Origin of the sequence: Sphingomonas sp. GC_Shp_3 (genome assembly GCF_026540945.1) — a bacterium.
Classification (GTDB): Bacteria; Pseudomonadota; Alphaproteobacteria; order Sphingomonadales; family Sphingomonadaceae; genus Sphingomonas.
The window spans coordinates 114,492-171,365 of the sequence record NZ_JALNUT010000004.1 but is presented as its reverse complement, the minus strand read 5'-3'; the positions used below and the strand labels follow the sequence as shown (position 1 = coordinate 171,365).

The window sequence follows — 56,874 nt, the reverse complement described above, 5'->3', positions numbered from 1 at the left end:
CTTAAACGCCTCGCGTGCGTAGACGCGCTCGGAATAGGCGGCGAAGGCAGGTCGAGCCTCCAGCATTCCGAACTGCAGCATGAAGCCGATCTGCGAGCCGACATACACGTCGGCAGCGGTGAACGTGTCACCGGCGACGTAGTCCCGACCGGTCACCGCCGCCTCCAGCGTGTCGACGGTCTGCTCGAAACAGCCGTAGCCAGCCATGCGTTGCTGGCGATCGTCGGGCGCTACCCCCATCGACTTGTTGGTGAACGCCTGTTCGACCGGCCCGGCGGCGAAGAACAGCCAGCGGTAATAGTCCGCCCGCCCGTCCAGCGGCGGCGCCAGCCCGGCGTGGGGAAACGCGTCGGCGAGATAGGCGCAGATCGCGGCGCATTCGGTCACGACCTTGCCGCCGTGGACGATCGCCGGCACCTTGCCCATCGGGTTGACGGTCAGATACTCCGCCCCTTTCATCGACGATGCATAATCGAGCACCACCGTTTCGTAGGTCGCACCGACTTCCTCCAGCATCCAGCGCGCGATCCGCCCGCGTGACCTCGGGTTTGTGTAGAAAATCAGATCGTTCGCCATCGCTTAGCCTCCCTGGTTGGTCCGTTTGCCGGCACTCAGCCGTCGATATGGGTGTGCAGAAATTCCAGCGTCCGCTCCCACGCCAGCGTCGCGGCCGCCGCATTGTAGCGATCGGCCGCCGTGTCGTTGTTGAACGCGTGATCGACGCCCTCGTAGGTATAGTCCGTGACGTCCTTGCCCGCCGCTTTCAGCGCCGCCACCCACGGCACGCCGGTGGCCGCGACGCGCGCGTCCTTGCCCGCGTAATGGAGCAGCAAGGGTGCGGAGACCTTCACCGCCTCGGCCGGATCGGGCGCCGGCCCGTAATAGGCCACCCCCGCCGCCAGCGCATCACCCGCCGCCACCGCCACGCGGTTGACGAGCGCGCCGCCCCAGCAGAAGCCCACCACCGCGACCTTGCCGTTCCCGCCCGGCCGCGCCCGCATCGCGCCGATCGTACCGACCGCCTCGCTGGTGATTGCAGTGAGATCCGCCTTGGCGCTCATGTCGCGCGCCTTATCCTCGTCGGATGGCGTGCCGCCCTGATCGCTCAGGAAATCGGGTGCCACCGCGCGGAAGCCGGCCAAAGCGAAGCGCCGTGCGACATCCTGGATATGCGGCGTGAGCCCGCGATTTTCGTGAAACACGATGACGCTTCCGAGCCCGGTCTTGCCCTTGGGCGACGCGAAATAGCCGGTGAGTTTCTTGCCCGGTCCGACACCATAAGGCTCCGTCACGATATCCAGCGTCGGATCGGTTGCATCGGTGATCGCGGCGGCCGCGGGCGACGCAGCGATACCCGCGATCAGCAGTTCCGCCGCCGCCACCGATCCGGTCAACGCCACCATGTCGCGCAGCAACGCACGGCGGTCGCGATGTTCATGAGTGAAGGCATCGTAAAGCTGGATCGCTCGATCGCGAAACTGGGTCATTGCGGCAGGCTCCTCAACGAATCGGCTGGACGAACGATAACCGTCGCGCGCTACAGCCGCAAAGCCGGCGGGAACCTACGCCGGGCAAACGAGGTTGGGACGCGGGCAATGACGACATACCGTGCCAGCAACGACAGAAAGGTCGGCGCCGCGATCGCGGCGGCGGCGCTGCAGGTCGGGCTGGGCTTCCTGCTCATCAGCGGCTTCACGGTGAAGATCCCGCATGTGGTCGAGCAGGATCTCAAGCTGTTCGGCGTATCACCACCCGCGCCGCCCCCGCCGCCGCCGCCTCCTCCACCCCAGCCGCGCCCCAAGCCGACACAACACAAGGCCGCCGCTGCTGCACCACCCAACATCCGTTCCAAGGCGACGGAGGTCGTCGCGCCACCGCCGCGCATCCCCATGCCGGTGCCGCCCCCCGTCGTCGCCGCGCCGATCGCCGCGACGGGCAATCAGGCGACCTCGGGCGCAGCCGACAAGCCCGGCATCGGCACCGGCGCGGGCGGCAGCGGTCAGGGTACCGGTAGTGGCGGCAGCGGTGATGGCGACGGCGGCGGCGTTGCGGAAGAGGCGTATCAGAAGAGCGGACGGATCCGCGGTTCGGACTATCCCAGGAGTGCACTTCGCGCGCGGATTGGCGGCACGGTCTACGTCAGCTACACCGTCGAGGTCGACGGGCGGGCGACGGGTTGCACGATCCGACGGAGCAGCGGCAACCCGGATATCGACGCGACCACCTGCAACCTGATCGAACAACGCTACCGCTACGAACCGGCACGCGACGCGCACGGCCGCAAAATCCGCTCCCGCGTGGAGAATCAGGACCATACCTGGGTGGTTGGGCACGACGACGACGATGGCGGCGACCGGGATCGCGATAACCGCGACGACCGCTGATCGCCGGCTCCACGCCAGCTTGCCCCCCGCCCCGCCCCGGCCTAGAGCGCGCGGGCATGCACCAGCGCCTCGCCCATATCCGCAACTGGATCTTCGATCTCGACAACACGCTGTATCCGGCGAGTGCGAACCTGTTCAGCCAGATCGACGCGAAGATGACCGGCTACATCGCCGCGCGTTTCGGCGTGGACCGCGACGAGGCGTACCGCATGCAGAAGCAGTATTTCCTCGGCCACGGCACCACGCTCGCCGGGTTGATGGCCGAGCATGAGGTCGACCCGCACGACTTCCTCGACTTCGTCCACGATGTCGAGATGGATGTGCTGGAGGAGAACGCCCCGCTTGCCGCCGCGATCGCGCGACTGCCGGGGCGCAAGATCGTCTTCACCAACGGTGAGCGCCTGTATGCCGGACGGGTGCTGGAGCGGCTCGGTCTATCGGAAAGTTTCGAGGCGGTGCACGACATCCACGCGATGGACCTGATCCCCAAACCGCAAGCCTCGGCTTATGCCGGGCTGTGCGCGGCGTTCGGCATTGACCCCAAGCAGTCGCTGTTCGCCGACGACATGGCGCGCAATCTTGCGCCCGCAAAGGCGATCGGCATGGCGACGGTATGGGTCGATAACGGTTCCGAACAGGGGCATGACGCCGACCGCGGCTTCATCGATTTCACCTGCACCGATATCACGGCTTGGCTGCACGACATTCTGGAGGACCAATGAGCGACCTGCAAACGACCATTGAAGCGGCATGGGACGCGCGGGACACGATCGGTTTCACGACCGGTGCGCCGGTGCGCGATGCGGTCGAAACCGCGCTGGACCTGCTCGATAGCGGCAAGGCACGCGTCGCCGAACCGCAGGGAGACGGCTGGGTCGTCAATCAGTGGCTCAAGAAGGCGGTGCTGCTGTCGTTCCGCCTCAACGACAATACCCTTATCGAAGGCGGTGCGGCGGGCGCGCCCGCGTTCGACAAGGTACCTTCGAAATTCGCCGGCTGGGGTGAAGCGGAGTTCCGCGCCGGCGGGTTCCGCGTCGTACCGGGCGCGGTGGCGCGGCGCGGCGCGTTCATTGGCAAGGGCGCAATCCTGATGCCGAGCTTCGTCAACATCGGCGCCTATGTCGGTGAAGGCACGATGGTCGACACCTGGGCGACGGTCGGATCGTGCGCGCAAATCGGCAAGAACGTCCATCTGTCGGGCGGCGCGGGCATCGGCGGCGTGCTGGAGCCGTTGCAGGCCGATCCGGTCATAATCGGCGACGGCGCCTTCATCGGCGCGCGCGCGGAAGTGGCGGAGGGCGTGCGCGTCGGCGAAGGCGCGGTGCTGTCGATGGGCGTGTACCTCGGCGCCTCGACCAAGATCATCGACCGCGCCACCGGCGAAGTTCACATCGGTTCGGTACCGCCCTATGCGGTGGTGGTACCCGGCTCGATCGGCGGCGGCGACGGTAAGCCGGCACTATACTGCGCCGTCATCGTCAAGCGGGTGGACGCGCAGACCCGCTCCAAGACCAGCATCAACGAGCTGCTGCGCGACTGATGCGCACGCTAGCCCTTCTTGCCGCGCTCGTCGCAGCGCCGGCGCTGGCCGATCCGTTGCCGCTCGACGCGGCGAAGGTGATCGCCACCTACCCGCATGATCGCGGCGCCTATACCGAGGGCCTGTTCTACCGCGACGGCAGCTTGTTCGAGAGTACCGGCATGGAGGGCCGCTCGTCGATCCGCCAGGTCGACATCAAGACCGGCACCGTGCGGCGCAAGATCTCGACCCCCGCGTCGGAATTCGGCGAGGGCATCGTCGATGACGGCGACCAGATCATCAGCCTCACGTGGAAGAACGGCCACGGCTATCGCTGGAGCCTCGGCGGTTTCAAGCGGCTCGGCACGTTCAATTACACCGGCGAAGGCTGGGCGCTGACCAAGGATGCGCACCACCTCATCATGTCGGACGGCACGCCGGTGCTGCGTTTTCTCGATCCCAGGTCGCTGCGCGTCGTCAAGCGGCTGAAGGTAACCGCCGACGGCAATCCGGTCGCGAACCTCAACGAACTCGAATATGTCGATGGCGAAATCCTCGCCAACGTATGGATGACCGACATCATCGCCCGGATCGATCCCGTCAGCGGCCATGTGATCGGCTGGATCGACGTGAGCGCGCTCACCAAGCAGGCGGATGCGGGCGGCGGCGATGCCGTCGCCAACGGCATCGCATGGGACGCCAAGGGACGCCGGCTGTTCGTGACAGGGAAGAACTGGCCGGTCTTGTTCGAAATCGCCCCGCCTCATGCCAGATAGCGGCACGACGGATCAACATCTGGCGGCGATCACCTCGACAACGTGACCCGCGTTGCCTATCCGCGTGCGAAACAAACAGAGGAAGCCAGCCTATGTCGACCGTCAGCAACGTCCTGGACCGCGTGCTCGTCCTCGAAATGGTTCGCGTTACCGAGGCGGCGGCGATCGCCTGCGCACCGTTGATCGGTCACGGCGACGAGAAGGCGGCAGATGCGGCGGCGGTGGATGCGATGCGCACCGCGCTCAACGAACTCTACATGGATGGCACCGTCGTCATCGGTGAGGGCGAGCGCGACGAGGCGCCGATGCTGTACATCGGCGAGAAAGTAGGCTCGGCGATCGGCAAGGGACCGAAGATCGACATCGCGCTCGATCCGCTCGAAGGCACCACGATCTGCGCCACCGCCGGGCCAAACAGCCTCGCCGTGCTGGCGATCGCCGAGGAAGGCATGCTGCTCAACGCCCCCGACGTGTACATGGACAAGATCGCGGTCGGCCCGGGCTATCCCGAAGGCGTGATCGATCTCGACAAGTCGCCGAGCGAGAACGTCCGCGCGCTCGCCGCCGCCAAGGGTGTCGAGCCGTCGAAGATCATGTGCTGCGTGCTCGATCGCCCACGCCACCAGAAGCTGATCGCGGAGTTGCGCTCGCTCGGCTGCGGCGTGATGCTGATCGGCGACGGCGACGTGGCCGGCGTAATCGCCACCACCAACCCGGACACCAACATCGACATCTACATGGGCTCGGGCGGCGCGCCGGAGGGTGTGCTCGCGGCAGCGGCGCTGCGCTGCGTTGGCGGCCAGTTCAAGGGTCGCCTCCTGTTCCGCAATGACGACGAGCGCGGCCGCGCCGCCAAGTGGGGCGTGACCGATCTCGACAAGCAGTACGACCTTACCGAACTCGCCAAGGGCGACTGCATCTTCGCGGCGACCGGCGTGACCGACGGGTCGCTGCTCGCCGGCGTGAAGCGCAAAAAGGGCGTGCTAACCACCGAGAGCGTGGTGATGCGCGCCTCCTCCGGCACGGTGCGCTGGGTCAAGGGCGAACACCGGGTCGGCTAATCCCGCCAGCGCGCGGCATTCCGGCGCGAGCCGGGGTGCCGCGCGCCCAGACGGCGGTCGTCAGACGCTGCGCTGCATGAACAGCACGTCGAGCGAGCGTCCGAACTTGATGCCGACGTTGTTCAAGCGTCCTGCTTCCGCAAAGCCGAGCTTTGTGTGCAACGCGACCGATGCGGACTCCGGCCCGCCGATCACCGCCACCATCTCGCGGAAGCCCGCGGTCGGCGCAGCGGCGATCAACGCCGCGAGCAGGTACGCGCCGACACCCGCCCCCCGCGCATCCTCGGCGATGTAGATGCTGTCCTCGCAGGTTGTGCGGTACGCCTCGCGGTCGCGGAACTGCGCCGCATAGGCATAGCCGATCACGCGCCCTGCCCTCTCCGCGACCATAAACGGCCAGCCGTTCGCGGCGATATCGGCGATCCGGCCGCGCCAATCCTCTGCCGAAACCGGCACCAGATCGAACGTGCCGGTACCGTACAGGACATGATGCGCGTAGATCGCCGCGATCTCTGCCGCATCGTCTTCCCGCACCGCCCGACACGCCAAGTCCATTTTCGGCATATTCCCTCGCGCTTCAATCGCCGGGGGCCATAGCACCGGCTTTACCTGCGCACACCGCCCCGGCTAAGCTTTCGCCGAATTGCGAAAGATTAGTGATGCGCCACCGCTTTCTGATGTTGCTTGCCGCCGCCGCCCTGCCCGCACTCGTTGCGGCGCGCCCGCAGGCGGCGCCGGTCGCGGCCGAAGCACCGGATGCGCCGTTCACATATCAGAAGCTGATGGTGCCGATGCGCGACGGCGCAAAGATGGAAACCGTCATCATCCGCCCGCGCAACCAGAGCGGCCCGCTGCCGATCCTGCTCCAGCGCACGCCCTATGGCGTACCGGCGTCCGGGCCCGGCAAGGTGCCGGGAAGCTGGGCCTCGCTGGTCAAGGACGGCTATATCTTCGTGTTCCAGTCGATGCGCGGCCGGTTTGGATCGGACGGCGACTTCACGCTGTCCACCGCCGTCCATCCGGCCGATCCGAAGGCGGTGGACGAGGCCACCGACGCCTATGACACGATCGACTGGCTCGTGAAGAACGTGCCCGCCAATAACGGCAAGGTCGGCATGTGGGGCGTGTCCTACCCCGGTTTCGCTGCCGCCGTCGCCCTCGTCCACCCACACCCGGCGCTGAAGGCGGTCAGCCCACAAGCGGCGTGGATCGACTATTGGCAGAACGACGATCTTCACCGTAACGGCGCGCTGCGGCTCAGCTACACCGCCGACTGGGTATCGAGCCTGCAAGTCGACAAGACGCAGAACAAACCCTTCGATTACGGCAATGTCGATACCTACGAGTGGTTCCTCGCGCTCGGCCCTGTGGAAAATCTCGACAAGCGCTACTTCCACGGCAGTGTGCCGATGCTGACCGCGCTGCTCGATCATCCCAATCACGACAGCTTCTACACGAGCCAGAACTGGACGGCGGCACTCGGCAAAACGACGGTGCCGACGCTCAACGTCGCCGGTTTCTGGGATCAGGAGGATCCGTGGGGATCGTGGCAGATTTACCAGAAGCAGCAGGCCAACGATCCCGATCATCTCGCGCAGATGGTGGCCGGCCCGTGGGCGCACGGCACCTGGCAGGGCAAGATGGACGCGCTCGGCAACATCCCGCTCGGCCGCGATACCGGCGCCGAGTTCCGCGATCAGATCCAGACGCCGTTCTTCCGCTACTGGCTACACGGCACCGGCGAGCGGCCATCGTTCGAGGCGAAGATGCTGCAATCCGGCTCGGACCTGTGGAAGACCTATCGCCACTGGCCGCCTGCGGGGGCGACGCCGACGGACCTGTTCCTCCATGCCGATGGCTCGCTCAGTTTCACCGCGCCGGCGAAGACTGAGGCTTGCCGCGACTACGTTTCCGATCCCGCCAACCCGGTACCGTTCCGCGAACGCCCGATCTCCCCCACGTATCCACGCCCGGAATGGCGCTGGTGGGAGAGCGCCGATCAGCGCTTTGTCGACCATCGCCCGGATGTGCTGAGCTATGTCAGTGCGCCGCTGGATGCGGACCTCACCGTCACCGGCAAGCTGGCCGCGACGCTGATGGCCAGCACCAGCGGCACCGACAGCGACTTTGTGGTGAAACTGATCGACGTGCTGCCGCAAAACTATCAGCAGTTCGACATGGACGCGCCGCTCGGCGCCTATCCGCGTCAGCTCAACGGCTATGAATGGCCGATTGCGATGGAGGTGCGGCGTGGCAAGTTCCTGGCCAGCGACGTTGCGCCGCGTGCGCTTACGCCCAACAAGGTGATCGCGTGGGACGTGCCGTTGCGCGACCACGACCACGTCTTCCAGAAGGGCCACCGCATCATGGTGCAGGTCCAGTCGAGTTGGTTTCCGGTGATCGACCGCAATCCACAGACGTTCGTGCCCAACATCGCCCGCGCCAAGCCGGCCGATTTCGTGAAGGCGACGCAACGGGTTTGCGCGGGATCGCGGGTGACGTTGCCGGTGATGGGGAGCGAGCCGCGCTTGTAACACGGCGGTCGCGCTGGCGACGCGAACCGCCGGCCAGCGCGGGCAAGGCCCGCGTCCGACGACACGGGCTTTGCCAGTGATGTGTGCGTAGTGCTGAACCTTTGCGCAATAGTTGCTTGGAATGCTCTTGCCCCGAGCCTCAGGCCGTCATGGGAGTAATCCCATGACGTCGGACGCGGGCCCTGGCCCGCGCCGGCCGGCCCGTCGCGTCGCTTGCGCGAGTGCGGCGCAGTGTGCGCCGCTCGCTCGGGCTAGGCCTTGAGCCGCCACCCCGTCCGGAAGATCAGCGCAATCGCCACCAGACATGCCACCATGAACGCCGCCGTCACGCCAAGGCTCAGCGCGATGCTCACGTCACCCTTGTCGAAGAAGCTCCAGCGGAACCCGCTGATGAGATACACGACCGGGTTGAAGAGGCTGACCGTCCGCCACGGCTGCGGCAGCATGTCGATCGAGTAGAACGCGCCGCCCAGAAACGTCAGCGGCGTCACCAGCAGCGCCGGCACGACCGAGAGTTGCTCGAACCCGTTCGCCCACACGCCGATGATGAAGCCGAACAGACTGAACGTCACACTGGTCAACACCAGAAACGCGATCATCGCCAGCGGGTGCGCGATGTGCAGCGGTACGAACAACGTCGATGTCGCGAGGATCAGCAGACCCAGCACGATCGACTTGCTCGCCGCCGCGCCGACGAACCCCGCGACCATCTCCATCGATGTCACGGGCGCGGACAGCAATTCGAACACGGTACCGGTAAACTTGGGGAAGTAGATCCCGATCGACGCGTTGGAGATGCTCTGCGTCAGCAAGGACAGCATGATGAGCCCCGGCACGATGAAGCTGCCGTAACCGACGCCCCCGACCGTGCTCATCCGTGAGCCGATCGCGCCGCCGAACACGACGAAGTACAGCGATGTGGTGATGACCGGCGTGGCGATGCTCTGCCATACAGTGCGCAGCGAACGCGCCATCTCGAAACGGTAGATCGCCCAAATGCCGTGATGGTTGATGCCGCTGCTCACGCCGCCTGCTCCTTGCGCTCGACCAGATCGACAAAAATGTCCTCCAGCGACGATTTGCTCGTTTCCAGATCCTTAAAGCCGATCCCCATCTCGGCCAGCTTGCGCAACAGCGAGGGGATACCGGTGCGTTCGGCCTGTGCGTCGAACACGTAGCGCAGCGTCGCGCCGTCATCCTCCAGCGCAAGATGCCATTCGGCCAGCGCCTCCGGGATCGCCGCCATCGGCTCCTGCAAGGCGATCAGCATCTGCCGCTTGCCGAGCTTCTTCATCAGCTCGGTCTTCTGTTCGATCAGGATGATTTTGCCCTTGTCGATCACGCCGACCCGGTCGGCCATCTCCTCGGCCTCCTCGATATAGTGCGTGGTGAGGATGATCGTGGTGCCCTTGGCGCGCAGCTTGTGGACCAGCTTCCACATGTCGCGGCGCAGCGCGACGTCCACGCCGGCGGTCGGTTCGTCGAGGAACAGCACGTCCGGCTCGTGGCTCAGCGCCTTGGCGATCAGCACGCGGCGCTTCATGCCCCCCGACAACTCACGGATGCGGGCGTTCCGCTTGTCCCACAACGACAGGTCGCGCAGCACCTCTTCGACATAGGCGTCGTGCCCGGCCTTGCCGAACAGGCGGCGGCTGTAGCGGACGCTCGCCAGCACCGTCTCGAACATGTCGACTGACAGTTCCTGCGGCACAAGCCCGATCACGCTGCGCGCAGCGCGGAAATCGTGGATGGCGTCATGCCCCATGACGGTGATCGTGCCGGTTGACGGTGTGACGATGCCGCAGATGATGCTGATAAGCGTGGTTTTGCCGGCGCCGTTCGGGCCGAGCAGCGCAAAGATTTCACCTTTGTTGATCTCCAGATCAACGGGTTCGAGCGCGCGGTGGCCCGAGGCGTACGTCTTAGATACGCCTCGAACGGACAGGATCGGTTGCATGTGCTTCCCCTTGTGCGCGCAAAATAGGAACGCTGTTGCGGTGCCGCAACGGGTACCACCAAGCCGGCGGGGATAAAGCGCAACACCTCTCCCGTCGCATCCTCACGCGGTAAGCGTGGTGAAGCGCGCGTTAACTGCGACTTGTCGTGCTGTGCGACGTTTACCCGGGCCTAAGCGCTTTGACGAACACAGGAGGGATCGATGATGACCCTGGAAGACATGACCATCCTTGCGCGCCGCTCACGCGAATGCGCCGAACGCGCGCGCCAGGAAGAGCAATTCTGGGAAAGGTTGATCGCCGAGCGGCGCAGGACCGCCACCAATGCAACGCCGCCCTGCGCCGCCGTTGCGTGATCGATCAGCCGCCGGCGCGCGCCTGCGCCACTAGTTTCTGTAACGTCTCCAGCGGCAGCGCAGACGACACGACATGGTTGCCGATCACCCAGCTGGGCGTTCCTGTCATGCCCAACTGCCGCGCGATCCCCATGTTGGAGGCGATCTCCGCATCCGCCCGCGGCGCGAAGGCCGCCGCCTTGGCAGTGTCGACCCCCGCGATCTTGGCCGCCGCCGCGATCGACTGATCGCTGACCTGTCCGCCGGCGTAAAGCGAATCATGAAACGCCTTAAACTTGCCCTGCGCCGCTGCGGCAAGGCTCATTTGTGCCGCGCTTGCGCTCGATTCCGCTAGTACTGGAAACTCTCGAAACACGATGCGCAGCTTCGGATCACTCTGCAGTAATTGCGCGATAGCAGGCAGGCTGGCCCGGCAGTAGCCGCAATTATAGTCGTAATATTCCGCGATTGTGAGATCGGGATGTGCGCTCCCGGCCCACGCGCTACCGACCGGCTCGAGAATGGCGGCGCGATTGTCGGCGATGGTCTTGGCATGCTCCTTGTCGCGGAGCGCATCCATCGCAGCCGGCAGAACCTCGGGGTGCGCGAGCAGATAGTCGTGTACGACCTGCTCGATGCGCGCCTGATCACCCGTCTTGCCCGCAAGTTTGCTGCTTCCAAGATACACGACAGCGCCACCGATCAGAGCACCAAACAGCACGGTCAACAGGAGAGTCAGTCGGGTCATCGGCGCTTCTTATACTTGTTGGGATTGTCTTCGATATCGTTCATCGACGTCATCGCGATGTCCTGCGCGCGGATCCAGTCGATGCTGTTAGGCGGCAACCCAGCCATCGCGGCGCGCGCGCTATAGGCGGCGCGCGGCACGTCGCCGGTCAGGCTCGCCTGCTCAGCACTGGCGAGCAGCGCGCGCGGTTCGTCGCCCGACAGTTCGTAGGCAGTGCCAAGCTGGTACCACGCGAACGGATTGTCGTCGTCACGCGCGACCGCCGACCGCAACACCTTCACCGCCTCGGGATAATAGGCCTTGTCCTCGGTCGCGATCAACGCGTGGCCGAGCGTGGTGGCGATCAGCGGCGCGGTACGCGTGAGCTCGGTCGCCTCGCGCAGCGGCGCCAGCGCATCACGCGGTTTGCCCGCCTCGAGCAGGATCTGCCCACGCACCTCGAGGAAATACGGATCGTGCGGCTTGAGCGCGAGCAGCGCCCTGGTTTCCGTGTCGGCTTTGTTGGGATAGCCCGCCTTGTGCCACGCGTAGGCACGCGCGTAATGGCCGTACTCTGATTGATCGCTCTGCGGGTAGGCGTTGAGCGTCGTCTTGGGATCGGAGACGAAACCGAACAGCTTCGCCTTCACACGCTTGAACCGCTCCTCCAGATCGGGGTCGGGCGGATTGTTGTAGGCGGGCGACGCGACCACATCGGCGGTCAGCGTCGCGACCCGCTCACCGCTGAGCGGGTGGCTTTGCGCATAAGGGTCGATGTTCTGCAGGCCGACCGCATATTCCTGGCTTTGCAGTTTCTTGAAGAAGGTCAGCATGCCTTTGCCGCTGATCCCCGCCTGCCGCAGGAATTTGGCGCCGGTCGCGTCGGCGGTCGATTCCTGCACGCGGCTGAAGGCAGCCGCCTTGTACCCGGCGGCGGTCTGGCCGGCCGCGAGAATGCCGGCACCGGCATCGCCCGCACCCGCTGCCATTGCCGCGATGCCGAGCACCAGACTGAGGATCGAAATGCCGAGCGCGGGGCGGTAGCCGGCATCCGCCAGCACGACGTGACCGTCGGCGACGTGGCCAAGCTCGTGTGCAATCACGCCCTGCACCTGGTTGGCGTTATCCGCGGCGGCGAGCAGTCCCGAATTGACATAGACGACCTGCCCGCCCGCCGTGAAGGCGTTGATCGAATCATCGTTGATGAGGATCACCTTGACGGTGTTGGGCGAGAGCCCCGCGGCGACGATCAGCGGCCGGGACATGTCGTTGAACAGGGCCTCGGTCTCGGCATCGCGCAGGATCGACTGTGCGGCGGCAGGCTGTGCCCACAATAACAGCGCGGTGACGAACCCGGCGACGAGGCGTTTCATGCGAGACATCGATCGACTGCGCGCTCCTTTGCCTCGTCTGCGTGAACCCACGGTGAAGCGGTTCCGGCGGGGCTCCCGTTACAGGAGCCCCGCCGGCATCGATCAGGCGCCGAACGTCCGCTGCCACCAGCCACGGCGCGGCGTGCCCGCCTCGCCCGGATCGGGATCGATAGCGGTCGGTGCCGCCGGTGCGGCCTCCGGCGTCGGCTCGGCTGCCGCGACCGGAGTGGCTGGCGTGGCCTCGACAGCTGCCTCCTCGGTGGCCTTGCGGCGCGGTGCGCGACGCTTCTTAGGCTCGTCCGCGGCCGGTGCGGCGACGACGGGTGCCTCCGCCGCTGCCATTTCCGCCTTGGTGCGGCGCTTGCGCTTCGGCTTTTCGACCTCGGCATCAGGCGCTGCCGCGACGACGGGCGCCTCGGGCGCAGCAACCGCTTCCGGCGGTGCGGTGTCGGCAGCGGCCTTGCGGCGACGGCTCTTCTTCTTGGGCGCGTCGGCATCCTCGGCCGCAACCGCCACCTCGGCCACCGGCTCCGGCGTCGCTTCGGCAAGCGCTTCCGCTTCAATCGAGCCTTCGGTCACGTCATCGAGCAACGTGCCCGCTGGGGCTTCAATCTCCGCCGCTGCGTTGCCCTCGCCCTCGTTGCGACGACCGCCGCGACGGCCGCGACGGCCCCGGCGACGGCGCCCCTCGCCCTCACCGGCCTCGGCGGTTTCGACAGCCGAGGCTGGCGCCTCATCACCGTCCGTCGCCACATCGGCCTCGGCAGCCTCGATGGTCTCGCCCTGCTCGGCCGGCTCGCCCTGCGGCTCGCCATCCGGACGATTGCGGCCGCGACGACCGCGACGACGACGGCGCTTGCGACGCGCATCACCCTCGGCCTCCGTCTCGCCGGGACGGTCACGCTCTTCGCGCGCCTCGCCCACGTCCGCGTCGTCGGCCTCCTCGGTCTCCTCGACCTCGTCCTCTTCCTCGTCGACGAAGTCGTCCTCGTCGATCTCGACGATCGGTGCGTCGAAGCGCGGCGGATGCGCGGGCGGTGGGCCGGAGGCCTCGACCGCCATGCGCGCGCCCTCCTGCTCGCCATCCGGGATCACCTCGATCGTCACGCCGTAGCGATCCTCGATCTCGGCGAGTTCGGCGCGCTTCCTGTTGAGCAGATAGAAGGCCGCTTCCGCGCTCACGCGGATGGCGAGCTGCGAGCCGCGCCCGCGTGCCGCCTCGTCCTCAATCAATCGCAGCGCCGACACGCCCGACGACGATGCGGTGCGTACGAAGCCGGTGCCCTCGCAATGCGGGCACGGCCGGGTCGATGCCTCCAGCACGCCGGTGCGGATGCGCTGGCGGCTCATCTCCATCAGCCCGAACGACGAGATACGACCGACCTGAATGCGCGCGCGATCGTTCTTGAGCGCCTCCTTCATCGCCTTCTCGACCTTCCGGACGTTGGACGAATGATCCATGTCGATGAAGTCGATCACGACAAGGCCGGCCATGTCGCGCAACCGCAACTGGCGCGCGATTTCGTGCGCGGCTTCGAGGTTGGTCGCGGTCGCGGTCTGCTCGATGTTATGCTCGCGCGTCGAGCGGCCCGAGTTGATGTCGATCGACACCAGCGCCTCGGTCGGGTTGATGACGAGGTAGCCGCCCGACTTCAGCTGCACCACCGGATGGTACATCGCCGACAATTGATCCTCGACGCCGGCGCGCTGGAACAGCGGCACCGGATCGCTGTAATGCTTCACCTTGCGCGCGTGCGTCGGCATCAGCAGCTTCATGAACTCGCGCGCCTGGCGATAGCCCTCGGTGCCCTCGACGATCACCTCGTCGATCTCGCGATTGTAGATGTCGCGGATCGCGCGCTTCATCAGATCGCTGTCACCATAGACGAGCGCGGGCGCGGACGACGACATCGTCGTCTCGCGGATGCCGTCCCACAGGCGGGCGAGGTAATCGAAGTCGCGCTTGATCTCGACCTTGGTGCGCTGGAGGCCCGCAGTGCGGACGATGCAGCCCATCGAGGGCGGCAACGTCAGTTCCGCCATGATCGACTTCAGCCGCTTGCGATCGCCCGCGTTCGAGATCTTCCGCGAGATACCGCCGCCGTGCGACGTGTTCGGCATCAGCACGCAGTAGCGGCCGGCGAGGCTCAGATAGGTGGTCAGCGCCGCACCCTTGTTGCCGCGCTCCTCCTTGACGACCTGCACCAGCAGCACCTGCCGGCGGTGGATCACGTCCTGGATCTTGTAACGGCGACGCAGGTTCATGCGGCGTTCGCGTAGGTCCTCGACCGCATCGTCCGACTGGCTCTTGCCGCGACGGCGGCGACGACCGGTGCTCTCGGCGGCGGCTTCGGCGTCGGCGCCGCCGTCATCCTCGAACCGCTCGACCGAATCCTCGTCGACGTCGTGATCGTCGCCGTCGAAATCCTCGTCCTCGTCGTCCTCGGCGTCCTGTTCGGCGCGCAACGCAGCTTCCTGCGCGGCATGCTCGGCCTCTTCGGCGAGCAGCGCCTCGCGGTCTTCGCGCGGGATCTGGTAATAGTCGGGATGGATTTCGCTGAACGCGAGGAAGCCGTGGCGATTGCCGCCGTAATCGACGAACGCCGCCTGCAGCGACGGTTCGACGCGGGTCACCTTGGCGAGATAGATATTCCCCTTGAGCTGCTTGCGCTCAGCCGACTCAAAGTCAAACTCCTCGATCCGGTTTCCTTTGACGACCGCGACGCGGGTTTCTTCCCGGTGGCGTGCGTCGATCAGCATACGCGTTGTCATTGATTGTTCTCCGGGCGCGCGGTCCGGGTGCCTGTGGCGCTGGCCGCGCGCGAATGTGAAGCGGCGCGGTCCGGGCGGAAAACGCGCCCGGCTCTTCGCCGCAATAGGTTTGCAAAACTGCCTCTGCTCGCATCGCACGCCCGGGCGCATGGCCCTGGGCACCCCGCGCGCTCGCAAAACCGCCGGCAAAAGCCGGTCGGCGCGAGGTGGTGGGGAAATGCATCATGCGAACGTCAACCTGAGAAGGTCGCCGCTCAAAAGCGCGCGGGCGACCGGGTGACCGGATCGTGCGTCATCGAAGCGCTTTCCGGTACTTGACATGCGTAGCACCGCATACCGCGCGCAGCAACCGGCACGTTCCAGCCGCGCTGACCGGCAAAATCTTGCCGAACCGCGGATTAACCTTGCCGTTTCATCACGAAGTGACGGCTCGCTGCCAGACACGGTCCCCAGTAATCGCGTAACCGGGGATCGTCGCACATGTCTTTTTGCTGGACCGGCCGTGCGCCAACGCGGCATCATGGCCGTGTGTCGTTCGTTTTTGCTTTGCTGGCGTCTTGGTTCGTCGGCTCCCCCGCGCTGGCGTTCATGGCGCCGCAGATCGACGTTAGCCGCGATCAGATCGTGCTGCATTTCGGCGGTCGTTCGGGCGACGCCGCCACGGCTGGCGAAAGGCGCGACCTCTCGCTCGCGCTGAATATCAGCGGGGATGCGCACCCCGCCGGCGCCAGCAGTCGGGATGTTGAGCCCGCGCTACCGCCCTTTACGTTCGGCACGGCAACAAAGGCGCTGCGGCGTTACCAAGTAGCGCTGCCGATCCCATCGTCGAGCCGAACGCTCCGGCTGCCGCACGTCTATGGCGACGACGCCAGCCGGCCGCTGGTGGTGATCGACGCGGGCCACGGCGGGCAGGACCCGGGTGCGATCGGCCCCACCGATGGCCGCCGCGAAAAGGACGTGACGCTCCGCATCGCCAAGGCGATCCGCGACGAACTGATCCGCTCCGGCCGGGTCCGTGTCGCGCTGACGCGGGAGGACGACCGCTTCATCGTGTTGCAGGAACGATTCGGCATCGCGCGAAAACTGCACGCCAACCTATTCATCTCGATCCACTGCGACAGCGTGGGGTCGGGTGATGCCAGCGGTGCATCGGTCTACACGCTGTCGGAGGTCGCCTCCGACAAGGAATCGGCGCGGCTGGCGGCGCGTGAGAACAAGGCCGACATCATCGCCGGCGTGAACCTCGCCTCGACCTCCGCCGACATATCCTCGATCCTGATCGACCTCACCCAGCGCGAGACGATGAACGCCTCCGCCAATTTCGCGCGATTGCTCGGCCGCGAGGCGCAACCGCTGGTGCCGATGAAGCCGAACTTCCACCGCATGGCATCGCTGATGGTACTGAAGGCGCCCGATATGCCCTCGATCCTGTTCGAGACCGGCTATATCTCCAATCCCAAGGACGCCGACTTCATCGATTCGCCGGATGGGCGACATGCCATCGCCGAGGCGGTCCGCAAGGCAGTGGACGTGCATTTCGCGCGGCGGCTGGCGCTGGCGGAATGAACGACGGGTAACAACCCAAGGCTCGCCGCCGTCACCGCTATCACGTGGCTGAATAGACACCCGTCTCGCGCCATGAAAGCGGCAAGGGGCGTGTCGGATGGCGGCGTTCTGCTGGCCGCGGCGGGTGGGGAGTGAACCATTTGCCTGTTTTATAGCCGGTGCACAGTCCCGGCGGGATGGGCCACAGAAAAATCGCGGCACGACCAAGGCTGGCAAGCTGCGTGAAACTTGCTAGAGCCTGCGCCGATTATGGCCGACAATGATTCCAGCGTGAGCTTCCGCTTCCGCCGCGCGGCGGACGGGTTAGCCGGCCGCGCCCGTCATCTCTGGGGCCGCTGGTGGGTGAAGCTGCTGCTTGTTCTCGCGGTACTCGCAGCGATCGCCTACGCCGCATTCTTCGTGCTGTTCGCACGTGACCTGCCCTCCGTGGACAAGCTGCGCACCTATGAACCGCCGCTACCCACCAACGTGCGCGGTGTCGATGGCCTGCCAATCCATTCCTACGCGCGCGAACGCCGCGTCGAGCTGAGCTACAACGAATATCCGCCCTTGTTGGTGCGCGCCTTCCTCGCCGCCGAAGATAAGACGTTTTTCGAGCATCACGGCGTCGATTACGCCGGCATCGCCTCGGCGGTGTGGGACAACCTCGCGCGCAACAAGCGCGCGCGCGGCGCCTCGACCATCACGCAGCAGGTCGCCAAGAACCTGCTGATCGGCAACGAGCACAGCTACAGCCGCAAGCTGAAGGAGGCGATCCTCGCCTACCGGATCGAGGATTCGCTCACCAAGCAGCAGATCCTCGAACTCTACCTCAACCAGATCGCACTCGGGCGTAATGCCTTCGGCGTCGAAGCGGCGAGCTACGCCTATTTCGGCAAGGAGCTGAACGACCTTGATCTCGCGCAGATGGCGTACCTCGCCATCCTGCCCAAGGGCCCATCGAACTACGATCCCGACCGGCATGCCGAGCGCGCGTTGGCGCGGCGGCATTACGTGCTGAGCGAAATGCTCAAGAACGGCTTCATCGATCAGAGCCAATATGCGCAGGCCGAGGCCGAGCCGCTCGGCACGGTGCCGCGCCAGACGCCAAAGACCGAAATCGCCGGCACCGGCTATTTCGTCGAGGAAGTGCGTCGTCAACTGATCGACAAGTTCGGTGAAGATGCCAATGCCGGCCCGTACAGCGTTTATGCCGGCGGGCTGTGGGTCCGCACCTCACTCGACCAGTATATCCAGGATTACGCGCAGACCGCGCTTCGCAACGGCCTGCTGCGCTACGATCGCGGGCGCGGCTGGAGCGGACCGATCGGCCATGCGGAGATCACCGGCGATAACTGGCTGCCGGCGCTGCTCAACACCAACATCGGTGTCGACTATCAGGATTGGCGCGCGGGCATCGTCACCGCGCTCGACGGATCGTCGGCCAGCCTTGGCTTCACCAACGGCCAGACCGGCACCATGCCGCGCTGGGCCGCGCAGATGCCGGTGCGCGGCAAGGGCGGCAACGCCTTCTCGGCACTGAAGGTCGGCGACATCGTGGCGGTGGCGCCGGAGGGTGATCAGTTCGCCCTGCGTGCGGTGCCGAAAGTCTCCGGCGCGTTCGTGGTGGAGGAACCCTCAACCGGCCGCGTGCTGGCGATGCAGGGCGGGTTCGACTTCCGCCTCCAGGCGTTCAACCGCGCCACGCAGGCGATGCGCCAGCCGGGTTCGACGATCAAGCCGATCGTCTATTCCGCCGCGCTCGAAAACGGCATGACGCCGGCCTCGATCATCGTCGATGGGCCGTTCTGCGTCTATCAGGGCGCTCGGCTCGGACAAAAATGCTTCAAGAACTTCGGCAGCGAAGGTGGCGCCGGCCCGCACACGATGCGCTGGGGCATCGAGCAATCCCGCAACCTGATGACGGTGCGGACCGCCGCGCAGACCGGCATGCCCAAGGTCGTCGCGTTGATGGACAAGATCGGCGTCGGCAAATACCCGCCTTACCTCTCCTTTGCGCTTGGTGCGGGCGAGACGACCGTATCGCGGATGGTCAACGCCTATACGATCCTCGAAAATCATGGTCAGGCGCATCAGGGCACGTTGATCGACTATGTGCAGGATCGGCACGGCAAGGTGATCTGGCCGGAAAACTGGCATCCGTGCGAGGCGTGCAACGCGCCCGACTGGAACGGCAAGGCGATGCCGCGCCCGGTCAGCCGTGGCAAGCAGGTGGTCGACGCGATGACCGCGTACCAGATGATTCACATTACCGAAGGCGTGATCCAGCGCGGCACCGCCACCGTGCTGCGCGATCTCGACCGGCCGATGTTCGGCAAGACCGGCACCAATTCGGGGCCGACCGACGTGTGGTTCATCGGCGGCACCCCGCAGATGATCGGCGGCCTGTATATCGGCTACGACACGCCGCACGGCCTTGGCGGCTACGCACAAGGCGGTACGATCGCGGCGCCGATCTTCAAGGAATTCGCGCAGAAGGCGTATGACGGCCTGCCCAAGATCCCCTTCCGCGCACCGCCGGGCATCCGCATGGTGCGGATCGATCGCGGTTCCGGAAAGCCGGTCTACGGCGCATGGCCGAGCGCCGACCCGAAGGCGGCGGTGATCTGGGAAGCGTTCAAGCCGGAAAGCGAGCCGCGCCGCGTCTTCCACCGCCAGACGCCGGAGGAAGCCGCCGCAGCCGCTGCGGCCGCCGCCGCCCGTGCGGAAGCCGCCCGTGCCGCGCAGACATCAGAACAGCGCAAGGACGATTTCGTCCAGCAGCAGGGCGGGATTTACTAGCGTCGCATTTGGCGCGATGGCGGCGCGACATTACATACGCGCTCCGGCCTTCTGCCGGGGCAACGACATTCTGGAGTGACGACCATGCGCGCCGAAGCGCAGGCACATATCGATTCGATCAAGGACTCGCTCGCGCTGCTGCGCCGCTTCCTCGACTGGGACCGCGCTTTGCGTAGGCTCGACGAGCTGAACGCGCGTGTCGAGGATCCGACGCTGTGGAACGATGCCAAGGCCGCGCAGGAGGTGATGCGCGAGCGTCGCCGGCTGGACGAGGCGATCACCGCCACCCGCGCGATTGAGACGGAGGTGAGCGACACCGCCGAGCTGATCGAAATGGCCGAGGCCGAGGGCGATACCGAGATGGAGAACGAAGGCGTCGCCGCACTCGCCACCCTCGCCAAGCGTGCCGCCGGGGACAAGGTGAAGGCGCTGCTGGCGGGCGAAGCCGACGGCAACGACACCTATGTCGAAGTCAACGCCGGCGCCGGCGGTACCGAGAGTCAGGACTGGGCGGGCATGCTCAGCCGCATGTACTCGCGCTGGGCGGAACGTCACGGCCTGAAGGTCGAACTGGTCGATCAGCATTCGGGCGAGCAGGCCGGCATCAAATCGGCGACGTTGCTGCTCAAGGGCGAAAATGCCTATGGCTATGCCAAGACCGAAAGCGGCGTGCACCGCCTCGTCCGCATCAGCCCCTATGACAGCGCAGCGCGTCGCCATACCTCGTTCGCGAGCGTGTGGGTCTATCCGGTGATCGACGACAATATCGACGTGCAATATAACGAAAGTGATTTGCGCATCGACACCTATCGTGCGTCCGGCGCGGGTGGTCAGCACATCAACACCACCGATTCGGCGGTGCGCATCACGCACATTCCGACCGGCATCGTCGTACAGTGTCAGAATCAACGGTCGCAGCACAAGAACAAGGCCGAGGCGTACAACCAGCTCCGCGCCAAGCTTTACGAGCGCGAGTTGCAGATCCGCGAAGCCGCCGCCAACGCCGAGAACGCCAGCAAGACAGACATCGGCTGGGGGCACCAGATCCGCTCCTACGTGCTTCAGCCGTATCAGTTGGTGAAGGATCTGCGCACCGGCGTCACCTCCTCCAGCCCGTCGGACGTGCTCGACGGCGATCTCGATTCGTTCATGGCCGCCGCCCTGTCGCAGCGCGTGACCGGCGAGACGGTCGAGGTGGAGGACGTCGACTGAGGATGCGTAGCAGCGGTTCGCCTGCTTTGTGCGTGCGTTTGCCGCGCCGACGTGCGGCTTTGCCGGCGTCTGCGATGCTTCTGCTTGCCGTCGCCGCGTGTTCCAACGGTCCGAAACAGGCGAGCGACGGTCCGTTCCCCGCCGCCGACCGCCCTGTCGCCAACATCGTGTCGCCCCGCTGGTCCAACGAGCAGGACCGCGATAGTCGCGACGAAGCACAGCAGGTCATGGCGAAGGCCGGCATCAAGCCGGACATGACGGTGGCCGACATCGGCGCCGGCGAAGGCTATTACACGGTGCGTCTCGCCTCTCGCGTCGGCAAGGGCGGCCGCGTGCTGGCGGAGGATATAGTTGCGTCCGTGCGCGACTCGCTTGCCGAACGCGTGGCGCGCGAGCGGCTCGACAATGTCAGCGTGCGGCTCGGCACCCCGTCTGATCCCAAGCTGCCGGCGAACAGTTTCGACCGGGTGCTGATGGTCCATATGTATCACGAGATCGGCCAGCCATATGAGTTCCTGTGGCGTTTGCGCCCATCGCTGAAGCCGGCCGGTCTGGTCGTGGTGGTCGATGCCAACCGCCCGACACAGCACCACGGCACCCCGCCCGCTTTGCTGCGATGCGAGTTCGCCGCGGTCGGCTACACGCAGGTCGGCCGGGAGGATATGCCGTCCGCCGGCGGCTATCTGGCATTGTTTCAGGCCATCGGCCCACGCCCCGATCCAGACGCGATCAAGCCGTGCCTCAATCGCTAGGCCATCGAATATCGGTAGCGCTGCTCTAAGCGTCGTCGTCTACAGCAGCCCAAGCCGCCGAAAGCTGACCGTCTGCTCGCCCGTGAGCACGAGATGATCGACCAGTCGCACGCCGACCGCATCGAGCGCCCGTGCCAACCGCCGTGTCAGTACGCGGTCGTCTTCACTCGGCGTCGCATCGCCGCTTGGATGATTGTGCGCCATCACCACCGCCGCAGCGTCGAACGCCAGCGCATCGGCGACGATCGTACGCACCGGAATTTCCACCATGTCGGCACGATCTGACGGCGTGGTCCGCACGGCCAGCAGCCGCCATTCCGAATCGACAAAGGCGAACATCGCGACTTCGGTGCTCAGGTTGCGGATCGGTGCGAACAAAGAAACGGCTATATGCTCGGCATCGAGCGCGCGGTATGGCGCGCCGATCAGCGCCGCGGGAATCGGGGTTAAGTCCACGGTCACGATGATGCCCCGTTTAACGCTATGCGGAAGCACACCCCTCCATTACGGGGCAAGTCATTTCAGCGGAGACCGGCGGCATGCAGCAATATCTCGACCTCATGCGACGCGTGCTCGACACCGGTGTGGAGCAGATGGACCGTACCGGCACCGGCACCCTGTCGGTGTTCGGGCATCAGATGCGGTTCGACCTCGCTGAGGGGTTCCCGGCGCTGACCACCAAGAAGCTGCATTTGCGCTCGATCATCGTCGAGTTGCTGTGGTTCCTGCGCGGCGACACCAACGTGCAATGGCTGCGTGACCGCAAGGTCAGCATCTGGGACGAATGGGCAGATGAGGCAGGCGACCTCGGGCCGGTTTACGGCAAACAATGGCGAGACTGGGCGACAGCGGATGGCCGCCACATCGACCAGATTGCCGAACTGATCGCGCAGATCCGGAGCAACCCGGCGTCGCGCCGCCAGATCGTAAGCGCCTGGAATCCCGGCGACCTGCACGCGATGGCGCTCGCCCCGTGCCACTGCCTGTTCCAGACGCATGTCGCAAACGGCCGGCTGTCGCTGCAACTCTACCAGCGCTCCGCCGATATCTTCCTCGGCGTGCCCTTCAACATCGCCAGCTATGCGCTGCTCACGCATTTGCTCGCGCAGCAATGCGGGCTGGAGCCCGGCGAATTCATCTGGACCGGCGGCGACTGCCACCTGTATTCCAACCATCTCAACCAAGCTCGCGAACAACTGACGCGCAAGCCAGGCCCGCTGCCGCGCCTCGAGATCGTCCGCGCGGCGCCGTCGATCGATGCCTATCAGTATGAGGATTTCGTGCTGCACGATTATGTCGCACAACCTCATATCAAGGCGGCGGTGGCGGTGTGATCACGCTCGTCTTCGCACACGCGCAGAACGGGGTGATCGGTCGTGATGGCGCGTTGCCCTGGCATCTTCCGGCCGACCTCAAGCACTTCAAGGCGCTGACGCTCGGCCGGCCGATGGTGATGGGCCGCAAGACGTTCGAGAGCTTCCCCGCTCCCCTGCCCGGTCGTCGCCACATCGTCCTGACCCGCGATCGGGCGTGGCATGCCGCTGGCGCCGAAGTCGCGCACGATGTGGCTTCAGCGCTCACGCTTGCCGGGGACAACGCCGCGATCATCGGTGGCGCGGAAATTTTCCGGCTGTTCGAGCATCACGCCAACCAAGCCGAAGTGACGACGATCTGGCGCGATTACGACGGCGACACGTGCTTTCGTCTCGGTCAAGACTGGAGCGAAATCCGACGCGAGCATCACCCGGCGGACGGCGACCGTCCCGCGTTCACCTTCTTCACGCTCGACGCTCCACCGCGCGGTTGAATATCATCGTCGCCACTGGCGCGGGTTGCCGCGCCTGCCTATAGCCGCGCGGATGGAGCGACTGGACGGTGGCTCGGTCCTGCCAGCGGCATTGCGCGGCGGTATCGTGGCGCTTGGCAATTTTGACGGATTTCACCTGGGCCATCAGGCCGTGGTCGGGCGAGCGATCGCGCGCGCGCGTGCCGAGGGTCGCCCGGCGCTGGTCGCGACGTTCGATCCGCATCCGGTGCGTTACTTTAAGCCGGACACCGCACCCTTTCGGCTCACCACACTGGACCAGCGTGAGCGCTTGTTCGCCGAAGCCGGGGCAGATGCCATGGTCGTGTTTCGCTTCGATGCCGCGCTCGCCGCGCGCAACGCGCGGGACTTCGTCGAGCAGCGGCTGGTCGACGGGATTGGCCTCGGCGGCGCGACGACGGGCGAGGACTTCACCTTCGGCAAGGCGCGCAGCGGCAACATCGGCGTTTTGAGCGAGCTTGGCGCCCAACACGGCTTCTCGGTCGAAGCCGTTGCGCCGGTCACGCTCACCGGGGAACCGGTCTCCTCAAGCCGGATCCGCGCGGCCCTGATCGGTGGCGACCCGCGCGGTGCGGCGCGGCTGCTCACGCGCCCCTTCGCGATCGAAGGTGTCGTGTCGCATGGTGACAAGCTGGGGCGGACGATCGGCTTCCCGACCGCCAACCTTGACCTCGGCAGCTATCTGCGCCCCGCCTACGGGATCTACGCCGTGCGCGGTCGGCTTGCGGATGGCCGCGTTCTCGGTGGAGCCGCCAATCTCGGCGTGCGACCGAGCTTCGATCCGCCCAAGGAACTGCTGGAGCCGCACTTCTTCGATTTCACCGGCGACCTGTACGGCCAGACGATCACCGTCGAACTGGTCGAGTTCCTGCGGCCGGAGGCGAGATACGACACGCTGGACGCGCTAACCGCACAGATTGCGGTGGATTGCGACGCCGCGCGCGCGGTGCTGGCGCGCGGCTGAACGGATTGTTTTCACGCGCGTGAAACTCCGCTCGGGCGGAACCGTTACGCCACCGTCCCCGACCTCTGCGCAACCATGACGAGACCCGCGCAGGATCGGCAGGTCACCGTCCCCACAGGAGATACATCATGACCACCCGTTCCGGTTCCGCAAAGTACGAAGGTTTGGGCAAGAGCGGCAAGGGCCATGTCTCGACCCAGTCGGGCGTGCTGTCCGATTCGCCCTATGGTTTCAACACGCGCTTCGAAAACGAACCCGGCACCAATCCGGAAGAGCTGATCGCTGCCGCGCATGCGAGCTGCTTTACGATGGCGCTTAGCTTTGCATTGGCGGAGGCTGGATTTTCGGCGGGAACGCTGGAAACGAGCGCCAAGGTCACGCTTGTACAGGCTGACGGCGGCTTCACGATCACCCGCTCCGATCTCGACCTGACCGCGACGATCGATGGTATCTCGGCCGACCAGTTCGAGGAAATCGCCGCCGGTGCCAAGGCGAACTGCCCGGTATCGAAGCTGCTCAACGCCGAGATCACGCTGACCCACCGCCTGAACGGCTAGACCTCAACTAAACGTTGCGTGAACGGAACGTAGTTTGCCGTTCACGCAACCGTCACCCGATCCCATGGGTTCTTCGTCTATCCAAACAGGAGGACACGAACCATGCGCAAGCTGATTTTCGCCGCCATCGCGGCCGCGACGGTGCTGCCGTCTATCCCCGCCACCGCGCAAGACCGGCAGTGGGCCAATCATGGCCGGCATGATCCCAGAGACGACCGTGCCGGGCACGACCGCGACGGGGACCGGCGTGGCGACTGGCGTGGCGATCGCCGCGATGATCACCGTCACGACGATCATGGTAGCCGTGCCGAGTGGCGGGGCGGTGGCAATCGCGACTGGCGCCAGTTTCGCGGGTATGACTACAACCGCCTCGAACCAGGTCAGCGCGTATATTACGCCGACCGCTATTACCGGGATGGCGGCTACTATCAGCCACACCGGCTAAGCCGTCGCGACCGCATCTATCGCGGCGAGAACGGTCGCTATTACTGCCGCCGTTCCGACGGTACGACCGGCCTGATTGTTGGCGGCCTGGCCGGCGGTGTGCTCGGAAACGTCCTGTCCAACGGTCGATCCAGCACGCTTGGTACGCTGCTCGGTGTGGCTGGTGGCGCGGCACTCGGCACGTCGATCGACCGTGGCCAGGTGATATGCCGATAACCGACCAGTCATGATTGCAGAAGGCCCGGTGCACCAACGCCGGGCCTTTTTGCGTCAGATCACGCCGTGGCCCAACATCAGCCGCAGCGCGCAGAAGATGATGAGGATCAGGTTGAGGTTCCGTCCGCTGCGATGCGACGACAGCGCGCCCAGCACCAGCCCGAACAGCGCCACCGGGATCAAGAACCAGTTGAACCAGCCGAACAGCGGGATGCACCCGACGATCGCGCCGAAAAATACCAGCACCCCGACCAGGATCGAGAGAAGATTGATCATCACCGGACGATGGCCGCCGTCGCCACCCGACGCAAGCGCGTACGGTCTCGGTTAATTGGAATTTCACGCATTAACCCCGTTCCCGCGTTCAATCTTAACGTAAAATACGGCAAGCGGGCGCAGTATAAGACCCGACATGAGGGAGCGTTTTCTATGCGTCGCAACCGGCTGATCGCCACACTCGCGCTTGCGCTGGCGACCGCGGGCTGTGGCGCGCGCAACACCGAGCAGGGCAACCTCGATTCGCTCGACAATCAACTTGCCGACGCGGGCAGCAGCAACAGCCGCGATCCCGCGTTGATGGCGGCGCTGCACGATCAGATCATGGTCGATCCCGCGCTCGCGCAACAGGCCAACGCCGATGCGGTGCGTCCCCCCACCCGGCCGTACTCAGGCGCGGTCCCCGCCGATCCGGTGGCCGGCGCGACCAACAGCGGAGCGACTGGTGACGGCGCCGGTACGAGCGAAACGCTCAAGTCGGCCCCAGCTCCCAAGGCAGATGGTTCGTGCCCGCAGTGCGAGGCGGCACGCCAGTCGCTCACGCTCGGCGCGCTCGCCTCGCGCCAGAACGACAAACGCACCGCAAGTTGCGCGGGGGAGATGCGGTACTCGGCAAATTGGGCGAACCGCCTGCCGGCCGATCTGCCGCTCTACCCGGACGCACGGGTGAGCGAGGCAGCGGGGAACTCGGATAACGGTTGCGCGCTGCGCGCGGTCAGCTTCGCGACATCCGCATCGCTGCAATCGGTGATCGACTGGTATTACACCCGCGCGAGCGGCGCCGGCTTCGCCGCTGAACATGAGGCAAATGGCAGCCAGCACGTGCTTGGCGGCACCCGCAGCCGCGACGGCGCTGCTTTCGCACTATTCCTCACCACGCGACGCGACGGCGGTACCGACGTCGATCTCGTCGCAAACAACGGCAGCTGAACCGCCGCTACCCGCCGACGATCAGCGCAACAGCTTGCGGATGAAGCCGATGATCCCGGTCTGCCGCGAGCGCTTGAGCCGTTCCGCCGCGAGGATCGTCTTCACGCTGGCGAAGCATTCCTCAACGTCGTCGTTGACGATGACGTAGTCGTAACCGTCCCAGTGGCTCACCTCGTTGGCGGCGCGCGCCATGCGGGCGTCGATCACTGCCTGCGAATCGGTAGCGCGCCGTTCGAGCCGTTCGCGCAGGATTTCCATCGAAGGCGGCAGGATGAAGATGCGGACGATGTCGCCACCGGCAAGCTGGTGGAGCTGCTGCGCCCCCTGCCAGTCGATGTCGAACAGAATGTCCCGCCCCTCGCCCAGTTCATGAAAGACCTGTGACTTGGGCGTTCCGTAACGATGGTCGAAGACATGGGCCCATTCGAGGAACTCATGATTCGCCACCATTTCGCGGAAGCGTTCGAGGTTCACGAAATGGTAATCCACACCGTCGACCTCACCGGGCCGCATCGGCCGGGTGGTGTACGACACCGACATGCCGAGTTCCGGCTCATCAGCCAGCAGTTTTCGCGCGATCGTGGATTTGCCCGCGCCCGACGGCGAGGACAGGACGTACAGCACGCCACGGCGCTTGAAGCCGTGGGGATCGGCGGGGTCGGTTACGCTCATCGCGCGCTCATCGCGCGCGGGTGGCGCCTACGTCAAGGCAGGATGCGGATTACACTTCGGTCTTGTTCGCGCCGAACGCCGCATCCTTGAGCTTGCCGATGCCGCGCAGCACCAGCCAGCCGGTCGCAAACGTCACCGCGAGCGGGATCACCGCGCGGATCACGGTCGCCGCGACGGCACCCTCGATCGCGCCATCGACATTGCTGTCGTCGCCACTCGAACCGTCGATTGCGGCCCCGATCGCCGCGCCGACCATCGTGCTGAAGTCCATCGTGTTTCTCCCGTTTCGCTAATCACAAAGCGCGAGCGGTGCGGTTGTTCCTCGCCGTCACCGCCCGAGCAGGCAAAGCTCACACCATGGTTTCGGGCCGCACCAGCCGGTCGAACGTCGCCGCGTCGACCAGCCCGAGGTCAAGCCCCGCCTCCTTCAGCGTCAGCCCTTCGGCATGAGCGTGCTTGGCGATCTTGGCGGCATTGTCGTAGCCGATTTCGGGGGCGAGCGCGGTCACCAGCATCAGCGAGCGATCGACCAGTTCGGCGATCCGGCCGCGATTGGGCTCGATTCCGTCGACGCAGCGCTCCGCGAAGCTCTGCATCCCGACGGCGAGGAGATGCACTGAGCGCAGTACCGCCGCACCGATCAACGGCTTGAACACGTTGAGTTCGAGATGGCCCTGCATGCCCCCGACCGTCACCGCCTGATGATTGCCGATCACTTGTGCCGCCACCATCGTCAGCATCTCGCACTGGGTCGGGTTGACCTTGCCCGGCATGATCGAGCTGCCGGGCTCGTTGGCGGGCAGATCGATTTCGCCGAGGCCGGAGCGCGGGCCGGACCCGAGCAGGCGAATGTCGTTGGCGATCTTGGTCAGCGCCACCGCCAGCGTGTTGAGCCGCCCGGAGAAATCCACCAGCGTGTCGTGGGTCGCCAGCGCTTCGAACTTGTTGGGCGCGGTCTCGAACGGCAGGCCGGTCGAGGTCGCGATCTCCGCCGCGATATCTTCGGCGAACCCCGGCGGCGTATTGAGCCCGGTGCCGACGGCAGTACCGCCTTGCGCCAGCTTGCACAGGCCATGCTCGATCAGCGGCAGGATCCGCGTGCGGGCGAGCCGAAGCTGCGCGTAATAGCCTGAAAACTCCTGGCCCAGCGTGACCGGCGTCGCGTCCTGAAGATGCGTGCGACCGATCTTGACGATGTCGCCCCACGCCTCGACCTTTTTCAGCAGCGAGGCTTCGAGCTGTTCCACCGCGGGGATCAGATCGCGCGTCGCGGCAAGTGCGGCGGCGACGTGCAGTGCGGTCGGGAAGCTGTCGTTGGACGACTGGCTCATGTTGACGTGATCGTTGGGATGGACCGGCGCCTTGCCGCCGCGCTTGCCCGACAGCATCTCGTTGGCACGCCCGGCGATCACCTCGTTGACGTTCATGTTGCTCTGCGTGCCGCTGCCGGTCTGCCAGATCACCAGCGGGAACTGATCGTCGTGTTGCCCCGCGATCACCTCGGCGGCGGCGGCGTCGATCGCATCGGCGATGTCGGCGGCGAGACCGTGTTTGCGGTTCACGCGCGCGGCGGCCTGCTTCACGATGGCGAGCGCGTGGACGATGCCGATCGGCATCCGCTCGGTCGCGCCGAACGGGAAGTTCTCGATGCTGCGCTGCGTCTGCGCGCCCCAATATGCAACGGCGGAAACGTCGATCGCGCCGATCGAATCGGTTTCGGTACGGGTGTCGGTCATGAGAACCTCGGCTGTTGGCGGTCTTGCGTTACGTGGGTGGCTACAGGACGCATGGCTTGGCCTTTGGATGCCAGCCGAGGCGGAGATCGCCAAGGCACGCTGCACGGGGGGCTGGCGCAACGGCGGAAAATAGGAGAGGAAGCGGTTGGCCCTGCGGCCATGATCCAGGTTCCATCAAAGGCGAAACGTTCATGATCGTTGCACCAGCCTTCAAGACCTTCCGCGTTCTCGCGATCGCCGCACTCGCATCGGCACCGGTCATCGCAGCCGCGCCCGCGCCGCAGGACATCGTCAATGCGCGCATGGCGGGCATGAAGAAGATGGGTGGCGCGATGAAGGCGATCGGCGAACAGTTGAAGTCCGGCACGCCGGACAAGGCCGTCGTAACCGCCGCCGCACAGACCCTCGCCGCGACCGCCAAGGCGCAGGGCAAATTATTCCCGGCGAACACCAGGCCCGCCGCCGGGTTGAAGACCGGGGCGCTTCCCGCGATCTGGACCGACCGCAAGACCTTCGATGCCGACATGGCCAACCTGGTAGCCGCATCGACGAAGCTCGCCAGCGTGGCGGGCACCGGCGACACCGCCACCATCGGCGCGCAGATGAAGGCGGTCGGGGCAACCTGCGGCGCCTGTCACCGCCAGTTCCGCGCGGAGGACTGACCGCGCGATGACGCCGGTGGAGCCGCCTGCCGCCGCCGCGACATCGGTGCGCGTCTGGGATCTGCCGGTCCGGCTGTTTCACTGGGCGTTGGTCGCGCTGCTCGGCTTTTCATGGTGGAGCGGCGATCATCACGACATGGATTGGCACCGGCTGTCGGGCTACACGATCCTCGCCCTGGTGGTGTTCCGCATCTATTGGGGCGTAGTCGGCAGCCGCACCGCCCGCTTCGCGCAGTTCGTGCGGGGGCCGCGCGCGGCGCTCGCTTATCTCGGCCGGCTCGGCAGGCGGCCGTATGAGGCAGCGGACGGCCATAACCCGATCGGCGGATGGAGCGTGGTGCTGCTGCTGGCGACGTTGGTCGTCATGGTAACGGCGGGGCTGTTCTCGGTCGACGTCGACGGGCTCGAGTCCGGCCCGCTGGCGGATTACGTCAGCTTCGATGTCGGGCGTACCGCAGCGGGTGTTCACCATTTCGTATTCAACGTGCTACTCGCACTGGTCGCGCTGCACGTGCTGGCGATCCTGTTCTACCTCGTCGCGCTGCGGCACGACCTGATCTCGCCGATGTTGCACGGTCGGCGCAAGGCGGGCGAGGTGCCGGTGGCGGAGCGGCTTGGCGCTTCGCCGTGGAAGGCGGCGATCGGCATCGTCATCGCGGGCGGCCTCGCCTATGCGGTGTCGAAGGGCTTCCACCTTTAACGACCTCCGTCCCCTACCTGCGCCGGTGCCGACAGATCAGCCGGTATACCCCTTCACCAGTCGGTACAGGAACGCGCGCCCGTCCATCAGCGACTTCACGCGGATACGCTCGTTGAGGCCGTGCACCCCCTGCCCGTCGGGATCGGAGAACAGCCCGGACACGCCGTAGGTCGGGATCCCGGCCGCGTTGGTGAAGCGACCGTCGGTAGCGCCGGTCGACAGGCGCGGGATGATCGGCACGCCCGGCCACATCTCCTTCGACAAGGCTTCGATCGGCGCCATGATCTGCGGGGTCAGCGGCGGCGCAGAGGATTTCGGCTGCGGCGGATCGGCCAGCGCCACCGTCACCTTCGGATTGCCCGCCACCGCCGCCAGCGTGGTCTGGATCGACTCGACGCTCTCACCGGGAATGATGCGGCAGTTGACGTTGGCGGTGACCGATTGCGGCTGCGCGTTGGTGGCATGCCCGCCGGAGATCATCGTCGGGATGCAGGTGGTGCGCAGCGTCGCGTTCCAGCTCGGATTGGCGGCGGAGACGGTCGCGTAATCGGCGGCGGTTGCCTTGCCCGAACCGATCGCCGCCATCGCCGCCCGAGTGTTCGGGTACAAAGCGGCCGACGCGCCGAAATACGCCCTGGCGGCAGGCGTCAGGTCGACCGGGAAGTCGTACGCGTTCACCCGCGCCAGCGCCTCCGCCATCCAGCCGATCGCGTTGACGTGCGGCGCCTGCCGCGAGCTGTGCCCGCCCGGCGCCGTCGTGGTGAAGGTGAAATCCTGATAGACCTTCTCGCCGGCCTGCACGCCCTGGCTGACCGGCTTACCCGTCTCGTCGAGCGAACCGCCGCCACCTTCGTTGAGTGCCCAGCCCGCCTGTAGCGTCTCCGGATGGTTCTTGAGCAACCACGAAACGCCGTTGAGCGCCTTTTCAGTCTCTTCCCCGCACGTCAGCGCGAGCTTGATGGTGCGTTTCGGCTTGTAGCCTTCCTGTCGGAACCGCACCATCGCATCGGTAAACGCCGCCGCCATCGCCTTGTCGTCGGATGTGCCGCGCCCGTAAAAATAGCCGTTTTCCTCCACGAGCGTAAACGGATCTCGCGTCCAGTCGCTGCGTTTGGCAGCGACCACGTCGATATGCGCAAGCAACAGCACCGCGGGTAGCTTCGCATCGCTGCCGCGCAGGATCGCGGTGAGGCTGCCTTCCTTGGGATGAGCGGGGTCGACCAGCACCTGCACGTCGGCGGCAGGATAGCCCGCCGCCTTGAGGTGCGCCCCCATCCGTTCGGCGGCAAGCGTGCAACTGCCGTCAGGCCAGCTTGAGTCGGTTTCGACGAGTTCCTTGTAGAGCGCCCGGAACGCGGGCTCGCCGCCGCGCGGATTGGCCGGCGCAGCGTGCGCCGACATCGCTCCCGCCAGCAAGGCGGCGATGGTGGCGGATAGGTGGGCCGAGCGTCGAGCAGCCTTCATTGTCATTGTCCCCCTGTGATGACCGCGTTGCGCGCGAAGCGCTTCATCACCGTTCGTAGTTTGGCCGAGCACGTCCGGTGCCACAACCCACCGACAAATGAGAATCATTCGCATTTCCGTTGACGATGAGAATGACTCGCAATATCACGCGGCGACGCACTACCACGGGGGAACAATGACTCATCCGATCGCTCGCGCAAACCGCACCTGCGCCTTCCTCGCGCTGTCCTGCGTCGGTAGCTTGTTAGCCTCTCAGGCGATCGCCGCGCCGGGCAAGGATGCCGCCGACGCAGATACGACGGCCCCGGACAATGTGGTCGTGACCGGCCAGCGGTTGAAGGCCGAGCCGCCTCAGCGGCAGGCTAGCCCAAAGGCCGTCCGATCGCTGCGCGACACCCCGCAGACCGTCACCGTCCTGAGCAGCGAAGTGCTCGAACAGCAGAACCTGCTGTCGTTGAAGGACGCGCTATCGACTGTGCCCGGCATCTCGTTCGGGGCCGGCGAAGGTGGCAGCGGCTATGGCGACAGCATCACGTTGCGTGGCTATTCCGCCAATAACGACATTACCGTCGACAATGTACGCGACAGTGCGCAGTACAGCCGCACCGACACGTTCAACGTCGCGCAGATCGAGGTGACCAACGGCGCGAGTTCGGTCAACACCGGCGCCGGCTCGGTCGGCGGCAACATCAACCTCGTAACCAAACGCCCGCTCGATCGCGACCGCGCCGTGATCGAGGGCGGCGTTGGTACCGACGACTACTACCGCGCCACCGCCGACATCAGCCAACACGTCAGCGATACGGTCGCGGTGCGCCTCAACGCGATGTTCCACCGCAACGACATCCCCGGCCGCGATGTCGAGAAGAACAAGCGTTGGGGTATCGCGCCTTCGGTAACGTTCGGCATCGGCACGCCGACGCGGCTGACCTTCGCGTACATGCACCAGGAAGACACCAACATCCCGCAGTTCGGCGTGCCGTATATCAGCGGAGCGATCGTCGGCGGCGCCCCCGGCGCGGGCCGCAGCGGGCCGGTCCCGGGCATCAGCCGCAGCGCCTATTTCGGCTATCGCAACCTCGACACGCAGCGGATCAACTTCGACCAGGCGACGCAGATCTTCGAGCATGATTTCAGCGACACGGTCTCGATCCGCAACCTGACCCGGTATGAAGATGTGACGCAGTTCACCCGCGCCGACGGGCCGGAAGGTGTATTCTGCCTGCCGAGCGGCTTTACCGTGCTCGGCGCCACCTGTCCGGCGAAGGGGCTGTTCACACCGAGCGGCGGATCGCGCGGCAACACGCGTTTCACGGAGAACCAACTCGCCTACAATCAGACCGACCTGAAGGCGGTGGTCGCGACCAGCGGGGTCGAACACACGCTCGATCTCGGCATCTCACTGTCGCGCGAGAACTACAACGCGGTGACCGGCAATTCGCAGCGCGCCGCCAACGGTACGCCCGCGACGATCACACCGTATGACATCTTCAACCCGGGTGCGAACAACACCTACACCGGGCCGGTCAACTTCGTCGTCGCCACGCGCCCGAGGTCGCAGGTCGATAACTATGCGGTTTATCTATTCGATGCGATGAAGCTGTCGCGCCATTTCGAGGTCAACGGCGGCGTGCGGTGGGAGCGCAACATCGGCAAGTCGCAGACCAACACCTTCTCTACCACGCCCGGCACGACTTTCGGCACGCTGACCACCGCCGGCCCGACGCTCTATAACCGCGACAGCCTGCTCTCCTACCGCGTCGGCCTCGTCTACAAACCGGTCGAGGCGGCGAGCCTCTACGTCGCCTATGGCAATTCCAAAACGCCGTCGCAAAGCACGGTCAACGGCAGTTGCACGTTCACACCCACTGCGGCGGTGCCGGTGTCGACATGCAGCAGCCGCCCGGAAGGCGCCAAGAATTACGAGATCGGCGGCAAGCTAGACCTGTTCCACGGCGGGCTGCTGCTCACCGCCGCGCTGTTCCGGAACGAGCGGGACAGCTACAAGGTACCATCGGGCGATCCGACCGTGCCAGACCAGCAGACCGACGGTCGCTCACGCGTCGACGGTCTCGCGCTCGGCGCATCGGGGCATATCACACCGGCCTGGTCGATCACCGCCAATTACACACACCTCAACAGCAAGCTGCTTCAGGCAGTGTCGGACAAGTGCCTCGCTACCCCGGGGTCGGGCAATTGCACCAACACGGTGGCGGTGCCGAACCCCGGCGGCGGCTCGATGCTGATCGGTACGCCCAGGGATTCCGGCAGCCTCTACACTGCCTACACCCTGCCCTTCGGCCTGACGCTCGGCTACGGCGCGACATACCAAGGGTCGTTCGCGATCAACACGCCGACGGTGACATCCTCGCTGGTGTTCCGCTCGAAGGGGTATCTCGTCCACAATGCTACGATCTCTTACGACATCACCAAGGCATTGTCGGCGCAGATCAACGTCAAGAACATCGGCGACAAGCTGTATTATACGCGCATCCGCGCCAACAACGGCTGGGCGACGCCGGGTGACGCACGCTCGGCAGTGCTGACGGTCAGCTACAGGCTGTGATCGCGTGGGCGCGAATGCCGAGGCGACCGAGACCGCGTTTCGATGACCGCCATTGCGTTGCCGCCACCATAAGCGAAAGGTGCCGATCATGCTGCTTCACGTGCCAGAGCTGTTCTCCGCCGATGAGGTGCGAGCGATGCGCGACCAACTGGAAGGCGCGGACTGGCAGGACGGGCGCAGCACCGCCGGCCACCGCGCGGCGCTGGTGAAGCACAACCTGCAATTGCCGCTCGATCATGCGGTGGCGCGCGATCTCGGCGCTCGCATCGTCGATCGGCTGGGTCAGACGCCCCTGTTCATCGCCGCGACGCTGCCGCTGCGCGTGCTGCCGCCGCGGTTCAACCGTTACGAGGGCGGCGGCAGCTACGGTGCGCATATCGACAACGCGATCTTCCCGATCCCCGGCACGACCGAACGGGTGCGCAGCGACATCTCCGCGACAGTGTTCCTCAGCGATCCGGCCGAATATGACGGCGGCGAATTGGTGATCGAGGGGACGTTGGGTGCAGAGCGCGTGAAACACGCCGCCGGTGACCTGATCGTCTATCCCGGCAGCACGCTGCATCACGTCACGCCAGTCACGCGCGGCACCCGCTACGCGGCATTTTTCTGGACGCAGAGCCTCGTCCGTGCCGACGAACAGCGCCGCACGCTGTTCGACCTCGACACCGCCATCCAGTCGCTCAGCGTCGATCACCCCGATCATCGGGCGATCGACCCGCTGACTGGCGTGTACCACAATCTGTTGCGGCATTGGGCGGAGACGTGAGCGCGCCGCTACCGCCGCTGACGGTGATCCCGCCCGCGCTACAGACGCTCGCCGATTACGAGCGGCTGGCGCAGTTGCACATGGCGCCGGACATCTGGGCGCACGTTCAATCGGGCGCAGGCGCAGGCCTTACGCTCGCCAACAACCGCGGCTCGTTCGACCGGATTGCATTGCTACCCCGCGTGCTGGCCGATCTGCGGGGCGGGCATACGCGGCGCACGCTCTTCGGCCGCGACCATGCTGCGCCGATCCTGTTCGCGCCAATCGCTTATCAACGCATCGCGCATTCGGACGGGGAACTGGCGTGCGTACGTGCGGCAACGGCGATGGGGGTCGGCATGGTGGTGAGCACGCTTTCTAGCGTGTCGCTGGAGGCGATTGCCGCAGCCGGGCGCGATGCCGCGCGCGACCTCGGCACGACCCCCGCTCCGCTGTGGTTCCAGCTCTATCTGCAGGAAACCCGCGCCGACTCCGCCGAGCTTGTCACCCGCGCCGAACAGGCAGGGTACGAGGCGATCGTGGTAACGGTCGATGCCGCGGTGAAACGCGCGACCTTCGCGCTGCCGCGTGGCGTGTTCGCAGCGAACTTGCCCAGCGGCAGTGATCGGCGACAAACCAGCACCCCGCGCGGGGCGATTTTGTTCGGCACGCCGCTGGCCGAAACCGCGCCGACGTGGGAGGATGTCGCGTGGTTGCGCGCGAACACGTCGCTGCCGCTCATCATCAAGGGCATCCTCGCCGCCGAAGATGCCGGACTCGCGATAGAACATGGCGCGGACGGTATTGTCATATCCAACCACGGCGGCCGCACGCTGGATGGCGCGCCAGCCGCGATCGAGGTTCTGCCGGCGATCGCCGATACGGTGGCGGGCGCGGTACCGCTGCTGCTCGACGGCGGGGTGCGGAGCGGTACCGATGTGGTGAAGGCGCTCTCTCTGGGCGCGGCGGCGGTGCTGGTCGGCCGGCCGCAGATGCATGGTCTCGCGGTGGCCGGGCTAGCCGGCGTGGCGCATGTCGCGCACATCCTGCGCGGCGAAACGGAACTGGCGATGGCGCAGCTCGGTTGTGCGACACTGGACCAGCTCGGCCGCGATTGTGTCGCCAACACGGCGACCCGCACTGTTGCATCGCCGCAACATCGTCACAATTAGTGCATAGCGGCGGATCGTTGCGTTGCCGCGACGGTTACGCACCTCGTGGAACGATTTTACCAATAGAAGGAACTTGTATGCGTAAGGCTCTTTTCTCCGTCCTGGCTCTCGGGCTCTCGGCGCTCGGCGCGCAGGCCGCATCTGCGCAGGACACCACGATGTCCGACAACAACACGACCTTCCGCGGCATCCGCGTCGAGGGCAATGTCGGCGGCGATCGCTTCCAGTCGCAGGGCCATCATAACGACCGGTTCGGTTACGGCGGCACCGTTGGCTTCGACGGCGTGATCGGCAACAAGATCGTGGTCGGCCCCGAGGGCAGCTACTGGAATCCCAATGACGGCAGCGAGAACTGCTCGGGCGGGCGCACCGGCGGCACGATCTGCCACAAGTCGTTTGAGGAGTGGGGCGCGGGCGTCCGTGCAGGTTACCTCGTCACGCCGAACTTCCTCGTCTACGGCAAGGGCGGCTATGTCAGCAACGAGCAGCGCAAGCGCTTCACCGCGCCGGCTGGCCAGACCAGCTTCTACGATCACTTCCACACCGACGGCTATCAGGTCGGCGGTGGCGTCGAGTATTCGCTCGGCCGTGACGTGATGAAGATGCCGCTGTTCGTCGGCGCGCAGTATGTCTACTCGCAGTACAACGACCACACGTCGCGTCAGCGCGTGATGGGCAGCATCGGCTTCCACTTCAAGTAAGCCGGTTCTTCGTACAACCTCCCGACCGGGCGATTGTACGAACTGCAAACATGGAACGCCGCGCACCTATCCCGGTGCGCGGCGTTTTTCACGTTACGGGAGGATCGCTTCGAGTTCGACAACCGCGTCTAGCGGCGACAACGAGGGGGGCAGCGCGCTAAAATCGGATTTTAAGCCCGTCTCGGCCACAAGTCTCTGAAACTGTGACATTTGTGCGACGCGACCGGTGAAAGTGCGACGCTGAACGATACGTAACTTTACAGAGGTGAATAACGGTTTCATTCCCTCGCCATGTCTCGCGCAGGACGGCTGTCGTGTGTCGGGATCTGGAACTCCTGCGCGCGGCACCCCAGAGCGCCGGCAGGTCAAAAAGGGATTAACATGATCAGGACCACTCAGATCGCTGGCAAGGCGCAGCTTCTGCTCGCCGCAGCCCCCTTTGCCATGATGTTCGGCACCATGCCCGCCTTCGCGCAGGATACCGCGCCGGCCCAGGACGCCGCACCGGCCGCGCTTACCCCTACGCCGCCGACCCCCACCGATGAAGCCGCGACTCCGCAGGACGTGGTCGTCACCGGCTCGCTGATCCGCAACAGCGCGACCGCGACCGCCGCGCCGATCAACACGTTGACCGCGCAGGATTTCGCGACCCGCGGCCAGAACACGATCGCAGAGGCGCTGCAGACCATCCCCGCCAACGGCGCCGGTACGATGACGCGCGCCTGGAACAGCTTCGGCTTCGCCACCGGCGCGACTGCGGTGTCGTTGCGCGGCCTCACCACGGGCAACACGCTCACCCTGTTCGACGGCCAGCGCTCGGCGATCTATCCGCTGGGCGATGACGGCCAGCGCAGCTTCGTCGACCTCAATACCATTCCCCAGTCGATCGTCGAGAAGGTCGACGTGCTGCAGGATGGCGCCTCGTCGACCTATGGCGCGGATGCGGTCGCAGGCGTCGTCAACGTCGTCATCAAGAAGGAAATCGTCGGCCTGCACGCCAATGCGTCGGCCGGCATTTCCGAACATGGTGATGGCGGCGAAAAGCGCGCCGATCTGACCTACGGCTACGGAAAGCTCAGCGAGCAGGGCTTCAACTTCTACATCAACGGCGAATACCAGTCGAGCAACCCGCTGTACGCAAGCGATCGCGGCTATCCTTTCAACACCAACGACTACAGCCGCGTGTGCAACGGCCAGGGTAACTGCCTGACCAACGAGACCATCAACGGCATTCAGGCGGACGGCTCGGTCTCGCAGTTCGGCTCGACCCGCGTACCGACCGTGCGCCCTTATCTGAACGGCGCTCCGGTCGCTGGCAGCAGCTTCCAGTTGCTCAACGCGAGCGCAGGCTGCCGAGATCTGACCGCGATCAACCTCACCCCGGCACAGCAGGCGGGCCTCGCCGCGAAGGGTTCGCCGACCGGCTCGGTGATCTGCCAGCAGGACAACGTCAACGACTACCTGCAGGAAATCCCCAAGCAGCAGCGTTTCGGCGGCACCGCACATCTGACCGTGAACGTCGGCAGCCGCGCGCAGGCCTATGCAACTGGTACCTTCTACGAATCGAAGACAACCAGCAGCATCTCGCCGCTTACGTTCGCCGGGCAAACCGCTGCGGGCGGCACGCAGTACACGCTCAGTCCGGTCCTGCTGCCGGCGCTGATCTGTCCGCGCGGCACGGTCACCTGTACAGCGGCCAATGGCGGAACGCTCAACCCTAACAACCCGTTCGCTGCGCTCGGTGAACAGGCGCGTGTGAACTACCGTTACGATCAGCCGCGCGAGACGTTGAGCGATGCCAAGACCTACCGCTTCGCCGGTGGTATCTCGGGTTCGTTCGGCGACAACTGGAAGTATGACGTCAACGGCACCTATTCCGAAGTTGATCTACGTATCACCAACAAGAACTACCTGATCCCGCAGCGCCTGATGGACGTCATCAACGATGGCTCCTTCAACTTCATCGATCCGTCGCAGAACAGCCAGGCGACCCGCGACTATATCGCGCCGACCAACGTGACGAACTCGAACTCGAAGCTGTGGCAGGTTCAGGCCACCCTCTCGAAGGTGCTGTTCGCACTACCCGGCGGCGACCTGACCGCAGCGGTCGGTGGCGCGTATCGTCATGAATCGGTGTTCAACCCCAGCGCCAACGCACCGAACGAAGTCAATCCGGCCGATCGCTACTATAGCATCAACTCGGTCAGCACGGCGGGCAGCCGCAATGTACGTTCCGGCTTCTTCGAAATTGACGCGCCGATCTTCGATCAGCTGACGATCAACGGCTCGGGTCGTTACGACAGCTACTCGTCGGGACAGGACAATTTTTCGCCGAAGATCACCGCCATCTTCAAGCCGATCCAGCAGGTCCGCTTCCGTGGTACGTGGTCGCGCGGCTTCCGTATCCCGAGCTTCCAGGAAGCCTATGGCCAGCCGACGACGGGCTACATCACGTCGACGGTCACGCCGGGCCAGGCGGGTGGTCAGGCTTACATCGATGCGCACGGCGGCAATGGCTATGCGACGCTGCCGTACAGCTACGGCCTGACCTCGGCGGGCAACCCGAACCTGAAGCCGGAGAAGTCGACCAGCCTGACCGGCGGTGTGGTAATCGAGCCGAACCGGCACTTCGCCTTCACGGTCGATTATTACCACATCAAGATCAACGGCCTGATCGGCGCGCCTGACTATTCCGGCGTCGAGGATGCCTATTATGCCAACAACGGCGTAGTGAACATCCCGGGCATCACCGTTCGTCCCGGCGTTGCCGATCCGGATCACCCCAACGCGCTGCCGGCGCTGGGCTTCATCCAGTACTCGTTCGTCAACACGACGTCGGAAGTCACCTCCGGTCTCGATTTCTCGGGCACGGTGCGGGTTCCTCTGCCCCATGGCATCAATCTGACCAGCCGTGTGGATGCGACCTATCTGATCAATCTCGATCAGACGACGCCGGGTGGTGTGGTGCAGAAGTACGCAGGCACGCTTAGCCCGTGCAACATCACGTCCTGCTCGGGTGCGCCGCGCTGGCGGGGTAGCTGGCAGAACACGCTGGACTTCTCCGGCCGTGGCTCGCTCAGCGCGACGGCATATTACACCAGCGGCTACAACATGGCCTCGATCGATACCGGCGGCGACGCCGATAGCTGTGCCGACAGCATCAGCGCATCGGTCTATGCCTATGCCAATGGTGACCCGTACAAGTGCCACGCACGTCGCTTCATCGACGTCGACCTGACGGCTACCGTGAAGGTCGCAAGCAAGTTCACCTTCTACGCGAACCTGCTCAACGTGTTCGACGTCAAGCCGGACTTCAATCCGGGCCAGACCTACGACAGCGGCTTCGGCTACAACGTCGCGTGGGAAAGCCAGGGCTTCATCGGTCGCTTCATCCGCTTCGGCGCGAAGATCGACCTGTAAGGACCGGCCATACCGCTATTGAAAGGGCAGCTCCTCGCGGGGCTGCCCTTTTCGTTTCAGCGGACAAAAACGCTTTACGGGTTACCGCTGGTTACGAGCGGCGGCGCGCTGTGCCCGCGCCTGCTTTGCGTAATGATGATGAGCGACGATGCAGCCCGCCGCCGCGCCCATCACGGCATGCCCCTTGCCAACGAAATGCCCGGCGACACCGCCCGCGGCGGCGCCGCGAATGCAGCCTTTTGAAAAAGCCGGTGAAACGCCGACGAGCAGCAGCGGCAAGGCAAGAGCGACAACGGTAGTGCGCATGATAGTCTCCTTAGATGGCAAGAGACTCGCGGCGCGGTGCTTGGTTGCATGACGTTCATGTCACCTCGCCTCGCTTCAGACCCTGCAACGGGGCGGCGTAATTCGCGACGCTGAACGCGCAAGAGCGAACGCGGTGGAGGCCGTTGTCGTCGACGCTATCGGGTAGCACAACCCCGGTGCGACACGCTTTACAAGGAACGCGCCGCACCTGCATCCGAGATGACGCACCAACAGAAAGCCCCGGCAGTGCCGGGGCTTTCAAATGCGTCATCTCGACGAAAGCGGGCCTACTGGTACCCGCCCTCCTTGCGCTCCTCCGCCGCCTCCTCCTGGACGTGCTCCATCTCGGAGGCTTCGTCCTCCGCCTTCGGATTGTCCTCGGTCGATTGCTCCGAGCTGTTCCGGTCCTTGGGCAGTTCGTTGACGTCGGTCTCGAAACCGGGTTCTTCGTTGTCGGGGGTGATGGCCATGATCGTCTCCTTCCCACCTTCAACGAACCAGCCGCGTAGCGGATGCGCGGGCGAGCGCGATATTTGCGGTTATCGCACCGCAACCGATGCGATCGCGTCGGGATCGTCGCGCAATCGCAGGTATATGCGTCCGTCCGCCCCTGGAGCGACAGCGACATCCTCGCCGACAAAGCCGTCGGGCACCGCCTGCGCAGCTTGGAAATCCGCGGTCGCGCTCACCTTCGCGATCAGGAACAGGCGGCTTCCGACCAGCTTGCACGCCTTGGCCGAGGTGCAGGTCACGCCACGGATGTCCGGCAACCGTACTACCGTCGCCAGCGGCGTCCACGCCGTAGCACCATCATCCCGCACCAGCCGGAAACGCATCGGGCCGTAAGCGGTCGGGCCGAGCGCGTCGGCGGGCGTCAGGCTGACGATGCCGGTCGCCGCGTCCTGCAAGTCATAGCCCTTGCCGGGTTGGATCAATGTGGTCGCGCGTCCGTCGGTGGTGGCGACCTCCACCGTTTCCTTTCCGGTCAGCACAGCCGCGCCACCGACGTGGAAGGCAAAGGTCAGCCGCGCGTCCTGCGCGAACACGCCGGGTGATGCCAGCATGATCGGTCGCACGCCTTCGTGCACGGGTGGCTGCGCAGTCACCCGCACCAGCGCCACCGCAGGCCGCGGCGGCGCAACGGTTACGGTCACGCTCTTGTGCCGACCGTTGGCGAAGCTGACGTCCGCCGTCTCCGTCTTTCCGGCCGCGAGCATGGCAAGTGCAGCCGGATCGCCGGGCCGCAAGGTCAGACGATCCTGTTTGCCGACCCGCGTCAGCGCTCCGGGCTGGAAGCTCACCCCGCCCATGGTCGCGGCCACGACCTGATCGAGTCGCGAACCGATCAACACCGCCTCGGTATCGCCGGCGTGAAGGGTGAGATCTTCGAGACTGCCGGCCTCCTGATAGGCCCGCAGACTCACCACTGCCGGATCGCCGCTGCGGCCCTGTACCAGGATCGACAGCGTGCCGGCATCGACCTTTTCGAGCGGGAGACTGGCCTCGATCGCATTGGCGCTGGTCTGTTTCCACGGCACCGCCTGCGCGGCACCGTCACCGCGCCGCATCTCGACGCCGGTAACGCACCCCGCACCGCCGCCGGTGAGGCCAAGCTGGTTGACGCGCCCCACCACCAGCGTGGTGTGGTCGGCCGCTTTCCAGTTGGTATCCTCCGGCCGCGACAGCGCGAACGTCGGGCCTTCAAACGGTCCGAAGCCCCATCGACCGTGGACCTGACCGGTCATCACCAGGCCGAACGGTCCGGCCGGGAACGCACCGTCGATGGCAAAGCCTCCCACCCCGGCATCGGCACGCAGCGGCACCTCGACCAGGGTTCCGTCCGCGCGCTTGATCCGCAGCCGTACGTCATACGCATAATCGGTCGCATAGATCAGCGGCGCACCCTCCACCGGCAAGGTCAGGCCGGTGGCCGCGCACACCGCGACATCGGGTGAAGCGTGACGGAGCGGCGGCGGCTTGGGCGCCTCGATCGCCGGCAGCCCGATCACCATTACCGATGCCGGCTTGGCGAACGAGATCGGCGTGTTGAGCAGCACCGACACGACCCCGTCGTCCATCTTCGACAAGGCCGGGATGAATTGCAGCTGAGTCGACTGGAACGCGCCCACCAGCCGGAACAGATCGCGCACCACGCCGATGTACGAGCTATACGAGCCATACCCGGCTTGTGGTGTCGCGCTCAGTTGGAAGGCAAGATCCGTCGGCGTGCCCGCAAGCGTATCGGCAAGCGCGGAGCTGTGCGTATCGGCGAGCAGCAGCGTCTCCCGATCAACGGTCAGGCAGGCGGCCTGAAGTTCGGGTGGCTGCTGTAGGCATTCGGCCTTCAAACGGATTGACAGGCTGCGCGCCAGCGTGGGCGACACCGTGGCGACACTCCCCGGGGCGGTCCGTTCGGTGTCGAGCATGACATGCAGGAACGTGTCCAGCCGGGCACGATCGAGCGACGCCTGATTGAGTTCCTGCACCGCCCTTACAAACGCGCCCGGCTGCTTGCGCACGGTGCTGGCGATCGCACCGGCGCTGCCGCCGCGCTCGGGCACGATGAACAAGGCCATCTGCTGCGCCCCCTTCGGCACGGTCAGCGACAGATCGGCACGCTTGGGCTTCCAGCTCAGCGCCTCGTGAAACCATTTGGCGTCGGGCCGATCGGTCGCGCCGCGCAGGAAAACGGCGACGAGGCGGAAATGCTCCGACTGGCCCGGTTGCTGATCGAGCTTGATCGAGACCTGATCGCCCTCGGACAGGTTCGGTACACGCTCAAGCGGCAGCGTCGCGCCCTCGTGCGTTACCGCGATCTTGAGGCGCGGGCCGGCCAGATCGAACGAAGATGTGGCCGCCGCTGCGGGCACGGCCGATATCAGCCCGCCCACCAGGCATAGGGAACGCAAGGGTCGTAACACGTGTTCGGCACCTATCATATCGCACGGTCTTGCCGGTCGGGTGTGACCATAACGAGGCAGCGCGCGTTCGCGATCCCTTTTCGAGTTGGCCGAAGGTGATGGACGAGCTTGGCGTCTCTTGGAACGGTGGTGCCGTCGACCGGCCAGTGCGACCTGCGACCGCTGCGTGCAGGTCTTACGCGCCTGTCCGTTCCGCTCGCGATGCATCAGCGGGCTCGCCCTGCATCAGTTCGCTGATCCTGCGGGCGAGATTTGCGAGCGCGAACGGCTTGGTGATCATCGTCATGTTGGTGCCAAGAAAGCCTGCACGGTTGGCGGCGTTCTCGGCGTAGCCGGTCACGAACAGGATCGGCAGATCCGGCCGATGTTGGCGCGCCACTTCCGCAAGCTGGCGGCCGTTCATGCCGGGCAGGCCGACGTCGGACACCATCAGGTCAATTGCCTGATCGGAGGCGAGGATCGGGATCGCCGCGTTGGCGTCCTCCGCCTCGATCGCGCGGTAGGACAGTTCGTTCAGCACCTCCCGCACCAGAATGCGCACCGAGGGATCGTCCTCGACAATCAATACGGTCTGCCCGGTGCCCTCGCGCACCGGCGTGGCCGGGATAGCAGACGTGTCGCTTGGCGCCTCGGTCGCGGGAAGGTAGATCTTCACCGACGTGCCCTGGCCGGGTTCGCTGTGGATGCGGACCTGCCCGCCCGATTGCCGGGCAAAGCCGTAGATCATCGACAGCCCGAGGCCGGTGCCCTGCCCAATCGCCTTGGTGGTGAAGAACGGCTCGAAAACGCGCTCCAACACATCCTTTTCGATGCCGACACCCGTATCAGACACCGCCACGACGACGTATCGCCCCGCTTTGACGTCGGGATGCAGACCCGCATAGGCGTCATCCAGCTCGCTTACGCAGGTTTCGACTGTCAGCAGGCCGCCATCGGGCATGGCATCGCGCGCGTTGATCGCGAGGTTCAGGATCGCGCTCTCAAGCTGGTTGGCGTCGACGATCGCTAGTGGCACGTCTTCACCCGCCGCGATTTCCAATGCGATATTCTCACCGATCGTCCGCCGCAGCAGATCTTCGAGTGACCGGGCAAGGCCATTGACGTCGACCGGCTTAGCATCCAGCGACTGCCGCCGGGAAAAGGCAAGCAGGCGCGCGGTCAGCGCTGCCGCGCGCTGCGCCGATGTCGAAGCGGCATCCATAAAGCGATCGACATCGTCCAGCCGCCCCGACGCGATCCGGCGCTTGAGGATATCGAGGCCGCCGATCACGCCGGTCAGCATGTTGTTGAAATCGTGCGCGATGCCGCCGGTCAACTGACCCACCGCTTCCATCTTCTGGCTTTGCCTCAGCGCCTCCTCGAGTGAGGCACGACCGGCCATTTCCGCCTCCAGCGCCGCCGTGCGCTCGGCGACACGCTGGCTCAGTTGCTCCTCGACCACCTTGCGATCGGTCACGTCGAGGACGAAGACGTGGATCCCGTCGACCGCGCCCGCTGCGTTGATGCGCGGCAGATAGCGGATCTCGGCATCGCGCCGCCGCCCGTCGGTATGCGGCCACGCCGTCTCGAATCGCACGTTTTCGCCGCTAAAGGCGCGTTCGATCGCGGAACGCCGGGTCGACAGGATGGCCGGACCGACCACCTCCTCCAGATGGCGGCCGACCACCTCCTCCGGGCGTTGCCCAAGCCATTCCTCATAGGCGCGATTGGCGAAGCGGTAGATCCCATCGCGGTCGATAAAGCCGATCAGCACCGGCAAGGCGTCCGCCACCAGCCGCAGTTCCGCCTCGCTCGCCGCAAGCGCCGCCCGGCTGCTTTGCAGGTCGAGCAGGCGGTCCCGCATCTCGAACTGCTTCTGCCGCAAGCGCAGCGCCGAGTTGATCGCGCTGACAAGCGATTCCACACCGAGCGGTCGCTCCAGGACGACCGCGTTATCCACCATCTCGGGCAGACGCGCCCGCGCGGAGTCGATCGATCGGGTCTGCGCCACGCGCGGCGCGGCGAGCATGATGAACGGCACATCGGACCATTCGGGCTGTGCCGCCAGCGCCTCCGCCAGAGGACGCTGCTCGCCGTGCAACGCTTCCTCTGTGATGAGCAGCACGCCGGCGCGGTCGTCGACACATCGCGCGAGATCGCTGAGGTCGGCGCAGACCCGCGTGATCAGCCCCCTGTCCGCCAGCAGCCCCGCCACGCTGGCCGCGTCGCGCCCATACGGCGCGGCGATCAGGACGGTGGAGCCTTCCGCGGCCGATCTATGCGGCACCGGGCCGGTCTTCCATCAATGGCAGCGCGGAACCGGTATATTCCGGCGTGCCGGTCAACACGCCGCGGAACGCGGCAAGCGGCTCGCCGACGCGTACCCCAGTGCCGTCGATACGCAACTCGCGGATTGCGTCCTCATGCTGACCGCCCCGATTTTTGATGATCGAAATGGCTTTGCGGATACGGCCGCCCGCCTCGAAGAAGCGCAACAGGATCACGGCATCCGCGACATAGGAGATGTTGAGGCTGGTCGACATGCTGCCGACCAGGCCGTGCTGCGGATTGATGAGGAACGTCACCACCCCCTGCTGACTCAGGTACGACAGGAGTTCGTGCATTTGCAGGATCAACTGCTGCTCCTGCGGCATCGCCGCGAGATAGCCGTTGAGGCTGTCGATCACGAGCATCCGCACACCGCGCTGCTCGATTTCGTGCCGCACATTGCTGGCGAACTCGCCGGGGGAGATTTCGGCAGGGTCGATCTGACGGATCAGCAACCGGCCTTCATCAATGTGACGCTGCAAGTCGAACCCGAATGCCCTGGCGCGGATCAGCAGGGTGCTGACGCGCTCGTCGAATTGATAGATCGTGCAGGGCTCGCCGCGCTCGCATGCCGCCCAGACGTATTGCAGCGCGATCGTGGTCTTGCCGCTGCCGGCTGGCCCGGTGAGCAGCACGGATGTGCCACTGAGCGGCCCGCCAGCAAGCAGGTCGTCCAGCGCCTTGACGCCGCTTGAAACCGGTACGGCTTTGACATCCGCGTGATAGTCCGCCGCGATCAGGCGCGGATACACTTCCAACCCGCCTTTGCGGATGGTGAAATCGTGATACCCGGCGGTGAAGGCGACGCCGCGCAGCTTCTGCACCTGCAAGCGCCGCCGCGCGGCGCCGAAATCGAGCGTCAGCCGTTCCAGCGTGATGACCCCGTGGCACAGACTGTGAAGGTGGGAATCACGTCCGTTTTCCGCACCGCTGAGATCGTCGACCAGCAGCACCGTGGTGTCACGACCGGCGAAGAACTGTTTGATGGCAAGGATCTGTCGGCGAAAGCGCAGCGATTCTTGCGCGAGCAGCCGCATTTCGGACAAGCTGTCGAACACCACCCGGCGCGGTTTTACCCGCTCGACCTCGGCGCGGATCAGCTTGACCGTCTCGCCGAGTTCCATCTCCCAGGGATGGATGATCGACTGGCCGCGTTCCCCGCCCAGCGCATCTTCGGCGGCGTTGAATTCGAACACCTCGAAATCGTCAATGCTCCACCCGTGCGATCCCGCCACGGTGGCGAGTTCGTCACGCGTTTCGGAAAGCGTGATGTACAGCGCCGGTTCGCCGAGCCGAACACCCTCTCGCAGGAACTGAAGCGCCAGCGTGGTCTTGCCCGACCCCGGCGCACCTTCCAGCAGATACATGCGATTGGCGGGCAAGCCGCCCTTCAGGATCAGATCAAGACCGTCATTTCCTGTCGAAACCGGGTCTTTGTCAGTTACTATCGTCAAACTGCCCGGTCCTTCTCGGCTACGCGCTGCCACCCCACACGCGGGATCGTTAGCAGACCCGCTCTGGTACAGAACGACGCCAATTCCAAGATCGATCAGGCAAAGTTTCGCAAGAGAAAGGTCGATCCGACTACGTCCACGATGAACTTTGCGTTACCTTTCGTGAGCATTGTAAAACTCGACTTCAGCTTGGTTCACCTTCCGAGCGGCAGATCCTGCAGCAGCGCGATGCGGTCGTGCATCTCCAGGTCGGCCGGGCGGCCCTGCCCTGGTGCCGTTCGACACCGACTTCCGGCGATGGCACTCCCGCAGGAAGGCGCTGTTCGTCTACTGTCACGGGCGGCAAGCGCCCCACCAAGAGCCATACGCAGGCGGCTACTGCGCGGCTCCGGTCGCCACCACCGGCAGTTCGATCGCGCTTGCCTGTGCGGGCGCGTGGAACACCCGGATCGTCGCCTTGCGGTAATCGCCCGGCTTCGCATCGAAGATGTTCGGCACGAACGTCTGCGGGTTACGATCGTAAAGCGGAAACCAGCTCGACTGGATCTGCACCATGATGCGGTGCCCGGGCAGGAACACATGATTTACGTTCGGCAGCGCAAACCGATAGCCGAGCGGTGCGTCCGGTGTAATCGGCTTCGGTGTCGAGAAGCTTTCCCGATACCGCCCGCGCAGAATATCCATCGCGATCGGCAACTGATAGCCGCCCAGATCGGGCTTCTCGAAATATTCATCCGGATAGACGTCGATCAGCTTTACCACGAAATCACCGTCGGTACCCGTGGTCGCCGCGACCAGATCGGCGATCGGCGCACCCGCCAGCGCGAGCGGAGTGGTCAGCGGCTCGGTTTCGTAGGTCAGCACGTCGGTACGATCGGAGAACGGCCGCTGATCGTCGACCAGCCACTGCCGCCAGGTCGATCCCGTCGCATAGGTCGGCCGGATCGGGCGCAGCCGGTACGGGATTGGCTTGGCGGGATCGGACACGTATTCGTCCGCCCCGTCCGTCGTCGGCGCGGTGAACGACAGCGCACCGCCGGCCTGGAGGTACAGTTTGCGGTTGGCCTGTGCGCAGCCTTGCGCGCACGCACTCGGCCAGGTGGGCAGACGTTGCCAGACATCGCTGCCGGTCTGAAAGACGGTGACGGGCGCGATATCGGCGGGTGCGGCGCCGGTCTTGAGGTGGCTGTCGAGGAACGGGATCAACACATGCTGGCGGAACCACGTGCCCGTGTCGGACTGGAAGCGGATCGGACCGAGGCTGTCGCCCGTCCCCGCCCAGCCGCCATGCGACCACGGCCCGATCGCGAGATGTTCGAGGTGATCAGGATCGTTCTTCGCGGTCGCCTCGTAGGCCGCCGCCGCGCCGTACATATCCTCCTGATCCCACAGGCTGCCGATCCACAAGGTCGGAACGGTCGCCTTCTCGCGCGGTAGGATCGTCTCGAGCGCCTGCGCCTGCCAATAGGCGTCGTAATCCGGATGATCGTGCAGGTCCTTCACCACCTGGATCTGGTCGAGTCCTCGACTCTTGACGAAGCCGCTCGCCGAACCCGCGCGCAGGAACGTGTCGTAATCGTCATAAGCGTCGCGCCACAGATTGTCGCCGCTGCCGCGCTTCGTGTCCTGGCTGAAATAATAGTCGTAGCCGGCCATGCGAAAGGCGCCACCGTGGAAATCATCGTCGCCCATCCACGTGTTGATGACCGGGTTCATCGGCGCCGCCGCCTTCAGCGCGTGGTGCGGATGGACCAACGCCATCGCCGCCATCATCCCGTCGTAGCTGGTGCCGACGATGCCGACCCGGCCGTTCGATTCCGGCACATGCTTGGTCAGCCAGTCGATCGTGTCGAACGCGTCGGTGGAATGGTCGACCTTGCTGCCGTTGAGTGGACCGATCAGCGGGCGCTCGTTTACATACTCACCCTTCGATCCGTATTTGCCGCGCACATCCTCCACCGCGAGGATGTAGCCCGCGCGTAGCATCTCGGCGAACGCCGGACCGACCAGCATCACCGCGTGGGCGCTGTCCTGCTTGCTGGTCGCGTTGTCGGCATTGTACGGGGTGCGTTCGAGCAGGATCGGCGCATCGCGCGCGCCCTTCGGCACGATCAGGATCATGTGCAGCGCCACGCCGTCGCGCATCTTCACGTCCACCTCGCGGCGGTCGTAGTCGAACGTCGCGGTGACGGGCGCGAACTTGGCAGGGATGCCGTTCGGCAGCGTCTGCGCGGACACACCAAGCGTAGACACGAGAGCGGTGCCGGCAAGCACCAAAGCGACCAATTTCATGCGGAACCCTGACTATTGAACGGGTTCATCGTGGCACAGCCTCCGCGCGCCGCCCAGCCGAATTCGTGGCCGCTTACGCTAGGCGGCGATCGCGGATCAATGCGGTCTCATCAGGGTCTCTGCCGCGGAACGCCAGGAACGATGCCGCCGGATCACGCGCGTTGCCCCGGGCGAGCACCTCACGCCGAAACCGCTCCGCCAGCGTGCGGTCGAAGATGTCGCCGGCCTCCACGAAAGCGGCGAACGCATCGGCATCGAGGACCTCCGCCCATAGATAGCTGTAATAACGCGCCGCGTAGCCACCGTCGAACACGTGGGTAAAGTGGGTAAGGCCATGACGCGGCACGATCAGTGGCGGCATACCCGCTTGCGTGAGGATGCGCCCGGCCACCGTCACCGCATCGGCGACAGGTTCGCTCTGACGGTGCAGTTCGAGATCGATGATCGCGGAGGCGAGGAACTCGACGGTCGCGAACCCCTGCCCGAAATCATCGGCATGGCCGATCGCGGTAACCAGCGCCTCTGGCAGGCCGAGCGCGGTCAGCGTTTCCGCCGCGACAATCCAATGCTCCATGAACTTGCTGGGAAACTCAACGAAGTCGCGCGCCACCGCAGTGCCGGCTTGGCTAGGATAGGTCACGTCCGACAACAGGGCGTGCAACGCGTGGCCGAATTCGTGGAATGAAGTCCGCGCCTCGTCGATTGACAGGCCGGTCTCCGCGCCATCCGGCGCGCGCGCGAAATTGGCGACGAGATACACGATCGGCAGCACCGGGCCGTCGAGCTTCTCCTGCACCCGCAGCGAGCCCATCCACGCGCCGCCATGCTTCTCCGCGCGGGCGAAATCGTCAGTGTAGAGCAGTCCGAGCGGGGTGCCATCATTCTCGGACACCGCCCATGCCTGCACGTCGGCATGCCACCCCGGCAGATCGGCACGTCGTTCGAACTGCAAGCCGTAGAGTCGTCCGGCGGTGGCGAAGGCGGCGGCGCGTACCTTGTCCAGCGTCAGGTGCTGCTTGACCGCAGTGCCGTCGAGTGCGTAGCGCGCGCGGCGCACCTGCTCGGCATAGAAGCGCCAATCCCAGGGCGCGAGCGCAACGCCGTCGACCTCGGCAAGCCGCTCCAGCTCGTCCTGCTCGGCGGCGATCTGCCCGAGTGCGGGTTGCCATACCCGCATCAGCAGCCCCGCCGCCGCGTCGGGTGTCTTCGCCATACTGTCTGCCAGCGCATAATCCGCGTAGCACGCATAGCCGAGCAGCGCCGCCTGCTCGTGCCGGAGCGCGAGGATCTGGTCGACCAGCGCGCGATTGTCATGCGCGCCGCCGTCGCAGCGCGTGGTGAAGGCACGCCACATCCACTCCCGCAGATCGCGGCGGCGCGAGAAGGTCAGCACCGCCTCCGCATCGCTGCGGCCGAGGGTCAGCAGATAACCACTGGCGTGACCACGCGCCTCCGCGCGGGCAGCAGCAGCGGTGCGGATCATCTCGGGCAGACCGTCGAGATCGCTTTCGTCGAGCAGCATCTCCCAATCCGCTGCCGCCGCCATCACGTTCTGCCCGAACGTGATCGACAGTGTGGAAAGTTGCTGCGCGATGTCGGCATAACGCGCCTTGTCGGCGGCATCGAGGTCGGCACCACCATCGACGAAACCGTGGTAGCTATCGTGCAGCAACCGCTGCTGCGCCTCGTTCAAGTCGAGCGCGGCGCGCTGTGCCCATACCGCACGGACCCGCGCGAACAGGCGCGGGTCATGCGCCACCGCGATACCGTGTTCGGTCAGCACCCTCGAAACGTCCGGCTCGATCGCGCGCAGCGCCGGTGTCGCGTGCGCGGAACTCAGCGTGAAGAAGACGCGGCGTACCCGCGCCAGCCGTGCGCCGACCCGCTCCATCGCCTCCACGGTGTTGGCGAAATCGGGCGTGGCCGGGTCGGCGGCAATCGCCTCCAGCTCCGCCGCCGCCTGCGTAATACCCCGCCGAAAGGCGGGCAGGAACGCCTCGGGCGTAATCGCCGCGAAGTCCGGCGCGCCGAACGCCAGGGCGCTTTCGTCGAGCAGCGGGTCGCGCACCTCAGCCTCGGTCAAGTGCCGCAACCTCGTCGGTGTGAACATCGAAGCCAGCCAGCCAGGCCGGCCCGAACGTGGTGGTGAGTGCGGTATCGGTCGCATCGCGGCCGCGCGCCATCAGGATGCGGCCGATACGGGGCTGGTTATGACGCGCGTCAAACGTGTGCCAGCGTCCGCCAAGATACACGTCGAACCAGGCGGAGAAATCCATCGGCGCGTCCGACACCGGCACACCGATATCGCCCAGATATCCCGTGCAATAGCGCGCCGGGATGTTCATGCACCGACACAAGGTAATCGCAAGGTGCGCGAAATCGCGACACACCCCCTGCCGTTCCTGATGTGCGTCCCATGCCGTTTTGGTCGGACGTGCGAAGTTGTAGCCGAACTGAATATGGTTGTGGGTGAACTCTACGATCGCCTGCACCCGCTCCCAGCCGGAAATGATGTGGCCGAACATCGACCAGGCAACGTTCGACAACCGGTCGGTTTCGCAATAGCGGCTGCCGAGCAGGAAGATCAGCACGTCGTCGGGCAGATCCTCCAGCGGATGCTGGATCGCGTCGGGCGTTACAGGATCGGGCTCGCCACTGTCCTCGATCGTGAAGTCGCACGACAGTGTCAGGCCACCGGCGGGCACGGTAAGCCGCGTGCACATGTTGCCGAACGAGTCGGTGTAACCGTACATCGGCACATCGGGCGCCCCGATGATGCGGTGCGGCGTCACCAGATCCTTGTTGCGGGACGGATGGATGCTGAGCAACGCCAGCATCGGCGTCGCCACCTCCGTTTCGTAGCGGATCTCATACCCGGCGCGTATCAGCACGATGTCATTCCCCTGATGCCGCAGCGGCTGGTTGTCCCGGAATCGTAACGCGATCCTCGACGGAAATGTCCACGCCGACCGTCATGTCGACGAAGCTGCCGGGAAAGCCCGCCCACGTCCCCGACACCGGCACCGCCTGATAGATATCGCGCGCCACCGCCACCCGGATCAGCCCGCGATTGCCGATGATGCCGTTGGTGGGATCGAACTCCACCCAACCCGATCCGGGGAGGTACACCCGCACCCATGCATGCGTGTTGCCACCGCCACGCCGCTCGTCGCGTTGCGACGGGTTGTAGACATAGCCTGACACGAACCGCGCCGCGAAACCCAGCGCACGCACCGCCTCGATCATCAGCATCGCATAGTCGCGGCAAGTGCCGCTACGCTTTGTCAGCGTTTCGATCGGCGTCTGCGTGCCCTTCTCGTGGCGGGCGACATAGGTGAAGTCACGCTTGATCGCGGCGGTCATCTCCGACAGCATCGCCAGCGTGTCGGTCTGGCCGGACGGGCTGAGGAAGCCGCGCGCCCATTGGTCGATCTGGCGGAGCGGATCGAGATGCTGGCGCTCGATTGATCGGAGCAGATCGGGCATCTCCTCCGAGTTGTAGGTAAAGGGATAGCGGCGCGCATACTCCTCGATATCGACGGTCTGGAGGTCCGCCGGCTGGTGATCGAGGCGGATACGGCTATCGATGATGAGTTGCTTGGCGCGTTTGCGGAACGTCGCGATCGCCACGGCGTTGCCGAACACATCCTGTAGCCAGCGCACGTCGGCGGGCTCGGGATCGATCAGCAGTTGCGCGTCGAGCAGATGCTGGTCGTAACTTTCGCGCGGACGCACCATGATGCGGTGTTCGCCGAACGACACCGGCTGCCGATACGTGTAGGTGGTGACATGGGACAATCTGAGGAAAGGCATCGAGCGTCTTCACATGAATTGCCAGCCGAGCCAATCACTGCTGGGAGCGGACGATCCGATTCCCGTCCGCATCGTCAACCCCGCGGGAACGTCATCGTTCCTGCTCATCGGCGATCATGCCGGCAACGCCGTACCCGCGTATCTCACGCCGTTCGGGGTGTCGGACGAGGAAATGGTGCGCCATATCGCCTGGGATATCGGCATCGCCGAATTGGGCGAGCGACTGGCAACGGCCCTCGACGCGACCTTCATCAGCCAGCGCTATTCGCGGCTGGTGATCGACTGCAACCGTGATCCGGCCGCGCCTGACGCCATGCCCGAGTTCAGCGACGGCACGACCCTGCCCCGCAACGCCGCGTTGAGCGACGCGGACCGGGCAACACGCGTTGCTGCGGTCCACACACCCTATCACGCCGCAATCGCCGCCGAACTGACACGGCGTGATGCCGCCGGGCGCGAGACCGTGGTGATCGCGCTGCACAGCTTCACCCCGACGATGCGCGGCGTGGCGCGGCCGTGGCAGATCGGCGTGCTGCACGGCGGCGCCAACGATAGCTTCGCCCGCGCTGTGCTGGCGGGGCTGACCGCACGTGGCGACCTCGTCGTCGGCGACAATGAACCCTATGCGATGGATCGCATCGATTACACGATCCCGCAGCACGCATTCGCAGCGGGGCGGCGCTACGTCGAGACCGAAATCCGACAGGATCTGCTCGCATCACACGACCAGATCGCGGACTGGGCCACGCTGCTGGAGGAGGTGTTCACCACCGCGCTGTAAGCCGGCGGCTCGCGGGAACCAGCCTTCGCTCCGTGTGGTTCTAATAGCCGAAGAGGAGACCAGCGATGGATGTTGCCCATACCACCTTGGCCGAGCGGATCGCCCGCGCACTCGCCGGCCTCGACCATAGCGCCAATGGCGACGGCGTCGAACGGTCGGCGTCGGCAAGCGTCGATGAAACCTGGCCAGGGTACCTCGATCAGGCAGATGCGATCCTGCGCACCATACGCGAACCATCGGCACAGATGGCGGCAACGGGTGATCCGCGCATCTGGGCCGCAATGGTGGAGGCGGCGATCGCGGAGCGTGAGACGATATGACCGTCAGTGTGCAAGATCCTGTGCAGCACGCGGCCGAGGATCGAAATGCAGGACCATCTCAGGCGCCGGCGTTGAACCGCAACGAGAGGCGAAAGATCGCGGCGGATGCCCGCCGCAGTAACAAACCGGCAAAATCTTGTAGCTGTTGCTGAGCATGCGGTCAGGGCACATACCGTTTGCGGCGATGCTACCGCCGCAGCCGGTGGGATAGAGGCTCGTCCGCATGGACGAGCCTCATTCTGGTCAGAAGCTCGACGTCGATGTCGGCACGTGCTCGGTGGCCGTGCCGTAGCGGCTGCGCTCGGCGATCACCTGATCGTGCGTGTAGGCGGGTGCGGTTTCGTCGAAGCTGCTCCAGCCATCCTGACGATAGGCGCTGCCGCGGGTCGCCGCGTCGACGGCATTGTGGCGCGCCAGCACCGCCTCCGCCTGGGGCGCAAGATCGTCGGGAACGCGCGCGCTCACCAGCGTGCCACCGCGCCGCACGCCTTCCGAATACACGTGCGCCTCCTCTTCGGTGTGCCCGGCGTTCTTGAGCGCGCCGACGATGCTGCCGGTAGCGGCACCGCCAAGCGCACCGATCCCCGCGCCGGCGGCGGTTGCGGCAAGCCAGCCAGCCGCGACGATCGGGCCGAGACCGGGAATCGCGAGCAGACCAAGCCCGGCGAGCAAACCGCCGGCACCACCGAGCACCGCCCCGGTCGACGTACCACGCGTCACATCCCCGTGGTCGTCGACGCCCTCATGGTCGCCGTGTGCACCATCGGCGTTGTTGGCGACGAGGCTGAGATCACCATGCGGGATGCCCAGGCTCTCAAGCTCGGCAACGGCGGACTTCGCATCGGCGTAGGTATCGAAAAGGCGGGTGACGGTCTGGGTCATGACTTGATCCTTTGACTGGGGAAACGAGGCGGTTCAGGACGATCAGCGTACGACGTTGCCCTTGTAGTCGACGCCGACACGAACCTTGCTGTGGCCCTTAAAAGCCATGCCGCGCCACACGCCGTTGCGATCCTTGGCGAGATTGCCGACGCGCGAATAACCGGCCTTCATCAGACGGCCACGTGCCTGTGCCTGTGTGAAGGAGTTCGCACCACGCGCGGGCGTGCCGATCTGGTGCGGGCTGCCATCCTTGATGATCGGGTTGTGGGAGCCGGTCTGCTGGGCGATTGCGCCCGAGGCAAACAGGCAGGACGCGGCAGCCGCTGCCAAAAGATATCGTTTCATGCTATGCTCTCCTGCTGGTGCGACACAAACGCGCCAGAGTGCGCTTCGCTCCTCCCCGGAGCGGCTCAACGGCCCGGTTCGTCGCGTTCCGGCGGGCGAGCCAAGAAGAACGCGCGAACACTACCAAATCGCTGAACCAAGCGACGGACAGGGCGTTGTAACCCCGTGTATCATGGCAGCAGGACAAGCGCGCCCTTGCCTGCGGCTGCGGTGTACTTTTCGCGGAAAGGAACCCCCATGCCCGAGCAAACTCGTTACGAAAGCAAGCCCGGTCACAATGCCGCCAAACGCATGGGCATCGGTCTCGCGATCGTCGCGGTGATCGCAGTTGTCGTCGCAGTCGTTGGCATCTGGTGGATGCCGTTCTAACCACCGACTCCTGGCTTAATTGCGGAGCGCAAAACCGAATAGCGTGACGTGAGCAACGGTGGCGGTCTCTTGCGCGATTGGCAAATTGGCTACGATCCGCGCGATGGTCTCCGCGACAAATGCTCCAGGCTTTGGTTGGCTGAACGCTCCCGCCCGCCACCGACGACCTCGCGGTCGCCGATCTCGCCTGCGGGGCGGACGGAACTCCTCTGACGATAAGGCTTTGTAGCCAGAACCCACGGGAGACATCGACTCATGGCCGACAACAAGAGCAATCGTGGCGC

Annotated in this window: 53 protein-coding genes (2 of these 53 running past the window's edge); 28 read left to right on the top strand and 25 right to left on the bottom strand. The window is 65.4% G+C overall.

Annotated elements, in window-relative coordinates; genetic code table 11:
- Window positions 1-576 carry the 5' portion of a glutathione S-transferase family protein gene (locus tag OXR00_RS11395; RefSeq protein WP_267388339.1) on the bottom strand. The gene continues 60 nt to the left of window position 1, outside the view, so the window shows 576 of its 636 coding nt (coding positions 1-576); it begins with the start codon at window positions 574-576; its stop codon lies beyond the left edge, outside the window.
- A gap of 35 nt (window positions 577-611) precedes the next feature.
- Entirely contained in the window at window positions 612-1,487 is an 876-nt protein-coding gene (locus OXR00_RS11390; RefSeq protein WP_267388338.1) for a dienelactone hydrolase family protein, read from the bottom strand.
- A 108-nt stretch (window positions 1,488-1,595) separates the two neighbouring features.
- On the opposite strand from OXR00_RS11390, the gene OXR00_RS11385 reads away from it, so the two are divergent.
- The 5 genes from OXR00_RS11385 to glpX all read left to right on the top strand — a co-directional run bounded on the left by OXR00_RS11385 (window position 1,596) and on the right by glpX (window position 5,740).
- A complete protein-coding gene (locus OXR00_RS11385; RefSeq protein WP_267388337.1) occupies window positions 1,596-2,384 on the top strand; it encodes an energy transducer TonB in 789 nt (262 codons plus the stop codon).
- A 56-nt stretch (window positions 2,385-2,440) separates the two neighbouring features.
- Entirely contained in the window at window positions 2,441-3,106 is a 666-nt protein-coding gene (locus tag OXR00_RS11380; RefSeq protein ID WP_267388336.1) for a pyrimidine 5'-nucleotidase, read from the top strand.
- Window positions 3,103-3,924 (top strand): 2,3,4,5-tetrahydropyridine-2,6-dicarboxylate N-succinyltransferase, encoded by an 822-nt coding sequence (gene dapD, locus OXR00_RS11375; RefSeq protein WP_267388335.1) that lies wholly within the window; start codon window positions 3,103-3,105, stop codon window positions 3,922-3,924. The genes OXR00_RS11380 and dapD overlap by 4 nt, the downstream gene beginning before the upstream one ends.
- On the top strand, window positions 3,924-4,679 hold the full coding sequence (locus OXR00_RS11370; RefSeq protein ID WP_267388334.1) for a glutaminyl-peptide cyclotransferase: 756 nt from the start codon (window positions 3,924-3,926) through the stop codon (window positions 4,677-4,679). The genes dapD and OXR00_RS11370 overlap by 1 nt, the downstream gene beginning before the upstream one ends.
- Window positions 4,680-4,771: 92 nt before the next feature.
- Complete coding sequence (gene glpX / locus OXR00_RS11365) at window positions 4,772-5,740, top strand: class II fructose-bisphosphatase (protein WP_242150588.1); 969 nt, start codon at window positions 4,772-4,774, stop codon at window positions 5,738-5,740.
- 60 nt (window positions 5,741-5,800) lie between these two features.
- Here glpX and OXR00_RS11360 read toward each other — a convergent pair whose 3' ends face one another.
- Window positions 5,801-6,304 (bottom strand): N-acetyltransferase family protein, encoded by a 504-nt coding sequence (locus OXR00_RS11360; protein WP_346731997.1) that lies wholly within the window; start codon window positions 6,302-6,304, stop codon window positions 5,801-5,803.
- Between the two features lie 95 nt (window positions 6,305-6,399).
- On the opposite strand from OXR00_RS11360, the gene OXR00_RS11355 reads away from it, so the two are divergent.
- Window positions 6,400-8,274, top strand: coding sequence for a CocE/NonD family hydrolase (locus OXR00_RS11355; RefSeq protein ID WP_267388333.1), 1,875 nt, complete (start codon window positions 6,400-6,402; stop codon window positions 8,272-8,274).
- 251 nt (window positions 8,275-8,525) lie between these two features.
- On the opposite strand, the gene OXR00_RS11350 is transcribed toward OXR00_RS11355, so the two are convergent.
- Together OXR00_RS11350 and OXR00_RS11345 are read right to left on the bottom strand one after the other, a co-directional pair.
- Window positions 8,526-9,287: an ABC transporter permease gene (locus tag OXR00_RS11350; RefSeq protein ID WP_267388386.1), complete on the bottom strand. Its 762-nt coding sequence runs from the start codon at window positions 9,285-9,287 to the stop codon at window positions 8,526-8,528.
- 8 nt (window positions 9,288-9,295) lie between these two features.
- On the bottom strand, window positions 9,296-10,231 hold the full coding sequence (locus tag OXR00_RS11345; RefSeq protein ID WP_267388332.1) for an ABC transporter ATP-binding protein: 936 nt from the start codon (window positions 10,229-10,231) through the stop codon (window positions 9,296-9,298).
- A gap of 201 nt (window positions 10,232-10,432) precedes the next feature.
- Here OXR00_RS11345 and OXR00_RS11340 point away from each other — a divergent pair, with 201 nt between their 5' ends.
- Window positions 10,433-10,585 (top strand): hypothetical protein, encoded by a 153-nt coding sequence (locus tag OXR00_RS11340; protein ID WP_267388331.1) that lies wholly within the window; start codon window positions 10,433-10,435, stop codon window positions 10,583-10,585.
- Window positions 10,586-10,589: 4 nt separating this feature from the next.
- Here OXR00_RS11340 and OXR00_RS11335 read toward each other — a convergent pair whose 3' ends face one another.
- The 3 genes from OXR00_RS11335 to OXR00_RS11325 all read right to left on the bottom strand — a co-directional run bounded on the left by OXR00_RS11335 (window position 10,590) and on the right by OXR00_RS11325 (window position 15,436).
- Complete coding sequence (locus OXR00_RS11335; protein ID WP_267388330.1) at window positions 10,590-11,312, bottom strand: thioredoxin domain-containing protein; 723 nt, start codon at window positions 11,310-11,312, stop codon at window positions 10,590-10,592.
- Window positions 11,309-12,664: a M48 family metalloprotease gene (locus tag OXR00_RS11330; protein WP_267388329.1), complete on the bottom strand. Its 1,356-nt coding sequence runs from the start codon at window positions 12,662-12,664 to the stop codon at window positions 11,309-11,311. The genes OXR00_RS11335 and OXR00_RS11330 overlap by 4 nt, the downstream gene beginning before the upstream one ends.
- Window positions 12,665-12,766: 102 nt before the next feature.
- Window positions 12,767-15,436 (bottom strand): ribonuclease E/G, encoded by a 2,670-nt coding sequence (locus OXR00_RS11325; RefSeq protein WP_267388328.1) that lies wholly within the window; start codon window positions 15,434-15,436, stop codon window positions 12,767-12,769.
- A gap of 480 nt (window positions 15,437-15,916) precedes the next feature.
- Here OXR00_RS11325 and OXR00_RS11320 point away from each other — a divergent pair, with 480 nt between their 5' ends.
- The 4 genes from OXR00_RS11320 to OXR00_RS11305 all read left to right on the top strand — a co-directional run bounded on the left by OXR00_RS11320 (window position 15,917) and on the right by OXR00_RS11305 (window position 21,747).
- Window positions 15,917-17,002 carry an N-acetylmuramoyl-L-alanine amidase gene (locus tag OXR00_RS11320; RefSeq protein WP_267388327.1) on the top strand — a complete coding sequence of 362 codons (1,086 nt, stop codon included), beginning with the start codon at window positions 15,917-15,919 and terminating at the stop codon, window positions 17,000-17,002.
- 249 nt (window positions 17,003-17,251) lie between these two features.
- On the top strand, window positions 17,252-19,783 hold the full coding sequence (locus OXR00_RS11315) for a transglycosylase domain-containing protein (RefSeq protein ID WP_267388326.1): 2,532 nt from the start codon (window positions 17,252-17,254) through the stop codon (window positions 19,781-19,783).
- An 84-nt stretch (window positions 19,784-19,867) separates the two neighbouring features.
- Window positions 19,868-20,995: a peptide chain release factor 2 gene (prfB, locus tag OXR00_RS11310; RefSeq protein WP_267388325.1), complete on the top strand. Its 1,128-nt coding sequence runs from the start codon at window positions 19,868-19,870 to the stop codon at window positions 20,993-20,995.
- Window positions 20,996-21,069: 74 nt separating this feature from the next.
- The gene (locus OXR00_RS11305) at window positions 21,070-21,747 is read left to right on the top strand and encodes a methyltransferase domain-containing protein (protein WP_267388324.1); all 678 of its coding nucleotides are present in this window, start codon (window positions 21,070-21,072) and stop codon (window positions 21,745-21,747) included.
- 39 nt (window positions 21,748-21,786) lie between these two features.
- On the opposite strand, the gene OXR00_RS11300 is transcribed toward OXR00_RS11305, so the two are convergent.
- Window positions 21,787-22,209: a JAB domain-containing protein gene (locus tag OXR00_RS11300; protein WP_267388323.1), complete on the bottom strand. Its 423-nt coding sequence runs from the start codon at window positions 22,207-22,209 to the stop codon at window positions 21,787-21,789.
- Window positions 22,210-22,286: 77 nt separating this feature from the next.
- Here OXR00_RS11300 and OXR00_RS11295 point away from each other — a divergent pair, with 77 nt between their 5' ends.
- The 5 genes from OXR00_RS11295 (at window position 22,287) to OXR00_RS11275 (ending at window position 25,753) form a co-directional block, all read left to right on the top strand.
- The gene (locus OXR00_RS11295) at window positions 22,287-23,081 is read left to right on the top strand and encodes a thymidylate synthase (protein ID WP_267388322.1); all 795 of its coding nucleotides are present in this window, start codon (window positions 22,287-22,289) and stop codon (window positions 23,079-23,081) included.
- Window positions 23,078-23,554 (top strand): dihydrofolate reductase, encoded by a 477-nt coding sequence (locus OXR00_RS11290; protein WP_242150547.1) that lies wholly within the window; start codon window positions 23,078-23,080, stop codon window positions 23,552-23,554. The genes OXR00_RS11295 and OXR00_RS11290 overlap by 4 nt, the downstream gene beginning before the upstream one ends.
- Window positions 23,555-23,606: 52 nt before the next feature.
- Window positions 23,607-24,536 (top strand): bifunctional riboflavin kinase/FAD synthetase, encoded by a 930-nt coding sequence (locus tag OXR00_RS11285; RefSeq protein ID WP_267388321.1) that lies wholly within the window; start codon window positions 23,607-23,609, stop codon window positions 24,534-24,536.
- Window positions 24,537-24,664: 128 nt separating this feature from the next.
- Window positions 24,665-25,093: an OsmC family protein gene (locus OXR00_RS11280; protein WP_267388320.1), complete on the top strand. Its 429-nt coding sequence runs from the start codon at window positions 24,665-24,667 to the stop codon at window positions 25,091-25,093.
- 102 nt (window positions 25,094-25,195) lie between these two features.
- Window positions 25,196-25,753 (top strand): glycine zipper 2TM domain-containing protein, encoded by a 558-nt coding sequence (locus OXR00_RS11275; RefSeq protein WP_267388319.1) that lies wholly within the window; start codon window positions 25,196-25,198, stop codon window positions 25,751-25,753.
- 54 nt (window positions 25,754-25,807) lie between these two features.
- Here the strand turns inward: OXR00_RS11275 and OXR00_RS11270 are convergent, their stop codons facing one another.
- A complete protein-coding gene (locus OXR00_RS11270; RefSeq protein ID WP_267388318.1) occupies window positions 25,808-26,029 on the bottom strand; it encodes a hypothetical protein in 222 nt (73 codons plus the stop codon).
- Window positions 26,030-26,182: 153 nt separating this feature from the next.
- On the opposite strand from OXR00_RS11270, the gene OXR00_RS11265 reads away from it, so the two are divergent.
- Window positions 26,183-26,959: a hypothetical protein gene (locus OXR00_RS11265; protein WP_267388317.1), complete on the top strand. Its 777-nt coding sequence runs from the start codon at window positions 26,183-26,185 to the stop codon at window positions 26,957-26,959.
- 21 nt (window positions 26,960-26,980) lie between these two features.
- Here OXR00_RS11265 and gmk read toward each other — a convergent pair whose 3' ends face one another.
- The 3 genes from gmk to fumC all read right to left on the bottom strand — a co-directional run bounded on the left by gmk (window position 26,981) and on the right by fumC (window position 29,367).
- On the bottom strand, window positions 26,981-27,631 hold the full coding sequence (gmk, locus tag OXR00_RS11260; protein ID WP_267388316.1) for a guanylate kinase: 651 nt from the start codon (window positions 27,629-27,631) through the stop codon (window positions 26,981-26,983).
- 49 nt (window positions 27,632-27,680) lie between these two features.
- Window positions 27,681-27,902: a hypothetical protein gene (locus OXR00_RS11255; protein WP_267388315.1), complete on the bottom strand. Its 222-nt coding sequence runs from the start codon at window positions 27,900-27,902 to the stop codon at window positions 27,681-27,683.
- 79 nt (window positions 27,903-27,981) lie between these two features.
- Window positions 27,982-29,367 carry a class II fumarate hydratase gene (fumC, locus tag OXR00_RS11250; RefSeq protein WP_267388314.1) on the bottom strand — a complete coding sequence of 462 codons (1,386 nt, stop codon included), beginning with the start codon at window positions 29,365-29,367 and terminating at the stop codon, window positions 27,982-27,984.
- Between the two features lie 191 nt (window positions 29,368-29,558).
- Between fumC and OXR00_RS11245 the strand changes: the two genes are divergently transcribed.
- Window positions 29,559-30,029, top strand: a complete 471-nt coding sequence (locus tag OXR00_RS11245) for a cytochrome c (protein WP_267388313.1) — start codon at window positions 29,559-29,561, stop codon at window positions 30,027-30,029.
- Between the two features lie 7 nt (window positions 30,030-30,036).
- Window positions 30,037-30,729, top strand: a complete 693-nt coding sequence (locus OXR00_RS11240) for a cytochrome b/b6 domain-containing protein (protein WP_267388312.1) — start codon at window positions 30,037-30,039, stop codon at window positions 30,727-30,729.
- 36 nt (window positions 30,730-30,765) lie between these two features.
- Here the strand turns inward: OXR00_RS11240 and OXR00_RS11235 are convergent, their stop codons facing one another.
- A complete protein-coding gene (locus OXR00_RS11235; RefSeq protein ID WP_267388311.1) occupies window positions 30,766-32,193 on the bottom strand; it encodes a M20/M25/M40 family metallo-hydrolase in 1,428 nt (475 codons plus the stop codon).
- A 175-nt stretch (window positions 32,194-32,368) separates the two neighbouring features.
- On the opposite strand from OXR00_RS11235, the gene OXR00_RS11230 reads away from it, so the two are divergent.
- From OXR00_RS11230 to OXR00_RS11210, 5 genes are all read left to right on the top strand, one after another.
- Window positions 32,369-34,759: a TonB-dependent receptor gene (locus OXR00_RS11230; RefSeq protein WP_267388310.1), complete on the top strand. Its 2,391-nt coding sequence runs from the start codon at window positions 32,369-32,371 to the stop codon at window positions 34,757-34,759.
- An 88-nt stretch (window positions 34,760-34,847) separates the two neighbouring features.
- Window positions 34,848-35,528, top strand: coding sequence for a Fe2+-dependent dioxygenase (locus OXR00_RS11225; protein WP_267388309.1), 681 nt, complete (start codon window positions 34,848-34,850; stop codon window positions 35,526-35,528).
- On the top strand, window positions 35,525-36,679 hold the full coding sequence (locus OXR00_RS11220) for an alpha-hydroxy acid oxidase (RefSeq protein ID WP_267388308.1): 1,155 nt from the start codon (window positions 35,525-35,527) through the stop codon (window positions 36,677-36,679). Before OXR00_RS11225 ends, OXR00_RS11220 begins: the two co-directional genes overlap by 4 nt.
- Before the next feature lie 77 nt (window positions 36,680-36,756).
- The gene (locus OXR00_RS11215) at window positions 36,757-37,380 is read left to right on the top strand and encodes a porin family protein (protein WP_242150503.1); all 624 of its coding nucleotides are present in this window, start codon (window positions 36,757-36,759) and stop codon (window positions 37,378-37,380) included.
- A gap of 381 nt (window positions 37,381-37,761) precedes the next feature.
- Window positions 37,762-40,800 (top strand): TonB-dependent receptor, encoded by a 3,039-nt coding sequence (locus tag OXR00_RS11210; RefSeq protein ID WP_267388307.1) that lies wholly within the window; start codon window positions 37,762-37,764, stop codon window positions 40,798-40,800.
- A gap of 81 nt (window positions 40,801-40,881) precedes the next feature.
- Here OXR00_RS11210 and OXR00_RS11205 read toward each other — a convergent pair whose 3' ends face one another.
- The 9 genes from OXR00_RS11205 to OXR00_RS11165 form a co-directional block, all read right to left on the bottom strand.
- Window positions 40,882-41,106, bottom strand: coding sequence for a hypothetical protein (locus tag OXR00_RS11205; protein ID WP_242150496.1), 225 nt, complete (start codon window positions 41,104-41,106; stop codon window positions 40,882-40,884).
- Between the two features lie 287 nt (window positions 41,107-41,393).
- Complete coding sequence (locus OXR00_RS11200) at window positions 41,394-41,576, bottom strand: hypothetical protein (protein WP_242150493.1); 183 nt, start codon at window positions 41,574-41,576, stop codon at window positions 41,394-41,396.
- Window positions 41,577-41,645: 69 nt separating this feature from the next.
- Window positions 41,646-43,976, bottom strand: a complete 2,331-nt coding sequence (locus OXR00_RS11195) for a hypothetical protein (RefSeq protein ID WP_267388306.1) — start codon at window positions 43,974-43,976, stop codon at window positions 41,646-41,648.
- A gap of 226 nt (window positions 43,977-44,202) precedes the next feature.
- Complete coding sequence (locus OXR00_RS11190; RefSeq protein WP_267388305.1) at window positions 44,203-46,293, bottom strand: ATP-binding protein; 2,091 nt, start codon at window positions 46,291-46,293, stop codon at window positions 44,203-44,205.
- Window positions 46,283-47,788 carry an ATPase domain-containing protein gene (locus tag OXR00_RS11185; RefSeq protein ID WP_267388304.1) on the bottom strand — a complete coding sequence of 502 codons (1,506 nt, stop codon included), beginning with the start codon at window positions 47,786-47,788 and terminating at the stop codon, window positions 46,283-46,285. The genes OXR00_RS11190 and OXR00_RS11185 overlap by 11 nt, the downstream gene beginning before the upstream one ends.
- Before the next feature lie 375 nt (window positions 47,789-48,163).
- Complete coding sequence (locus tag OXR00_RS11180; protein WP_267388303.1) at window positions 48,164-50,080, bottom strand: CocE/NonD family hydrolase; 1,917 nt, start codon at window positions 50,078-50,080, stop codon at window positions 48,164-48,166.
- 73 nt (window positions 50,081-50,153) lie between these two features.
- Window positions 50,154-52,163 carry a M3 family metallopeptidase gene (locus OXR00_RS11175; RefSeq protein WP_267388302.1) on the bottom strand — a complete coding sequence of 670 codons (2,010 nt, stop codon included), beginning with the start codon at window positions 52,161-52,163 and terminating at the stop codon, window positions 50,154-50,156.
- Window positions 52,150-52,971, bottom strand: coding sequence for a transglutaminase family protein (locus OXR00_RS11170; RefSeq protein ID WP_267388301.1), 822 nt, complete (start codon window positions 52,969-52,971; stop codon window positions 52,150-52,152). The genes OXR00_RS11175 and OXR00_RS11170 overlap by 14 nt, the downstream gene beginning before the upstream one ends.
- Before the next feature lie 4 nt (window positions 52,972-52,975).
- A complete protein-coding gene (locus OXR00_RS11165) occupies window positions 52,976-53,893 on the bottom strand; it encodes a transglutaminase family protein (RefSeq protein ID WP_242150475.1) in 918 nt (305 codons plus the stop codon).
- Window positions 53,894-53,906: 13 nt separating this feature from the next.
- Between OXR00_RS11165 and OXR00_RS11160 the strand changes: the two genes are divergently transcribed.
- Both OXR00_RS11160 and OXR00_RS11155 read left to right on the top strand, forming a co-directional pair.
- Window positions 53,907-54,674, top strand: a complete 768-nt coding sequence (locus tag OXR00_RS11160; protein ID WP_267388300.1) for an N-formylglutamate amidohydrolase — start codon at window positions 53,907-53,909, stop codon at window positions 54,672-54,674.
- A gap of 65 nt (window positions 54,675-54,739) precedes the next feature.
- Window positions 54,740-54,994 (top strand): hypothetical protein, encoded by a 255-nt coding sequence (locus OXR00_RS11155; RefSeq protein ID WP_267388299.1) that lies wholly within the window; start codon window positions 54,740-54,742, stop codon window positions 54,992-54,994.
- 243 nt (window positions 54,995-55,237) lie between these two features.
- On the opposite strand, the gene OXR00_RS11150 is transcribed toward OXR00_RS11155, so the two are convergent.
- Complete coding sequence (locus OXR00_RS11150; protein ID WP_267388298.1) at window positions 55,238-55,876, bottom strand: hypothetical protein; 639 nt, start codon at window positions 55,874-55,876, stop codon at window positions 55,238-55,240.
- A 42-nt stretch (window positions 55,877-55,918) separates the two neighbouring features.
- Window positions 55,919-56,221 carry a hypothetical protein gene (locus OXR00_RS11145; RefSeq protein ID WP_267388297.1) on the bottom strand — a complete coding sequence of 101 codons (303 nt, stop codon included), beginning with the start codon at window positions 56,219-56,221 and terminating at the stop codon, window positions 55,919-55,921.
- A gap of 237 nt (window positions 56,222-56,458) precedes the next feature.
- Here OXR00_RS11145 and OXR00_RS11140 point away from each other — a divergent pair, with 237 nt between their 5' ends.
- Window positions 56,459-56,590, top strand: a complete 132-nt coding sequence (locus OXR00_RS11140; protein WP_267388296.1) for a hypothetical protein — start codon at window positions 56,459-56,461, stop codon at window positions 56,588-56,590.
- A gap of 255 nt (window positions 56,591-56,845) precedes the next feature.
- Window positions 56,846-56,874, top strand: the 5' end (the start) of a protein-coding gene (locus OXR00_RS11135; protein ID WP_267388295.1) for a hemerythrin domain-containing protein. 1,030 nt of this gene lie beyond the right edge of the window; only the first 29 of its 1,059 coding nucleotides appear in the window; the start codon lies at window positions 56,846-56,848; its stop codon lies off the right edge, out of view.

Excerpts from the sequence above, each read along its gene's own strand:
- OXR00_RS11390 (WP_267388338.1), bottom strand. The coding sequence starts at position 1,487 with ATGACCCAGTTTCGCGATCGAGCGATCCAGCTTTACGATGCCTTCACT.
- OXR00_RS11385 (WP_267388337.1), top strand. The coding sequence starts at position 1,596 with ATGACGACATACCGTGCCAGCAACGACAGAAAGGTCGGCGCCGCGATC.
- OXR00_RS11380 (WP_267388336.1), top strand. The coding sequence starts at position 2,441 with ATGCACCAGCGCCTCGCCCATATCCGCAACTGGATCTTCGATCTCGAC.
- dapD (WP_267388335.1), top strand. The coding sequence starts at position 3,103 with ATGAGCGACCTGCAAACGACCATTGAAGCGGCATGGGACGCGCGGGAC.
- OXR00_RS11370 (WP_267388334.1), top strand. The coding sequence starts at position 3,924 with ATGCGCACGCTAGCCCTTCTTGCCGCGCTCGTCGCAGCGCCGGCGCTG.
- glpX (WP_242150588.1), top strand. The coding sequence starts at position 4,772 with ATGTCGACCGTCAGCAACGTCCTGGACCGCGTGCTCGTCCTCGAAATG.
- OXR00_RS11360 (WP_346731997.1), bottom strand. The coding sequence starts at position 6,304 with ATGCCGAAAATGGACTTGGCGTGTCGGGCGGTGCGGGAAGACGATGCG.
- OXR00_RS11355 (WP_267388333.1), top strand. The coding sequence starts at position 6,400 with ATGCGCCACCGCTTTCTGATGTTGCTTGCCGCCGCCGCCCTGCCCGCA.
- OXR00_RS11345 (WP_267388332.1), bottom strand. The coding sequence starts at position 10,231 with ATGCAACCGATCCTGTCCGTTCGAGGCGTATCTAAGACGTACGCCTCG.
- OXR00_RS11340 (WP_267388331.1), top strand. The coding sequence starts at position 10,433 with ATGATGACCCTGGAAGACATGACCATCCTTGCGCGCCGCTCACGCGAA.
- OXR00_RS11335 (WP_267388330.1), bottom strand. The coding sequence starts at position 11,312 with ATGACCCGACTGACTCTCCTGTTGACCGTGCTGTTTGGTGCTCTGATC.
- OXR00_RS11330 (WP_267388329.1), bottom strand. The coding sequence starts at position 12,664 with ATGAAACGCCTCGTCGCCGGGTTCGTCACCGCGCTGTTATTGTGGGCA.
- OXR00_RS11325 (WP_267388328.1), bottom strand. The coding sequence starts at position 15,436 with ATGACAACGCGTATGCTGATCGACGCACGCCACCGGGAAGAAACCCGC.
- OXR00_RS11320 (WP_267388327.1), top strand. The coding sequence starts at position 15,917 with ATGTCTTTTTGCTGGACCGGCCGTGCGCCAACGCGGCATCATGGCCGT.
- OXR00_RS11315 (WP_267388326.1), top strand. The coding sequence starts at position 17,252 with ATGGCCGACAATGATTCCAGCGTGAGCTTCCGCTTCCGCCGCGCGGCG.
- prfB (WP_267388325.1), top strand. The coding sequence starts at position 19,868 with ATGCGCGCCGAAGCGCAGGCACATATCGATTCGATCAAGGACTCGCTC.
- OXR00_RS11305 (WP_267388324.1), top strand. The coding sequence starts at position 21,070 with ATGCTTCTGCTTGCCGTCGCCGCGTGTTCCAACGGTCCGAAACAGGCG.
- OXR00_RS11295 (WP_267388322.1), top strand. The coding sequence starts at position 22,287 with ATGCAGCAATATCTCGACCTCATGCGACGCGTGCTCGACACCGGTGTG.
- OXR00_RS11285 (WP_267388321.1), top strand. The coding sequence starts at position 23,607 with ATGGAGCGACTGGACGGTGGCTCGGTCCTGCCAGCGGCATTGCGCGGC.
- OXR00_RS11280 (WP_267388320.1), top strand. The coding sequence starts at position 24,665 with ATGACCACCCGTTCCGGTTCCGCAAAGTACGAAGGTTTGGGCAAGAGC.
- OXR00_RS11275 (WP_267388319.1), top strand. The coding sequence starts at position 25,196 with ATGCGCAAGCTGATTTTCGCCGCCATCGCGGCCGCGACGGTGCTGCCG.
- OXR00_RS11270 (WP_267388318.1), bottom strand. The coding sequence starts at position 26,029 with ATGATCAATCTTCTCTCGATCCTGGTCGGGGTGCTGGTATTTTTCGGC.
- OXR00_RS11265 (WP_267388317.1), top strand. The coding sequence starts at position 26,183 with ATGCGTCGCAACCGGCTGATCGCCACACTCGCGCTTGCGCTGGCGACC.
- gmk (WP_267388316.1), bottom strand. The coding sequence starts at position 27,631 with ATGAGCGTAACCGACCCCGCCGATCCCCACGGCTTCAAGCGCCGTGGC.
- OXR00_RS11255 (WP_267388315.1), bottom strand. The coding sequence starts at position 27,902 with ATGGACTTCAGCACGATGGTCGGCGCGGCGATCGGGGCCGCAATCGAC.
- fumC (WP_267388314.1), bottom strand. The coding sequence starts at position 29,367 with ATGACCGACACCCGTACCGAAACCGATTCGATCGGCGCGATCGACGTT.
- OXR00_RS11245 (WP_267388313.1), top strand. The coding sequence starts at position 29,559 with ATGATCGTTGCACCAGCCTTCAAGACCTTCCGCGTTCTCGCGATCGCC.
- OXR00_RS11240 (WP_267388312.1), top strand. The coding sequence starts at position 30,037 with ATGACGCCGGTGGAGCCGCCTGCCGCCGCCGCGACATCGGTGCGCGTC.
- OXR00_RS11235 (WP_267388311.1), bottom strand. The coding sequence starts at position 32,193 with ATGAAGGCTGCTCGACGCTCGGCCCACCTATCCGCCACCATCGCCGCC.
- OXR00_RS11230 (WP_267388310.1), top strand. The coding sequence starts at position 32,369 with ATGACTCATCCGATCGCTCGCGCAAACCGCACCTGCGCCTTCCTCGCG.
- OXR00_RS11225 (WP_267388309.1), top strand. The coding sequence starts at position 34,848 with ATGCTGCTTCACGTGCCAGAGCTGTTCTCCGCCGATGAGGTGCGAGCG.
- OXR00_RS11215 (WP_242150503.1), top strand. The coding sequence starts at position 36,757 with ATGCGTAAGGCTCTTTTCTCCGTCCTGGCTCTCGGGCTCTCGGCGCTC.
- OXR00_RS11210 (WP_267388307.1), top strand. The coding sequence starts at position 37,762 with ATGATCAGGACCACTCAGATCGCTGGCAAGGCGCAGCTTCTGCTCGCC.
- OXR00_RS11205 (WP_242150496.1), bottom strand. The coding sequence starts at position 41,106 with ATGCGCACTACCGTTGTCGCTCTTGCCTTGCCGCTGCTGCTCGTCGGC.
- OXR00_RS11200 (WP_242150493.1), bottom strand. The coding sequence starts at position 41,576 with ATGGCCATCACCCCCGACAACGAAGAACCCGGTTTCGAGACCGACGTC.
- OXR00_RS11180 (WP_267388303.1), bottom strand. The coding sequence starts at position 50,080 with ATGAAATTGGTCGCTTTGGTGCTTGCCGGCACCGCTCTCGTGTCTACG.
- OXR00_RS11165 (WP_242150475.1), bottom strand. The coding sequence starts at position 53,893 with ATGCCTTTCCTCAGATTGTCCCATGTCACCACCTACACGTATCGGCAG.
- OXR00_RS11160 (WP_267388300.1), top strand. The coding sequence starts at position 53,907 with ATGAATTGCCAGCCGAGCCAATCACTGCTGGGAGCGGACGATCCGATT.
- OXR00_RS11155 (WP_267388299.1), top strand. The coding sequence starts at position 54,740 with ATGGATGTTGCCCATACCACCTTGGCCGAGCGGATCGCCCGCGCACTC.
- OXR00_RS11150 (WP_267388298.1), bottom strand. The coding sequence starts at position 55,876 with ATGACCCAGACCGTCACCCGCCTTTTCGATACCTACGCCGATGCGAAG.
- OXR00_RS11145 (WP_267388297.1), bottom strand. The coding sequence starts at position 56,221 with ATGAAACGATATCTTTTGGCAGCGGCTGCCGCGTCCTGCCTGTTTGCC.
- OXR00_RS11140 (WP_267388296.1), top strand. The coding sequence starts at position 56,459 with ATGCCCGAGCAAACTCGTTACGAAAGCAAGCCCGGTCACAATGCCGCC.